55 protein-coding genes (1 of these 55 only partly in view) are annotated in these 55,581 nt (G+C 58.1%); 24 read left to right on the top strand and 31 right to left on the bottom strand.

Annotated features, from left to right (window positions below):
- A partial coding sequence (locus tag ACQ4N7_RS18990) for a hypothetical protein (RefSeq protein WP_430713059.1) occupies window positions 1-292 on the top strand: 292 nt, incomplete at its 5' end.
- A 14-nt stretch (window positions 293-306) separates the two neighbouring features.
- Here ACQ4N7_RS18990 and ACQ4N7_RS18995 read toward each other — a convergent pair.
- Window positions 307-1,020 (bottom strand): COP23 domain-containing protein, encoded by a 714-nt coding sequence (locus ACQ4N7_RS18995; protein ID WP_430713060.1) that lies wholly within the window; start codon window positions 1,018-1,020, stop codon window positions 307-309.
- A 498-nt stretch (window positions 1,021-1,518) separates the two neighbouring features.
- Here ACQ4N7_RS18995 and ACQ4N7_RS19000 point away from each other — a divergent pair, with 498 nt between their 5' ends.
- Window positions 1,519-3,603, top strand: a complete 2,085-nt coding sequence (locus tag ACQ4N7_RS19000) for an AMIN domain-containing protein (RefSeq protein WP_430713061.1) — start codon at window positions 1,519-1,521, stop codon at window positions 3,601-3,603.
- A 23-nt stretch (window positions 3,604-3,626) separates the two neighbouring features.
- On the opposite strand, the gene ACQ4N7_RS19005 is transcribed toward ACQ4N7_RS19000, so the two are convergent.
- The gene (locus ACQ4N7_RS19005; protein WP_430713062.1) at window positions 3,627-4,061 is read right to left on the bottom strand and encodes a DUF1824 family protein; all 435 of its coding nucleotides are present in this window, start codon (window positions 4,059-4,061) and stop codon (window positions 3,627-3,629) included.
- 97 nt (window positions 4,062-4,158) lie between these two features.
- Here ACQ4N7_RS19005 and radC point away from each other — a divergent pair, with 97 nt between their 5' ends.
- The 7 genes from radC to ACQ4N7_RS19040 all read left to right on the top strand — a co-directional run bounded on the left by radC (window position 4,159) and on the right by ACQ4N7_RS19040 (window position 11,181).
- A complete protein-coding gene (gene radC, locus ACQ4N7_RS19010; protein ID WP_430713063.1) occupies window positions 4,159-4,890 on the top strand; it encodes a RadC family protein in 732 nt (243 codons plus the stop codon).
- Between the two features lie 189 nt (window positions 4,891-5,079).
- Complete coding sequence (locus ACQ4N7_RS19015) at window positions 5,080-5,802, top strand: TIR domain-containing protein (protein ID WP_430713064.1); 723 nt, start codon at window positions 5,080-5,082, stop codon at window positions 5,800-5,802.
- 8 nt (window positions 5,803-5,810) lie between these two features.
- Complete coding sequence (locus ACQ4N7_RS19020) at window positions 5,811-6,836, top strand: hypothetical protein (protein ID WP_430713065.1); 1,026 nt, start codon at window positions 5,811-5,813, stop codon at window positions 6,834-6,836.
- Window positions 6,837-6,841: 5 nt separating this feature from the next.
- Window positions 6,842-7,768 (top strand): AAA family ATPase, encoded by a 927-nt coding sequence (locus ACQ4N7_RS19025; RefSeq protein ID WP_430713066.1) that lies wholly within the window; start codon window positions 6,842-6,844, stop codon window positions 7,766-7,768.
- Window positions 7,765-8,877, top strand: a complete 1,113-nt coding sequence (locus ACQ4N7_RS19030; protein WP_430713067.1) for a VWA containing CoxE family protein — start codon at window positions 7,765-7,767, stop codon at window positions 8,875-8,877. The genes ACQ4N7_RS19025 and ACQ4N7_RS19030 overlap by 4 nt, the downstream gene beginning before the upstream one ends.
- Window positions 8,874-10,265 (top strand): sigma-70 family RNA polymerase sigma factor, encoded by a 1,392-nt coding sequence (locus ACQ4N7_RS19035; RefSeq protein ID WP_430713068.1) that lies wholly within the window; start codon window positions 8,874-8,876, stop codon window positions 10,263-10,265. The genes ACQ4N7_RS19030 and ACQ4N7_RS19035 overlap by 4 nt, the downstream gene beginning before the upstream one ends.
- Before the next feature lie 175 nt (window positions 10,266-10,440).
- Complete coding sequence (locus ACQ4N7_RS19040) at window positions 10,441-11,181, top strand: formylglycine-generating enzyme family protein (RefSeq protein WP_430713069.1); 741 nt, start codon at window positions 10,441-10,443, stop codon at window positions 11,179-11,181.
- A 627-nt stretch (window positions 11,182-11,808) separates the two neighbouring features.
- Here the strand turns inward: ACQ4N7_RS19040 and ACQ4N7_RS19045 are convergent.
- The 6 genes from ACQ4N7_RS19045 to fabI form a co-directional block, all read right to left on the bottom strand.
- Complete coding sequence (locus ACQ4N7_RS19045) at window positions 11,809-12,936, bottom strand: hypothetical protein (RefSeq protein WP_430713070.1); 1,128 nt, start codon at window positions 12,934-12,936, stop codon at window positions 11,809-11,811.
- Between the two features lie 213 nt (window positions 12,937-13,149).
- The gene (locus ACQ4N7_RS19050) at window positions 13,150-13,737 is read right to left on the bottom strand and encodes a CPBP family glutamic-type intramembrane protease (protein ID WP_430713071.1); all 588 of its coding nucleotides are present in this window, start codon (window positions 13,735-13,737) and stop codon (window positions 13,150-13,152) included.
- A 7-nt stretch (window positions 13,738-13,744) separates the two neighbouring features.
- The gene (locus ACQ4N7_RS19055) at window positions 13,745-13,903 is read right to left on the bottom strand and encodes a hypothetical protein (RefSeq protein ID WP_430713072.1); all 159 of its coding nucleotides are present in this window, start codon (window positions 13,901-13,903) and stop codon (window positions 13,745-13,747) included.
- Between the two features lie 114 nt (window positions 13,904-14,017).
- The gene (locus ACQ4N7_RS19060; RefSeq protein ID WP_430713073.1) at window positions 14,018-15,190 is read right to left on the bottom strand and encodes a serine hydrolase domain-containing protein; all 1,173 of its coding nucleotides are present in this window, start codon (window positions 15,188-15,190) and stop codon (window positions 14,018-14,020) included.
- 17 nt (window positions 15,191-15,207) lie between these two features.
- Complete coding sequence (locus ACQ4N7_RS19065) at window positions 15,208-15,789, bottom strand: Uma2 family endonuclease (protein ID WP_430713074.1); 582 nt, start codon at window positions 15,787-15,789, stop codon at window positions 15,208-15,210.
- Window positions 15,790-15,929: 140 nt separating this feature from the next.
- On the bottom strand, window positions 15,930-16,706 hold the full coding sequence (gene fabI, locus ACQ4N7_RS19070) for an enoyl-ACP reductase FabI (RefSeq protein WP_430713075.1): 777 nt from the start codon (window positions 16,704-16,706) through the stop codon (window positions 15,930-15,932).
- A 125-nt stretch (window positions 16,707-16,831) separates the two neighbouring features.
- On the opposite strand from fabI, the gene hisA reads away from it, so the two are divergent.
- Window positions 16,832-17,605 carry a 1-(5-phosphoribosyl)-5-[(5-phosphoribosylamino)methylideneamino]imidazole-4-carboxamide isomerase gene (hisA, locus tag ACQ4N7_RS19075; RefSeq protein ID WP_430713076.1) on the top strand — a complete coding sequence of 258 codons (774 nt, stop codon included), beginning with the start codon at window positions 16,832-16,834 and terminating at the stop codon, window positions 17,603-17,605.
- Between the two features lie 76 nt (window positions 17,606-17,681).
- Entirely contained in the window at window positions 17,682-18,473 is a 792-nt protein-coding gene (locus tag ACQ4N7_RS19080) for a hypothetical protein (RefSeq protein ID WP_430713077.1), read from the top strand.
- A gap of 54 nt (window positions 18,474-18,527) precedes the next feature.
- Here ACQ4N7_RS19080 and ACQ4N7_RS19085 read toward each other — a convergent pair whose 3' ends face one another.
- The 3 genes from ACQ4N7_RS19085 to ACQ4N7_RS19095 form a co-directional block, all read right to left on the bottom strand.
- Complete coding sequence (locus ACQ4N7_RS19085) at window positions 18,528-19,514, bottom strand: LysR substrate-binding domain-containing protein (RefSeq protein ID WP_430713078.1); 987 nt, start codon at window positions 19,512-19,514, stop codon at window positions 18,528-18,530.
- Window positions 19,515-19,749: 235 nt separating this feature from the next.
- A complete protein-coding gene (locus tag ACQ4N7_RS19090) occupies window positions 19,750-21,273 on the bottom strand; it encodes an HlyD family efflux transporter periplasmic adaptor subunit (RefSeq protein ID WP_430713079.1) in 1,524 nt (507 codons plus the stop codon).
- A gap of 258 nt (window positions 21,274-21,531) precedes the next feature.
- On the bottom strand, window positions 21,532-24,525 hold the full coding sequence (locus ACQ4N7_RS19095; protein ID WP_430713080.1) for a type I secretion system permease/ATPase: 2,994 nt from the start codon (window positions 24,523-24,525) through the stop codon (window positions 21,532-21,534).
- Window positions 24,526-24,973: 448 nt separating this feature from the next.
- Here ACQ4N7_RS19095 and ACQ4N7_RS19100 point away from each other — a divergent pair, with 448 nt between their 5' ends.
- Entirely contained in the window at window positions 24,974-25,540 is a 567-nt protein-coding gene (locus ACQ4N7_RS19100) for a hypothetical protein (RefSeq protein ID WP_430713081.1), read from the top strand.
- Between the two features lies 1 nt (window position 25,541).
- Here ACQ4N7_RS19100 and ACQ4N7_RS19105 read toward each other — a convergent pair whose 3' ends face one another.
- Window positions 25,542-26,363 carry a carbonic anhydrase gene (locus ACQ4N7_RS19105; RefSeq protein WP_430713082.1) on the bottom strand — a complete coding sequence of 274 codons (822 nt, stop codon included), beginning with the start codon at window positions 26,361-26,363 and terminating at the stop codon, window positions 25,542-25,544.
- Between the two features lie 220 nt (window positions 26,364-26,583).
- Between ACQ4N7_RS19105 and ACQ4N7_RS19110 the strand changes: the two genes are divergently transcribed.
- On the top strand, window positions 26,584-27,006 hold the full coding sequence (locus ACQ4N7_RS19110) for a peptide chain release factor 1 (protein ID WP_430713083.1): 423 nt from the start codon (window positions 26,584-26,586) through the stop codon (window positions 27,004-27,006).
- 71 nt (window positions 27,007-27,077) lie between these two features.
- Complete coding sequence (locus ACQ4N7_RS19115) at window positions 27,078-28,001, top strand: hypothetical protein (RefSeq protein ID WP_430713084.1); 924 nt, start codon at window positions 27,078-27,080, stop codon at window positions 27,999-28,001.
- 71 nt (window positions 28,002-28,072) lie between these two features.
- Here the strand turns inward: ACQ4N7_RS19115 and ACQ4N7_RS19120 are convergent, their stop codons facing one another.
- The 9 genes from ACQ4N7_RS19120 to ACQ4N7_RS19160 all read right to left on the bottom strand — a co-directional run bounded on the left by ACQ4N7_RS19120 (window position 28,073) and on the right by ACQ4N7_RS19160 (window position 35,196).
- Entirely contained in the window at window positions 28,073-28,375 is a 303-nt protein-coding gene (locus ACQ4N7_RS19120) for an RNA recognition motif domain-containing protein (RefSeq protein WP_430713085.1), read from the bottom strand.
- Between the two features lie 250 nt (window positions 28,376-28,625).
- Entirely contained in the window at window positions 28,626-28,859 is a 234-nt protein-coding gene (locus ACQ4N7_RS19125; protein WP_194052984.1) for a Calvin cycle protein CP12, read from the bottom strand.
- A 144-nt stretch (window positions 28,860-29,003) separates the two neighbouring features.
- Window positions 29,004-29,630 (bottom strand): ribonuclease D, encoded by a 627-nt coding sequence (locus ACQ4N7_RS19130; protein ID WP_430713086.1) that lies wholly within the window; start codon window positions 29,628-29,630, stop codon window positions 29,004-29,006.
- Between the two features lie 8 nt (window positions 29,631-29,638).
- A complete protein-coding gene (locus ACQ4N7_RS19135) occupies window positions 29,639-30,130 on the bottom strand; it encodes a DUF29 domain-containing protein (protein ID WP_430713087.1) in 492 nt (163 codons plus the stop codon).
- Window positions 30,131-30,185: 55 nt separating this feature from the next.
- On the bottom strand, window positions 30,186-31,442 hold the full coding sequence (gene trpB / locus ACQ4N7_RS19140; protein WP_430713088.1) for a tryptophan synthase subunit beta: 1,257 nt from the start codon (window positions 31,440-31,442) through the stop codon (window positions 30,186-30,188).
- A 61-nt stretch (window positions 31,443-31,503) separates the two neighbouring features.
- On the bottom strand, window positions 31,504-32,028 hold the full coding sequence (locus tag ACQ4N7_RS19145; protein ID WP_430713089.1) for a gamma-glutamylcyclotransferase: 525 nt from the start codon (window positions 32,026-32,028) through the stop codon (window positions 31,504-31,506).
- Window positions 32,029-32,265: 237 nt separating this feature from the next.
- Window positions 32,266-32,742 carry an HNH endonuclease gene (locus tag ACQ4N7_RS19150; RefSeq protein WP_430713090.1) on the bottom strand — a complete coding sequence of 159 codons (477 nt, stop codon included), beginning with the start codon at window positions 32,740-32,742 and terminating at the stop codon, window positions 32,266-32,268.
- Window positions 32,729-32,977 (bottom strand): hypothetical protein, encoded by a 249-nt coding sequence (locus ACQ4N7_RS19155; protein WP_430713091.1) that lies wholly within the window; start codon window positions 32,975-32,977, stop codon window positions 32,729-32,731. The genes ACQ4N7_RS19150 and ACQ4N7_RS19155 overlap by 14 nt, the downstream gene beginning before the upstream one ends.
- 59 nt (window positions 32,978-33,036) lie before the next feature.
- Window positions 33,037-35,196 (bottom strand): pentapeptide repeat-containing protein, encoded by a 2,160-nt coding sequence (locus ACQ4N7_RS19160; RefSeq protein WP_430713092.1) that lies wholly within the window; start codon window positions 35,194-35,196, stop codon window positions 33,037-33,039.
- 279 nt (window positions 35,197-35,475) lie between these two features.
- Between ACQ4N7_RS19160 and ACQ4N7_RS19165 the strand changes: the two genes are divergently transcribed.
- Window positions 35,476-35,760, top strand: coding sequence for a hypothetical protein (locus tag ACQ4N7_RS19165; protein WP_430713093.1), 285 nt, complete (start codon window positions 35,476-35,478; stop codon window positions 35,758-35,760).
- On the opposite strand, the gene ACQ4N7_RS19170 is transcribed toward ACQ4N7_RS19165, so the two are convergent.
- From ACQ4N7_RS19170 to ACQ4N7_RS19190, 5 genes are all read right to left on the bottom strand, one after another.
- The gene (locus tag ACQ4N7_RS19170) at window positions 35,711-36,289 is read right to left on the bottom strand and encodes a Uma2 family endonuclease (protein ID WP_430713094.1); all 579 of its coding nucleotides are present in this window, start codon (window positions 36,287-36,289) and stop codon (window positions 35,711-35,713) included. The genes ACQ4N7_RS19165 and ACQ4N7_RS19170 overlap by 50 nt on opposite strands.
- 80 nt (window positions 36,290-36,369) lie before the next feature.
- On the bottom strand, window positions 36,370-36,894 hold the full coding sequence (locus ACQ4N7_RS19175; protein ID WP_430713095.1) for an EF-hand domain-containing protein: 525 nt from the start codon (window positions 36,892-36,894) through the stop codon (window positions 36,370-36,372).
- 95 nt (window positions 36,895-36,989) lie between these two features.
- Window positions 36,990-38,765, bottom strand: a complete 1,776-nt coding sequence (locus ACQ4N7_RS19180) for an ABC transporter ATP-binding protein (RefSeq protein ID WP_430713130.1) — start codon at window positions 38,763-38,765, stop codon at window positions 36,990-36,992.
- A 199-nt stretch (window positions 38,766-38,964) separates the two neighbouring features.
- Window positions 38,965-39,867, bottom strand: coding sequence for a glycosyltransferase family 2 protein (locus tag ACQ4N7_RS19185; RefSeq protein ID WP_430713096.1), 903 nt, complete (start codon window positions 39,865-39,867; stop codon window positions 38,965-38,967).
- Between the two features lie 244 nt (window positions 39,868-40,111).
- Window positions 40,112-40,294 carry a CsbD family protein gene (locus ACQ4N7_RS19190; RefSeq protein ID WP_430713097.1) on the bottom strand — a complete coding sequence of 61 codons (183 nt, stop codon included), beginning with the start codon at window positions 40,292-40,294 and terminating at the stop codon, window positions 40,112-40,114.
- 195 nt (window positions 40,295-40,489) lie between these two features.
- Here ACQ4N7_RS19190 and ACQ4N7_RS19195 point away from each other — a divergent pair, with 195 nt between their 5' ends.
- From ACQ4N7_RS19195 to ACQ4N7_RS19205, 3 genes are all read left to right on the top strand, one after another.
- The gene (locus tag ACQ4N7_RS19195; RefSeq protein ID WP_430713098.1) at window positions 40,490-41,173 is read left to right on the top strand and encodes an ATP-dependent Clp protease proteolytic subunit; all 684 of its coding nucleotides are present in this window, start codon (window positions 40,490-40,492) and stop codon (window positions 41,171-41,173) included.
- 56 nt (window positions 41,174-41,229) lie between these two features.
- The gene (locus ACQ4N7_RS19200; RefSeq protein WP_430713099.1) at window positions 41,230-41,865 is read left to right on the top strand and encodes an ATP-dependent Clp protease proteolytic subunit; all 636 of its coding nucleotides are present in this window, start codon (window positions 41,230-41,232) and stop codon (window positions 41,863-41,865) included.
- A 75-nt stretch (window positions 41,866-41,940) separates the two neighbouring features.
- A complete protein-coding gene (locus ACQ4N7_RS19205) occupies window positions 41,941-42,588 on the top strand; it encodes a DnaJ domain-containing protein (RefSeq protein ID WP_430713100.1) in 648 nt (215 codons plus the stop codon).
- A gap of 2 nt (window positions 42,589-42,590) precedes the next feature.
- Here the strand turns inward: ACQ4N7_RS19205 and ACQ4N7_RS19210 are convergent, their stop codons facing one another.
- The 3 genes from ACQ4N7_RS19210 to ACQ4N7_RS19220 form a co-directional block, all read right to left on the bottom strand.
- A complete protein-coding gene (locus tag ACQ4N7_RS19210; RefSeq protein WP_430713101.1) occupies window positions 42,591-43,664 on the bottom strand; it encodes a glycosyltransferase family 4 protein in 1,074 nt (357 codons plus the stop codon).
- Window positions 43,665-43,712: 48 nt separating this feature from the next.
- Complete coding sequence (locus ACQ4N7_RS19215; RefSeq protein ID WP_430713102.1) at window positions 43,713-45,023, bottom strand: HEAT repeat domain-containing protein; 1,311 nt, start codon at window positions 45,021-45,023, stop codon at window positions 43,713-43,715.
- A gap of 204 nt (window positions 45,024-45,227) precedes the next feature.
- Window positions 45,228-46,235 carry a DMT family transporter gene (locus ACQ4N7_RS19220; protein ID WP_430713103.1) on the bottom strand — a complete coding sequence of 336 codons (1,008 nt, stop codon included), beginning with the start codon at window positions 46,233-46,235 and terminating at the stop codon, window positions 45,228-45,230.
- 247 nt (window positions 46,236-46,482) lie between these two features.
- On the opposite strand from ACQ4N7_RS19220, the gene sppA reads away from it, so the two are divergent.
- Together sppA and aroH are read left to right on the top strand one after the other, a co-directional pair.
- Entirely contained in the window at window positions 46,483-47,346 is an 864-nt protein-coding gene (gene sppA / locus ACQ4N7_RS19225; protein WP_430713104.1) for a signal peptide peptidase SppA, read from the top strand.
- Window positions 47,347-47,533: 187 nt separating this feature from the next.
- Window positions 47,534-47,911: a chorismate mutase gene (aroH, locus tag ACQ4N7_RS19230; RefSeq protein ID WP_430713131.1), complete on the top strand. Its 378-nt coding sequence runs from the start codon at window positions 47,534-47,536 to the stop codon at window positions 47,909-47,911.
- 57 nt (window positions 47,912-47,968) lie between these two features.
- On the opposite strand, the gene crtR is transcribed toward aroH, so the two are convergent.
- Window positions 47,969-48,856: a beta-carotene hydroxylase gene (gene crtR / locus ACQ4N7_RS19235; RefSeq protein ID WP_430713105.1), complete on the bottom strand. Its 888-nt coding sequence runs from the start codon at window positions 48,854-48,856 to the stop codon at window positions 47,969-47,971.
- A 308-nt stretch (window positions 48,857-49,164) separates the two neighbouring features.
- Here crtR and pyk point away from each other — a divergent pair, with 308 nt between their 5' ends.
- Window positions 49,165-50,958, top strand: a complete 1,794-nt coding sequence (gene pyk, locus ACQ4N7_RS19240) for a pyruvate kinase (protein WP_430713106.1) — start codon at window positions 49,165-49,167, stop codon at window positions 50,956-50,958.
- Between the two features lie 121 nt (window positions 50,959-51,079).
- Here pyk and psaM read toward each other — a convergent pair whose 3' ends face one another.
- Window positions 51,080-51,175, bottom strand: coding sequence for a photosystem I reaction center subunit XII (psaM, locus tag ACQ4N7_RS19245; protein WP_430713107.1), 96 nt, complete (start codon window positions 51,173-51,175; stop codon window positions 51,080-51,082).
- 240 nt (window positions 51,176-51,415) lie between these two features.
- On the opposite strand from psaM, the gene phoU reads away from it, so the two are divergent.
- The 3 genes from phoU to ACQ4N7_RS19260 form a co-directional block, all read left to right on the top strand.
- Entirely contained in the window at window positions 51,416-52,075 is a 660-nt protein-coding gene (gene phoU, locus ACQ4N7_RS19250) for a phosphate signaling complex protein PhoU (RefSeq protein WP_194053024.1), read from the top strand.
- Window positions 52,076-52,594: 519 nt separating this feature from the next.
- Window positions 52,595-54,979: a ribonuclease R family protein gene (locus tag ACQ4N7_RS19255; RefSeq protein ID WP_430713108.1), complete on the top strand. Its 2,385-nt coding sequence runs from the start codon at window positions 52,595-52,597 to the stop codon at window positions 54,977-54,979.
- Between the two features lie 229 nt (window positions 54,980-55,208).
- Window positions 55,209-55,581: the 5' portion of a flavin prenyltransferase UbiX gene (locus ACQ4N7_RS19260; protein ID WP_430713109.1), read on the top strand. 278 nt of this gene lie beyond the right edge of the window; only the first 373 of its 651 coding nucleotides appear in the window; it begins with the start codon at window positions 55,209-55,211; the stop codon falls past the right edge of the window.

The following is a 55,581-nucleotide window of genomic DNA, read 5'->3' on the forward strand; positions in this document are numbered from 1 at the left end:
CAGCGGTTTTGTGGTGGCCTCTATGAGATCTGGCTACGGCACGATTAGCCCGGTCATAGTCGCCGTTTTAGCCGTGCTAGTGGGGCTGTTGACGGCTAATTTTGTTGGCATGATGAGGTTTTTGCAGGGAACAAAAACGGCGATCGCTCAGTTGCCTGAGCCAGCGCCGTTTTTGCAGTGGTGGGGCCGCATTTACACAGCCCTTTACTGGACCGGGTTTGCGGCCTGCCTGTTCACAGCCCTGCAAATTTTATTTTTGGGCTACCTGTTTAGCCAGCACATGGTGGACTAACTGGCCTAGCATCTTTAACGGAATGCGTCGGGATTGAGGGGCCGACCAGCAGGGCTGCCGCTGTTTAATCGAGCGCCAGTGCCGCCATCGGTCGGGTCAAGAAAGGGCTTGAGGTTAATGCCGCTGGTGCGACGGCCTGGGGAAGCCGCACCGGGCAGACCGAGAACATTGCCGATTTGGCCCAGCACGTCGCTGTTGCCCCCGGTAAAGGTGGTTACCCCCTGGGTTTGATCGCCTCGATCGGCAATGGTCAAGTTGTCAAACACGCGATCGCGGGTGACGGCCGCATCCTGCCCCGGCGGTACGGTGAAGACAATGCGACAGCCCGGCACGGTTTCGGTGGTGACACAAACGGTGTTATAGCCATTTTCAACGGCGGTCTCTAGGGCCAGCAGGCCGTCTGGGCGGTACTGCTCCAGGCGATCGCTGATGGTGGCACAGCGGCGCTCGGCAGGCCAGGCACTACCCATATCCTCAGGCACGGCCCAGGGGTAGGCTTGCCCCGGCTGACTGGTGGGAGAATACATGACGGTGTAGCGTCCATCCTGCATTTGGCAGGTGAAGCGAGGCGCAGTGTCGGCCTCGGCAGGTTCGGCTGGAGCGTTCTCAGGCGTTCCCTCGGGTTCTGTCTGAGCCTGGCTGTGCGCCGTCAATGGCCCCAGCAGTAGCGTGGTGGCTAACCCACCCATCAGTAATCTAGTCATTGTGCCGGTCGTAGAACGAACCATGGTGTGCTGCCTCCAGTCGATAGCGTGTGTGAGTAGGTTTTTGCCTAGGGTGCCCCGGCAGCTGGACGGTAGACCAGATAGCAACGTTGCTTAAACCCAGAACATGGCAACTCTCTAGTTCCTCGCGACGCGATCGCTGGCTCGCAAGTTCCCCAGCCCGTGTCTGAAATTGCGATCGCAATCTCAGGGCGCGTCATGGATTCCGGCCAAAACTTTGGTCCCATCAGCATTGCCACGCTCAGTCCCAAAAGACAGGCTAGGGACTGCAACCGTTGATTCTTGGCCATCAACCGTTAATTGATGGACGATCCCTAAGCCTCTTGCAATTTTTAAGATTGTGCGTATCCTTAGTTAGGCTTTGGGTTCACGCTGTATTTAGGCGGTTTAGGTCCGTCCCTTACGCTGCATCTAGCGTTGGCTGGCCGTAAGGTCGTCGTCAGGTTTGCTTCACGTTCGCACAACCCAACTCACACACTGCATCAGAGGGAGACACCACCCATGGAACACTCAACCCAACCATTTGCGTTATCGCGCCCACCGGCGATCGGCCATCGTCTGGGGGGCTGGGCCGGGAGCGGCCTGATTGTGTCTACCCTGCTGGTGATCAGCCCTGCTGCGCGAGCAGAAACCCTGGCGGCCTGGCAGTTTGACCCGGCTACCCAACAGCTGACCCTGACGCTGCCCAGCGGCATTACGCCTCAGTACCGGGTTGAACCCAACCCGGCCCGCATTGTGCTTACGCTGCCCCAAACCCAGCTGGGGGCAATAGCGACGCAGCAAACCTATAGCGGAGCCGTGAGCCAGGTGAGCCTCAGTCAGGTCAACGATGCCACGGTGGTGGTGCTCGATCTGGCCGCCGATGCGGTGCTGGCGGCAGACGGGGCCAGCCTGGTCTCGATCGCGGCTGGCGAGCAAACCCGCTGGGTGCTCACCGCCCTGGCCGCGCCGGGGGGTGCCTCTACGGCAGCGGTACCCGATGGCACCTCGATATCGGGTACCGCTGCCGTACCCGGCAATAGCCAAATGATCGTGGAGCTGCCGATGATTCCGGGAAACAACCCTCAGCTGGGCTTTCCAGCGGCTGGGACCGGGCGGCTCAGCACCTCAGCCGCCAACCTGATGCTGCCCAGCGATATCGACAGTTTGACGAACCTGCCCGAAACCTTGCCTGTCGATCCGTTTAATCTGGGGCAGCCGGGAGAGCAGGTCTCGGTGCCCAGCCTGGCCGAACTCGATGCCGTAATTGGCCCGGTGGCCGCTGCGCCCCAGGCGGCAGGCTCTACCTCGTTAGAACCCCCTACCGCTGGGGCTGCCCAACCGGGTGCGATCGCCACGGCACCCGCCATCCCCAGCAGTGCGGGAGCCAGCCCGGTACTGACTCAAGAGCCACCCGCTGCCCCTGGCACTGCGGCAATCCCTGCACCCGCCGCTGCACCGCCTCAACCTGAGGTAGCGGCCTTACCAGCCGAGCCATCAGCCCCAGAACCTGAAGCCTTACCACCGATTGATAGCGAAACCAGCGGCGTTCCTATAGCAGTTACGCCGCCGGAGCTACCGACCTCAGAACAGCCTATCGCTCAGCCGGAGGCGACTCCAGAACAACCTGTCGCCCAGCCGGAGGCGATCGCGGTTATTCCACCTGAGGCCCCACCGGCCACAGCTCCCGCAGTGACAAATCCCCCAGCTACAGAGCCGGTCATTGCTGAAACCAGCCGCCCGGCTGAGGCCATAGCGGCGGAACCCCCGGCGCTACCCAACCTGGCCGCTGAGGCTGCGATCGCGGCCCAGCCCGACGCCATCAGTCAGGAGCCGCCGCCCGTAGCTACGGTCCCCGTTGAGGTGGCTGGAACTGACCCCAACCTGCTGAGCGTGCCCACAGCCCCAACCACGACCAGCCAGGGCAGCGTTGTCCCCCCCGATAGCCCAATTATTCTAGCCGCCGCCGGAGAGCCAATCTTGTTTGGTAGCCCACTGCCCGGCAGCGGCGATCGGGCGGCATTGCCCGACGCGATTAACCCGCCCCCCGCCGAGCGCCCTCTCTCCCCCGATACCCTGGTGGCGGCGGGCACTATTTTAGAACTGCGCTACGTGGGCGACGAACCCCTCGACCTAAACACCGGCTCCAGCCAAAATCAGGTGCTGCTGCTGGCCCACGATATTCGCGACCCCATTACCAACGGCATTGTTGCCCCGGCTGGCAGCCAGCTCATTGGTCAGTTTGAACCCACCCCCCAGGGCCAGCGCTGGGTGAGCAAACGGCTGATTTCTCCTGCCGGACAGCAGGTGGATTTTGCTAGCACTACCGAGTACATGGTAGGCAGCCCCAATGTCAGCACTCCCCGATTGGCCGCTGGGGCCGGCCTGGGCGCTCTGGCCCTGATGCTGGTGACCAGCTTCAGCGGCATTGGCCTGATCGGCGGTGCCCTGGTTGGCGCAACCACGGTCGTGGGCACCTCGCCTCAGACCGTGGTCATTGAGCCTAACCAAATTATTCAGGTGCAGGTCATTCAAGATATACCGCGAGCCATTCCCATTGCGTCCGCCCCCGAGCAGAGCCGTGAGTGGGGCGCTGGCGGCTGGTAGGGACGTAGCATCATGCTACGCCCCTACCTGTGCTCGATGAACAGATCGAACGGGAAGGGGCCATAGGTACCCGCCACCTCGGCCACCTCAGGGTCTGAGGTGTGAAAGGTAATCAGCACACCCCGCGATAGGCCGCTGTAGTCGTCTAAATACCAGGCTCCCTTGAGAGTGTTGAACTTGAGATAAACCGCCCCGTCACGGGCGGGCAAGTCGAGGTTGACCGCCACCCCCAGGGCCAGCAAAAATGCCTCCAGCGCCCTCTGGCCCTCGGCCAGAGTATTCGCGCAAATGCCCAGGGTTTGATAGTCAGACCATTCGTTGAAGTGGCTCAGGTCAGCTCGCACCTGGGCCGCTTCGGCATCGCTGAGGGCAGGTGGGGTCGTGAGGCAGCTAAACCGGTTCAACCGCTGGCGAATGGCCATGATGGCGGCGGCGGCGGGGAAGGGTGAGGTCGTCATAGTTGGTTTTTGGTAGTCGGTTCCAGGGGTGAATCATCCCAAAGCCGTTTGGGCTTACTAGCAGAGGGCCTCTGGCCCAGCTATCAGAGGTGCCACCATGACCTACCATGTTCGCATGCTGGACATACCGTCTAGCGATCGCCCGCGCGAACGGTTGCTATCCTACGGGGCAAAAAGTCTTTCGGCCGCAGAGCTACTGGCCATTTTGCTGGGCACCGGCCAGGGACCCGGCAAGCTGTCAGCGGTAGGGCTGGGTCAGCTAATTTTGCAAGAGATGGGGCAAAACCAGCGCGACCCGCTGACCTCTCTGCGGGATGTCTCGGCCCACGATTTGACGGCCATTGACGGCGTCGGCCCGGCTAAAGCCACCACTATCCTAGCCGCCATTGAACTCGGTAAACGGGTGCTGCAGGCGATTCCGCCTGAGAAAACCGTGGTCGACGATCCGGCGATCGCCGCTGCCGCCCTTAGCCACGACCTCATGTGGCAGACCCAGGAGCGCTTTGCCGTGGTGCTGCTCGACGTGCGCCACCGCCTGATGGGCACCCAGGTAATCACCATCGGCACCGCCACCGAAACCCTGGCCCACCCCAGAGACATCTTCAAAACCGTGATTCGCCACGGCGCGGTGCGCTGCATCGTGGCGCACAATCACCCCAGCGGCAATCTCGACCCATCGCCTGATGATCTTGCCCTTACCCGACAGCTCTTGCAGGGGGCACAAATTCTGGCGGTGCCCGTGCTCGATCACCTGATCATCGGCAATGGCGACTACCGCAGCCTGCGTCAGACCACCCAGCTCTGGCAGGAAACACCCCAGGGAGCGTAGAGCTAAAAATTTTTCTGGATAAACCCACGGTCTTGATTTCAAAATTTAGATTTGCGATTTTGGCCGGGGCTTTTGCGTCGGCTAGCGCTCTCTATTGGCAAAGATAAGCTAAATTCAGTAGTGCAAGTCGCTTTCTAGAGCTTTAATGGCAGGTAGAGAAATTGATCTTACCCGTGTTGCTCGCTAAACATGCCGGACGCGAATGCCATCTTTATCTCCTATCGTAGAAGCGATAGCAGTGACGTGTCGGGCCGCATTTACGATCGCCTAGTCGCTCACTTTGGACTAGCCGCCGTGTTTAAGGATGTCCACTCCATTCCCTACGGTACCGATTTCCCTGACTACATTCAGCAAGAGTTGGTTAAATGCAGCGTACTCCTGGCCGTAATTGGCCCCACCTGGCTAACGGTAGAAAAGGATGGACAGCGTCGACTCGACAACGCCGATGACTGGGTGCGCATTGAAATTCAAACAGCTCTGGAAAATGATGCCATTACTGTGATTCCTTTACTAGTGGGCGAAATGGAGCGCCTCACGGAAGCACAGCTGCCTGAACCATTAAAACCGTTGGCCCGACTAAACAGCGCCTTAGCCAGGTCTGACCCCGACTTTCACCAGGATATGACTCGACTGACGCGGCGGCTAGAGAAAATTTTAGAGAGTAAATCGACCCCAGCATCCTCAAGAACTAGTGAAAAGTCATTCAGTCTGGCCCAAAAGCTAGAGCTAGACGATCTAAATCAGCAGCTCGCGTTACTCAGCCAGCAGCATCAGGCCTGCGCCGAAGAAGCGAGATTAACCAGTGATCCAGATCGCAAGGTTGTGTTGGCAGAAAAGGTAAAACGATTATTACAGCAAATTTCGGCCATTGATGGACGCATTAATGCCATCCAAAACTGTTCTAAAGGCTAACTTTGAGCATGCCCCCCACTCGCCAATCGACAGCAGACCCAGCCAGTCTGACACTGCAAAAAAATGATCTAGAGAAAGCGATCGCAGAGTTAGTCGTTGAGTATGAGGTTATTGCTGACCAATCTCGCACGACCTTAGATCCAGGTTCAAAGACCAGATTAGAAATTCGCAAAAAACAGCTTTTAGGCCAAATTCAGGAAAAAGAACAATTGTTGGGAGCACTGGAGCAGCAAAAGCAAGACATCAATCGCCACATCCTCAGCTTTGATGAAGCCCTGCCAAAAATCGACTTCCGGGAGGCGCGACGAATCATTCACCGAGTTGTTGACGATCTCCAGATTAACGAAGGGGGAGCGGCCCTGTTTTTGCTGCAACAAAGCCGACGCATGGCAGGAGATTTGCTACTGCTAGCGCTCAGTGATGTCTTAAGCAGCGGCAGGGCAACCCCGATCTACTATGAAGTAGCTTTTTCACCTGCCACTGGTGGAGCTGATCAAGCTACGTTTCTAAAATCTATGGGTCGCTACTTGGGGGTAGAACTAACGGATAACCCTAATGTTGACGTTAGCGTTATTCGAACAACTCTGTGCGATGCTCTGCGAGAACATTCTACGGTTGTGATTCAGCTAACCAATTGGGATGCCGTCGGTCGTCAAAATCAGCATGAATTGATGCAGTGGCTGCTCGAAACCTTTTGGCAACCCCTAGTTGATGAGTTGGAGTATGTGCTGGAAGAATGGAACGCCCGCGTGATTTTTGTAATCGTGGCCAATCGCCCTTTGACGGAAGACTGTCAAAAACTGCCCTGCTTTTGCACGGTTGATGCCTTCGACAGTCGCAGCATTCTAGAAATTCCATTGACTCACTGGACAGAGAAAGATATTCGCATTTGGTTAGCTAGTCATTTCAGACTATCAAAACCCCAAGCTAAGACCTGGGCCAAACAGATTTACGACGAAAGTGACGGAGATCCCAACCTCATTCGACAAGCCCTTCAAGATTATTTTGAGCAACTATTAGCCTCCCAAACCTAGCCCCTATGAAGCGCCCCACCTTTACCGGCAACCTCGCCCAGCGATCCGCAGCAGCCCATCCTGATTCGCCCCAGCAGCCCGAACCCTATCTGGCTTCAGAGGAACTAATTACGGCGGTGAATCTGGCCATTTTTCTCAAGCGTCCGCTGCTGCTAGAAGGCGAAGCCGGGTGTGGTAAGACCCGACTGGCGACGGCAGTGGCCTATGAACTGGGGCTGCCGCTGTATCGCTGGGATGTGCGATCGACGACCAAGTATCAGGAAGGGCTGTACGAATACGATGCAATTTTGCGGCTGCATGACGTCAACCTGGCGAAGCATTTGCCTGAGCAACCCGATGCCTCTCAGCGCCTCATCGACCCCAGCAACCCCAACAACTACTTAGAACTCAAAGCCCTGGGAAAAGCTTTTGACTGTCCCGATCGCCCGGCGGTCGTTCTAATCGACGAAATTGACAAAGCCGATTTAGATTTCCCCAACGATCTGCTGACTGTACTCGACGAGCCGTGGTCGTTTACCATTCGCGAGACTGGGGAGACGAAACAGGCCAAGTATCCGCCCATTGTGATTATTACCAGCAACAAAGAGAAGGGGAATTTGCCAGCCCCATTTTTGCGGCGATGTATCTACTACTTCATTGAATTTCCGAACCAGCCTGAACAGCTAAAGCAGATTGTAGCGGCCCATCGGCACATTCCTCAGGCTTTGATTGATGTCGCTACCGATCGCTTTTTGACCGTGCGTCAGCAAGAAGGATTGTTCAAAAAGCCGGGCACCAGTGAGTTTCTAGACTGGCTGCAAGCGTTAACACACTTTGGTAGCAAGCCCTACTCGGCTAAAAAACTCGCCCAAGATGAGCATCTACCCTATCGAGAGCTGCTCTTTAAGCTCAGAGCCGACTGGCGCAATGCCGCTCGCCCCGCCAGTCTATGACCGATTTAGACCTGGCTTCTCTGGTGACAAATGCCTTTTTCCGGCTGCGTCGGAGAGGGTTTAACCTGGGCATTAGTGAGCACCTGGCCGCACTAGCTGTGGTAGAAGAAGGGTTCGCTACCAGCGTTGATCAGGTCAAGACGTCTCTGAAATTGCTCTGGTGCGAGTCTCGATCAGAACGCAGCCAGTTTGAGCCCATTTGGGATGACGTGCTGAGCGAGGCGATCGCAGTCCAATCCACCCCAGTCGGTCTTGCCGACGCCCCAAACTCTCAGCCACCCCCTACTAGCCCTACCCCACCCCCAGCCCTACCGAACATACAGGAAGACTTGTCAGCGCCCCAGCTAGACGGTCTGGATAGTTTACAGGCTGTTCCCGATATGGCTGCCCAGCCCGTGCGAGCACCCTTTACCCCTGCTGAGGTAGAAAACCCAACGGATTTAAGCGCCTACTGGCCGGTCTCACGGCGATCGATGAGCTATGCCTGGCGGTACCTGCGCCGTCCTGTAGCCGCCGGATCGGCCACAATTTTAGACGTAGATGCTACGGTGTCGGCGGTGGCGCGGCAGGGTTTTTACCTGGCTCCGGTGCTGCAAAGGGGCGATCGCAACCAGGCTCGCCTGGTACTGCTGATCGACCAAAATGGCTCAATGATGCCCTTTCACCGCTTTACCCGCGACCTGGTTGAAACCGCCAGCGGCAGCGGATCCCTTCCCGCTGACCAGGTGTCAGTCTATTATTTTCACAACATCCCCACCAGTTTTCTCTACCGCGACGCGTTTCTCACTCAGCCGGTGGACTTTAACACTGTGCTTGCCAACCTTGACAGCGATACCAGCGTGCTGGTGGTCAGCGATGGCGGCGCGGCGCGGGGGCATCGACGGCTAGATCGCATTCGGGCTACTACTGGATTTTTGCTCAAACTGCGGCGGACGACAAACCTGATCGCCTGGCTAAACCCCATGCCGCGCGATCGCTGGAAGGGCAGCTCTGCGGATATTATGGCCAATATCGTGCCGATGTTTCAGATGGATGATGACGGTCTGAGCAATGCGATCGATATCGTGCGTGGGCAGCCGTTGCAGCCGCTACAGGCATTTAGGCTATGAGCGACACCTTCCCCCTAGAGCAGCGCCAGACCCAGGCCGAGCAAACCGTGCGAAGATTTGTGCGGCGGTTTGAGCCGTCATACCATGCGCTGGCCTGCCATGCGGCCCTGCCCCTGGTGCTTACGCCAGAGCTAGTCAACTACCTGCGCAACGAATTCTTACGCCATGAAGAGGTGCCCTGGATAGCAGAGGTCGATCTGCTGCTCTCGGACCTGTGCCAGCCCGTGGGCTATGAATTGTACGCTATGGAAACCGATGTGCGGGCGTATCTGCTGACAGAGCTAGAGCGCCAGTTTGGGCGATCGCGCATTCAGCAAGTGGCCAAGCTGCTAATTAGCTACGTGCGCTACCTGGCGGAAACTGGCGCAAGCGTAAATGAAAAAGAGCTAGAAGCCCAGCAGTGGGCCGCCATGGTTTATTTAGGTGGCAATCATCGCCAAACTGCCGTGCAACAGATTACAGAGAAGTTGAAAGCAAGCGGAGCTATGGCGAATCAGGTTGGGGAGGAATTGGTGAACCCAGCGGAATTAGCCCGGTTAGCCCAAATTACAACAGAGCTTGCGCCCAAATTGGCTGATTACCCTGATTTGTTAGGTTACGCAGCTTTGGTCAGTGAATGCGTTATTGGTGATGGTGTAGTAGAAGCAGAGCAAGCTGAGCGAAGTTATGAGGTTTTACCAGGAGTGGAGCTAAAACTGCCAGGGCAGTTGTCGGATCAGATTCGCAGGAAGTATCCAACAATTCAAGGGGACTCGGTTTTAGCTAGTTGGCCTCCTTTAGAAGATTTTGACTTTGCGATCGCGCAATTTATAGATGAAAGCTTAGTATATGAATTTTTGATGGCAGTAAGTCATCTCCTGATGCCTGATGAATCCAAGGGTACATCACTGTATAAGTTCTTAAATAGATTTGTTCGACAGTGGCAGATTACTCATGTCGATCCACACGAAGTCATTGTTGAGGGGGTTGAACGAGGTGTTGAGTATATTCATAGGAACAATCAACCAATCAGGAACCCTGAAGCTTGGCTTCGCCAAGTTTGCCTCAATATCCTCAGAAGTCAAGTCGACGCTACCATTAAAGATGAGCGTAAGGCGCAAAAACTGACGACGCTAGCGCAGCATCCCAACAATTCTCTAGCTGAACTAACATTTATTGAGGAGCTAGAACACTTGGAGGATGCTCTAAATAGCCTTTCAAGCGAAGATCAAGCACTCATCCGAATGAAGTTCTTTCAGCGTAAAACCTATGAACAAATCCGTGATAATTACAGGGCTGTCGTTAAGACAGGAGACGGGAGCGTTCCCACTGTTAGACAGCTAAGGAGGCTTGAGTCAAGAGCGCTTCAGAGACTGCGGGAAAATTTTTTGAAATTATTTAACACGTGATGCAAGGTTGATAATTCTGCTTGTAATCGAGAGTCCAATTATTTTGCTGATATCAGGAGAGGAGTTGGCGAAAATGTTCGTAAGGCATAAAGAAACGCCGCATCCGACACTTAAGCATAGTAAGTCTTCTGCAAAGCTTTTTAGAGAGCTTCTTCTCGATTGTTTTGGGATTCAAATGGTTCTGCTTCCTGCAGGCAGTTGTTTTGTGGGTTCTCCCCAAGAAGAACGAGAACGTCAAGAGCGAGAAGGTTTACGACATAAGGTCGATTTACCTCAATTCTTTATGGGACGTTATCCCATTACCCAGGCCCAGTGGGAGTTTGTAGCCCGGCTTCCTGCGGTAAATTTAGGGCTAAATCCTATTCCTTCTCAATTTCAGGGCAGTGATCGCCCTGTTGAGCAGGTCTCCTGGTTTGAGGCGGTAGAGTTTTGCGACAGGCTCTCGCTCCACACTGGTCGCCCCTATCGCCTGCCCACCGAGGCCGAGTGGGAATACGCCTGCCGGGCCAATACCACCACGCCCTTCCACTTTGGCGAGACCATCACCACTGATCTGGCCAACTACAACGGAGCTGATGAACAGCACGGGGCCTATGGCCGTGGCCCTCGGGGCGAAAATCGCCTAACCACTACCCCCGTAGACCACTTTGGCATTGCCAACGCTTTCGGCCTCTGCGACATGCACGGCAACGTGTGGGAGTGGTGCCAAGACTCGTGGCGGCCAACCTACGACGACGCTTCAAAAGGGGAGACTAAGACTGCTTCTCAACCCGATCAATCCACTCACCGTGTAGCACGGGGTGGATCCTGGTACACGACGCCTCAGCGCTGTCGCTCCGCCAGCCGCATTCATTTCGATCCAAAGAGTCGTCACTCCGATGTAGGCTTTCGGGTTGTTTGTGCTTTAGAAAAGTGATCAAATTTACCGTTTTAGAGATTATCCCAAGTCCAGCTTGGGAGCTGTAGCTTTTCTACAATAAAACTCCACTTCTGGACTTGGATCTGGTTTACCCCTAAGCGAGATCACAAGTCAAATTGATAACTGTCACAGGCCTCACGTGGAAATAGAAGCCATCATTTACATTAGGTACAGTCAGAGAGTCACGAAGGGCTTAGTTGCAAAAATGCTCCGGATTGCCATGACTTAGCTCGGTATATTGAATGAGCAATCAAGGACTATTCCTGCTGCTCATGTTTATTCTAGATCAGGAGATCAAGATGACCAAAAACGTCGATGAACAGCTTAAAATTATATTCGCATGGGGGCGATCGCATATGTCAAGAGGCTTTTTTGCAATCATACCTTTTCAAGATGGCCACGTATTATGCAATGACCGAACAGCGCCAATTCAAGTCTTGAAAGGGCTAACCAGGGGTTTTAGAAGAGGGCCTTCTAAAACCCCTTTTTTTAATCGCAGTTTAGAATCTCGATGGGTTGGTTCTTATGAAAGACAGGTTTAAACGAAGCTCACTAGAAATCACACAAAAAAGGGGGAGAGCAGTTGCTCTCCCCCTTTTTAATGCTTCAATAATAGAAATCCAGCTAAATCAACTCCGCGATCGGAGTTTCTAAGGCTGGGGCTAGGGTGGTCAGCTCAAAGCTGTCGTTGATGTCACCCAGGGGCGTGGTCAACGACGCGGTGGCAATGCCGTTGCCGATATCAACGGCACCATCGATGCCAGCGAAGAAGTTGGCTCCCTGACTGGTGAAGGCTACCACATCAAAGACCGTTTCAAACAGCCCGAGGGGGCTGGCGACAGTGGCGTCGAGAATGCCGTTGGTGAGGGTGCCTGTACCCTCAAGGTCTTGCACAAACTCGGCGACGTATTCGCTGGCCAAGGGACCAAGTTCAATGTCGGTGGCCACCGGCAGGTTGAGACCCGAGCCGATGGGCAATGTGGCCGCTAGGTCGGCGAACCCATTGGCCAACGTTAGCTCACCGCTCAGCGCGGAGAGGGGCACTGATAGATCGCCAAGCGGCCCCAGGGAAGCCACAATGTTGCCGCTGTTTAAATCGACCGCGCCAGTGATGTCGCCCAGTACAGGCACCGGGGCCGTAAAGGGAAAAACTGCATCGTCCTGGAAGTCAATGTCGGCTACGAGTTGACCAAAGGGAGTGGCCAGGTCGAGATTGAGGTCCCCCCCAGCAACATCAATGGTGCCGCTGATGGAGCCGAGGGCCGTAGCTAAATCTAGGGTAAAGGCTCCATTAGACAACGGCACCGTGGCATCGATCGCGTTGACGGCACCCAGCACCAGGGCGCTGGCAGCGGCAGCTAGGTCGAACTCTGACAGGGCTGCCGTTTCACCATCGGCGGCGATCGCGGCTTCTAAAATACCTCCCGACAGGGTGACGGTACCGTCAGATACCGCCGCCAGGTCAGCGTAGCTGCGCAGGGTGGCGGGGGCATCAAAGCTGCCGGTCAAGGCCGTGCCGTCGGCCAGCCGCAGGTTGACCTCAAACAGGCCGTCATCGACCAGCACCTGCCCGCTGGCATTGGGCAAATCGTCGGCAAAGTCAGCCACCAGGTCAGAAAAGCTGGGATCAAACGCCGCCAGCAGGCTCAGCACGCTGTTGCTGCCGAGAAAGGCGTCATTGGGAATCAGGTCAACGACGGCTTCCTCTTCGTTGAAGAAATCTTGGTTGGGCGACAAATCAATAGAAGACATAGGGAACACCCTTGCTTTCCTTTAGATAAACATCAGCGACAAAACATTCTTTCAAGAAAATCTGTCGCGGGCAGCGCTGGGGCCACCCATTGGTCTGCAATGCTCCGCTCGGTATTGTGCCACAGGAATTTAGCAGTGCCCAGGAAAGTTTTGCGCGATCGCAGCCTCAGCCATACCGGATCCTCACGCCCCAACTGTCGTCTCAAAAGCCGGTTACAGGCTGCTTACAGATGACTTTTGTCCTGGGCTGGGTCTGGATAGTCGCGCCCAGCCGCCCAGGCCATATACCCACACCAGCACGACTATCCAGTGCATGAGCACGACCAGCCAGAGCGACCCGGTGAGTCGGTAAGCGCCGGTTAGCACCAGCACCAGCCAGCCTGCCAGCAGCAAAAAGCGCGGGTCAGAAAGCCCTGCTCCAGCCTTCCTATACAAGGTTTTATCGAGCACTACGTGGTACAAAACAAACAATGCCAGGCTGACGATGCTCCACAGCAGCCAGCGCCCCGCAGCTACCCCTTCAGCCGGATGGGGCAGCAGCATGACCCGAAAGATTGTCTCTTCGACCAGGGCGGGCGCAATGAAGCGACGTAGCGCATCCCACCCCAGGCTCAATCGGCCAGAGACTACGCTTTGGCGCACCAGGAACTCCGTCCAAAGGCCAACCGGCAGTGCTATTAAACTGTAGAGCGCGATCGCAGCCAGCCCTAGCAGCCCCATCGGCCAGCTCAGCCCGGTAGCAAAGGCCTCAGTCAGACGCCGGGCGATCAGGTCTAGAACAGGACCGGGGGCAAGCAACATTGGAAGTCTAAAACGTCAAAAAGTCGGTCGGTGGCGGTGCTGCACCTCCTGCGGTCGTCGCCAATAACCCTAACAAACAGGCGATCGCTGCGATTAAAGCGATCTGCTGAAGCAGGCGACGGGTGCGGGGAGACAACGGTAAGTCTGACTCAGGAGACGGTAGCATCGGCAGCCAGCATCACAGTAATAGGAGACCGCCAGTAAACCACATTCGCCCCTACGGAGAGTAAGCCTTAAGGAAAACCAAAGCTTCCCAATACCTTGGGGAGAAGCCGCCCCTCTAGTTCTCCTGCCGATCGCGCAGCCCCTCCACGATCGCATTGACGATCACCGCATCGTTCCAGGCCGGGGGGTCTTCGCCAATGCGTACAATTACCAGTTCTTCAGAGGGAATAACGTAGACTCGCTGGTGGTGGCGGCCATCTAAATAAAACGTATCGGCGGCAAAGGGAGCCGATGAGGCCCGGTTGACCTGAGGATAGGCGCTGGTGCGCGCCTTCAGCCAGAGGTGCAGGCCAAAGGTGGCCTCCAGCGGCGACTCCTGCCGCATCTGCTCAATCCACTCGGAGGGAATCACCTGGGTGCCGTTGACCTGACCATCGTGCAGCAGCAGTTGCCCCAACCGTACCCAGTCAGAGGCGGTGGCAAAGAAGCAGCAGAAAGGTTTGGCGTGGCCGCCGGGGCGATCGAGCCAAAGGAAGCCGTCACCTGCCCCTAGGGGCTGCCACAGGCGGCGGCTCAGGTAGTCGCCAAACGATTCGCCTGTGGCCCGCTCTAGCACCAGGCTAAGCAATTGCGAGTTGACATTGTTGTAGTCAAACTGCTGGCCGGGTTGATCTTCTAGCGGAATGCTGAGGGCTAGCTTTTGGGCATCGGAGCCGCCGTAGAGCTGCACCAGGTCGGAGCGCAGGGTGTCGGTGCGATCGTCGTTGCGCAGGCCCGACTGCATGTAGAGCAGGTCGGCGATGGTGATGTCACCCCTGGGGTCGTTAGCCCATTCGGGCAGGTAAGTGCCGACAGGGTCCTGAACTGAGCCAATGTGCCCTTCGTCGATCGCAACGCCGATCAGTAGCGCCAGCAAGGTTTTCACCATCGACATGGAGTTGACCAGGTCGGTGGCCGTTTGGCCCTGCCAGTACTGCTCGACCACCAGGCGATCGCGGTGCATGACCAGCAGCGCCACGGAGTTCTGCGCCTCAGCAAACTCCAGCGCCGTCTGAAGCGCGTCCTGGGGAATCTCGGTGGTCTCCGCCTTCGCCAGCGGTGGAGCCTGGGGGCCAACGCCCGCAACCTTTTGCTGGGGCTGATACCAGTCGGCCGAGGTAATGGGGCGATCGGGGTAGGTGAGCGATCGCGCCAGCAGCCGCCAGTCAACTGCCACCCGCAGCAGCCCGCCCACGGCAACCAGCCCCACCACCGTCCACAGCCTGGGCTTGAGGAAAGATTTTGTCATGGTCGTTCGTGCGATCGCTATCCCTGCTGTTCCAGGATAAGCACCTGATTCGCGGTTAGGGTTAGGGCAGCGATAACCTCAGACCTTAAAACCTGTGTTCCCACAAATACCTGATTTTCGTAGCATCCCTCAACCCACTGGCAAACCGTCACCTGCCGCTGCCCAGGGTCAACGATCCAGTATTCGGGAATGCGTCGAGCAGCATACTCAGTGTGCTTGTAGCGGTAGTCACGGGCGCGATATTTCTCGCCTGGTGATACGACTTCAACAACCAGGGCGGGCGGCGGCATGTCACGGGGAATCGTGGCGCGAGTCGTGGCCTGAAGCGCAGCCTTAGAATCTTCGGTGTGAATAAGTAAATCAGGTAGACGACAGGTCGCCCGCCCCCCAGAAACCTCAATCTCAGTGTTGTAGGCAATCAGGGAAACAGGGACGTAGCGAGCCAGGGCAAACATCAGCCCTTTGGCAATATCAATACTCTCTGGCGATTCGGGCGGCATTTTCACCAGCGCTCCATTGACCAGCTCATAGCGCCCCTCTAACCCGTCAGTCTGGGCCAGATAATCCTCAAAGGTCAGCAAAATGGACGTTGTAGTCATGGAATCGCTACAGCACCAGGGCATCCCACAATTCTAGCGATGCCCAACCCCTCGTAGGGTGCATTCGCGGCTACTAAATCTCACGGAGCAGCAACCTCCATCCCTCAGCCGCAATGCACCGCTCAGAATGATCGGGATACCTACATGCCCATGATGCAGTAGCCGGAGTCAACGTAGAGGATCTGCCCGGTCATGCCAGTCGACAGGTCGCTGCACAGAAACGCCGCCGTGTTGCCCACTTCGGTTTGGGTGACGGTGCGGCGCAGCGGCGCAACTTCTTCTACATGGTGAATCATATCTAGAATGCCGCCCACTGCCGATGAGGCCAGCGTGCGAATGGGGCCAGCAGAAATGCCGTTGACGCGAATGTTGTGGGGGCCAAGTTCCGAGGCCAGGTAGCGCACGTTCATCTCCAGCGCCGATTTAGCGATGCCCATGACGTTGTAGTTGGGCACCACCCGCACGCCGCCCAGGTAGGTGAGGGTGACAATGCTGCCGCCCTCGGTCATCAGCGGCTTGGCCCCCCGCGCTAGGGTAATCAGCGAGTAGGCGCTGACGTCGAGCGCCAGCTGAAACCCGTCCTTAGAGGTGGCGCTAAAGTCACCCGTGAGGTCTTCTCGCTTGGCAAAAGCCAGGCAGTGAATCAAAATATCGAGCTTGCCCCACTTCTCGCCAATGGTGCTGAACACCTGCTCGACCTGGGCTTCGTTCTGCACGTTACAGGGCAAAAACAGACTGGGGTTGAGGGGGTCAACCAGGTCTTTGACCTTGCCTTCCATCTTGCCCCGTTCGTCGGGCAGATAGGTAATGCCCAGGTTGGCTCCGGCGGCGTGAAGCTGCTGGGCAATGCCCCAGGCAATCGATTTATTGTTGGCAATGCCTGTTACCAGGGCGTTTTTACCAGTCAGGTCTAGCATGATGTCGTTACGTTGGGCGGTGATGATCGCACTTTAGGAGTTTACGGGAATGTGGACCCGGTGAATAGGGTACAGACCGATAGAATGGATAGGCTCAGACTCATCTCATCTGGTCCGCGCTACCCATGGAAGTTATCCCCGCTATTGATTTGATCGACGGTCGCTGTGTGCGGCTGTACCAGGGCGACTACGCCCAAACCGAGGTATTTAACGACAACCCGGTAGAGGTGGCGCGGCAGTGGGTGGAGCAGGGGGCAACTCGGCTGCACCTGGTCGACCTCGATGGGGCCAAGTCGGGCAAGCCGGAGAACTGGCAGGCGATCGCGGCCATAGCCAAAGCCGTAGATGTGCCGATAGAGGTAGGGGGCGGCCTGCGCGATCGCGCCCGAGTCACCGATCTCTTCGCCATCGGCGTTCGCTACGCCATTTTGGGAACGGCTGCGATCGAGAACCCTGAGCTAGTCAGCGATCTGGCGGGCGAATTTCCTGGTCAGATCATCGTTGGCATTGACGCCCGCGACGGCAAGGTAGCGACGCGGGGCTGGCTCGAAACCTCTGAAGTCGAGGCGATCGCCCTGGCCCAGCAGATGGAGCAGCGGGGAGCCGCAGCCATCATCTACACCGATATTCAGCGCGACGGTACCCTGCAAGGGCCAAACATTCCCGCCATGCGATCGATGGCCGAGGCGGTGTCCATTCCTGTGATTGCCTCGGGCGGCGTCGGTGCCCTGCGCGACCTGCTCAGCCTGCTGGCGCTAGAAGCTCAGGGGGTCGAGGGCGTAATTGTGGGCCGCGCCCTCTACACGGGCGATGTCAGCCTCAAAGAAGCGGTGCGGGCGGTGGGCAACGGGCGCTGGCAGGATGTGCCACCGTCTATGGGTGGCTCGGCTTTTGCGTAAACCGGGATGGTCAGGCCCCGGTGCTTAGAGGCGATCGCTATCCCTAAAGCTCACGTGTTTATAGACCGAGTTGGATATGAACTCTGCTGTACTAGATGCCCCCTTTGAGCCCGCCGTCCTGGCTGAGGCGAGCACCGCCACGCTAAAAAACAGCCTGCTCAAGCACGTAGACGAGCGGGAGTCGGAGCCGATGGCTAAAAAAGTTCGGTTTGCTAACGAAACCCTACTGCCCCTCTTTAACGAGCTAGAACGCCGCAACCCAACTCCAGATCTGAATCAACAAATCCCGCTGCTAAAAGGAATTTGGCGTCCGGTCTGGTCGACTATTCCCTTTCAAGACATCATTCCGGGACGCGTGCATCACGAGTCTTACCAAATTTTTGATGCCAACGGCTTTTACGCCAATTTGGCCCGCTACAAACCTGGCCGTAAAACCCCTATTTTGAGCTGGCTCTCTCGCTGGCTACTCAGCTACGATTTCATGATTATGCAGAGCTACGGAGTTCAGACGCTGGCCCAAGACGACCATCCATCAGCACCAGGGCAAATTGGCCAAGACTATTGGGAGATTCAAAATGTCTGCATTCGGCAAGTACTGCGCCTGGGTTCGCCTTCCTTGAGGGCTGAAGCCGCGCAGGCGTGGTTTGACCGAACCGTAGCCCAGTATCAAAAAGACCCTGATTTTCAGCCGCAAAATGCTGTCCCCACTCAGGGCGAAAATCGGGTTCAGGCTAAGCAGTACCAAAAGATTGCTGAGGCTAGGCCACGACTCGATCACCTCTACATCGACCAAAATTTTCGCCTGGTCAAAACTCAGCGCGAAAAATCTCAGCGACCGTCCTATACAGTAGCTACCCGCCTGGCCTGACCGGAGACGGTGGTGATGCAGATCAAGGGAAGGGTTACAGGTGCCTGCCCTCGCCTAAACCTTGCTGAGTAGCTCATCGCCTTTAGCTTTGGCAGCACCGCTCACCGCCGCCGGAACGCGATTGATTCCGGGCAACAGGTTATCCACCATGGCGTGGCTTTCTTCGAGCAGGTAGTTCAAAAACGCCTGGGAGACCACCGAGAGCTGCTTGCCCGCCAGGTGGGCCACATACCACTGGCGATCGATGGGGAAGTGGTCAACATCGAGAATGGCAAACTCGCCCGTGGTGCCCTCGGAGATAATGGTGTGCAGCGACAGTACCGAAATGCCGAGGCCGCCTGCGATCGCCTGCTTGATGGCCTCGTTGCTGCCCAGCTCCAGCCGCACTCTGACGTCGATATCGTGCTCAGTAAACAGCTTTTGCACCGCCTGACGGGTGCCCGACCCCGGCTCGCGCATAATGAACTGTTCACCGTTGAGAACGCTGATGGGCGATCGCGGCTTGCCCACCAGCGGGTGATCCTGGGGGCCAAGCACCACCAGCGGGTTTTCCAGAAAAGGATAGATCTTCAGGTCGGGCTGCTCGGGCGGCGTACTGATGATGTAGAGGTCATCGTCGTTGTTGGCCATGCGCTCTTGAATTTGCTGGTGGTTGGTCACCTTCAGCGAAATGTCAATGCCAGGAAAGCGCTGGCAAAACGGCCCCAGCAGCCGGGGCACAAAATACTTGGCTGTCGTAATCACCGCCAGCCGCAGCTGCCCCTGCTTCAGCCCCTTCAGGTCAGACACCGCCATTTCAAACTGGTCAAGACCATCAAAAATTTCCTGGCAGGTTTCCAGCAGCTTTTGGCCGGCCTGGGTCAGGTAAAGGCGTTTGCCAATTTGCTCAAACAGCGGCAGACCGACGGCTTTGGTCAGTTGCTTCACTTGAATCGACACCGTGGGCTGGGTCAGGTAGAGTTCTTCGGCAGCGCGGGTAAAGCTGCCGTGGCGAGCAGTCGCTTCAAAAACCTTAAGCTGGTGCAGCGTAGCGTGAATCAACGATTGACCTCCCCGGTGGGCAACGGAGCATTTACATAGACGCTATTCTATCAAATTCGGATGACTTAGTCTGCTTTTTCTATGAATGAGTCTGTCGAGGGGAGAATTGACCTGGGGAAGATAGGCAGGAAAAGAGGCTGAGGGTGCAGGGTATGAGGTCGCTCCTTAGAGCTTATACCCTGCACCCTGCACCTTATACCCTGCATCTCTTAAGGCTTTGAGCGCTGTTTGATTGCTAACCGCCGGTTTTGATCGTGTCGATTTTGCGCACAAACAGGTCAGAGAAGATCGTGATCACGCGCCGGGGCCGGGTCTTGATATTGGCGCTCAGCGACATACCCGACTGTAGCTGCACCGGCTTGCCGTCGATAGCAATGCGCTGGTCGCCGAGGGTTACCTCTGCCGGAAAGCGGTAGTTGGGGTTGATCTGGTCGGGGGGCAGCGCGTCGGAGCCAATCTGGGTGAGGGTGCCCTTCACATCGCCAAACTCGCTGTAGGGGAACGAGTCAATCCGCACATCCACCTCCATGCCCTCGCGCACAAAGCCGATGTCGCGGTTGGTAATAAACACCCGCGCCACCAGGGCATCGCTGGGCACAATTTCGAGAATGGGTTCGGTGGAGTTAGCCACGTAGCCGGGCTGGTTGGCCTTGAGATTGAACACCGTGCCGCTGACCGGGGCGCGCAACTCCTGGTAGGTCAGGGTTTGCTGCAGCTGGGCCATTTGGCTATCAATTTCTTGCAGCTGCTTATCGTTCTCGAGAATGGTTTTGGTTAGCTGACTATCAATAGTGGCAATCTGGTTGTCGTTGTCGGCAATGCGCTGCTGCAGGTCGTCCTGGGAGGCGATCGCGGTGTTGCGAAACTGCTCCTGGGCCTGGGCAATCGCCAGCTCCAGCCGCTGTGCTTCTTCGACCAGGCGATTGACCTCGGTCTGGCGGTTGTTCACCTCCTGCTCCTGCTGCAGGTACTGAATCTCGCCAATGCCCCCCGCCTCGTACAGCGGTTTAATGCGATCGAGAATGTTTTGGTTCACCCGCAGGGCATCGCGGGCGTTGGCAAGCTGAGCCTGGGTCTGGGTCAGCTGACGGCGCAGCTGGTCTACTTCCAGATTGGCGATGCTGAGGCGCGAGTTGAGTTCGGCGGTGGCGGCCCGCAGGCGATCGCGCTGAGCCGGGGGCAGGCTTTCGCCGGTGGCGTCACCCGCCAGCTGGGCGCGATAGAGGGCGTTTTCGGCCACCAGGGCGGCGCGGTTGCTGGTCAGCTGCACCAGCCCCGGCGCAATATCTACCGGAGCGCTAGCGTCAATGTCATCGGCCAGCTGCGCTTTGTAGTAGGCGTTTTCTTCCTGCAGCTTAGTGCGAATGGTTTCTAGCGACGTGAGCTGAGCCTGGGTGGTTTCGGGGTCAAACCGCAGCAGCGGGTCGCCCACCTCTACCGCCTGCCCCTCGCTGACCAGCACCTCCTCGACTACGCCCCCCACCGGGGCCTGCACCGGCTGCACCATCCCCTTTGGCTCCAGCTTGCCCTGGGCCGGAATCGCCTCCTCAAACTTGGCTAAACAGGCCCAGCCCAGGGTAAACGTCGTGACGCCTACCAGCGTCCACACCACCGCCCGCGACCAGCGGGGCGACTGGCGCAGAATTACGGGCTTGTCGAACTGTACCTTTTGCCGCGAGGGCTGGTTGGCGAGCACGGCATCACCGTTCTGGTCGGCATTAGAGGTTTGGTTGGGGGGGAGGCTGTTGATGCGAACCATGGCTGTTGGGGGAGTGGGTGGGTAGGTGAGTGAGGGGTGGGTGAGTGGATGCGTTAGCGGGTAGGGTGGGTTAGGCCGGAGGGAAATTTGGGGGCAGACAAAGGTCTTTGTCAGGCCGTAACCCACCGTTCGAGCAGTCTTGCCAGAGAAGGCATTCCGTTATGGATCAAATTAATTTGCTTCAGGTGTCGAGGGGAGGGTGCATTGCTGGCGCTAATGCACCCTACAGAAGATCGGGTATTGTGCATTCGCTCCTCCCTAGACGCCGCTGAGCTGCTGTTGGTAGAGGGTAAAGTAGCGCCCCTGCAAGTCCATCAGTTCCTCGTGGGTGCCCAGCTCTACCGCCGAACCCTGATCCATGACCAGAATCTGGTCGGCCTGCTGAATGGTATTCAGCCGGTGGGTGATAAAAAATACCGTGCGGCCCTTGGCCCATTCCTTGAGGTTCATTGAGACCTGGTGCTCGGTGTCGTAGTCGAGGGCGCTGGTGGCTTCATCTAAAATCAGCAGGCGCGGGTTTTGCAGAATGGTGCGGGCGATCGCAATTCTCTGCCGCTGCCCCCCCGAAAGCGTTGATCCGCGCTCGCCGACACGGGTGTTGTAGCCCAGGGGCAAGTCCATAATAAAGTCGTGGCAGCAGGCCGTTTTGGCCGCCTCAATAATCACGCTCGGCTCCGCGTCCGGGTTGGTGAGCGAAATATTCTCCTGAATCGTGCCATCAAACAGCAGGCTATCCTGGGGCACAATGCCGATCTGCCGCCGCAGCGAGTGCAGCTCCACTTTGCTGATGTCGTAGTGATCGATCAAAATGCGGCCCGACTCCAGCTCGTAGAGGCGGGGCAGCATCTTCATCAGGGTGCTTTTACCCGAGCCGCTCTGACCCACCACGCCAATGAAAATGCCCGCCGGAAACTCCAGACTCACGTTAGCGAGCTGCAATGGCCCTGAGGGCGCAAAGCGAAAGGCCACATTCTCGAAGGTGACCTGCCCGGTGATCTCCGGCATGGGGATCTGGTTGGCCTCGTCGGCCTCGGTTTCCTGGGGGTGGTCAATGATATCCGACAGCCGCTCCAGCGACAGAGCCGTCTCCTGAAAGTTTTGCCACAGCTGGGCCAGGCGCAAAATTGGCGCAGTCACGTAGCCTGAGATGATCCGAAAGGCGATCAGCTGGCCCAGAGTGAGTTCGCCCTGCAGCACCAGGTAGGCCCCCACCCACAGCACCAGCAGGGCCGAAAGCTTGTTGAGAAAGTTGCTGGCCGAGTTAGCGGTGGTAGATGTCAGCACGGTGTTGAACCCGGCGCTGACGTACTCGGCGTAGCGCTCCTGCCACTTCCAGCGGGTGCGCAGCTCAATATTTTGCGCTTTCACGGTTTGAATACCCGACAGCGACTCAACCAAGAGCGACTGGGTCGAGGCGTTGCGCTCGGCTTTTACCCGCAGCTGCTTGCGCACCACCGGGGCCGCCAGCATAGTCACCAGCACAAACAGTGGAATGGTCGCCAGCGCCACCAGCGTCAGCAACCAGCTGTAGATGAACATGACTACGATGTACAGCACCGAGAACACGGCATCGAGCACCACCGTCAGGGCTGTGCCGGTGAGAAACTGGCGAATGTTCTCCAGCTCGTTGATGCGGCTGGAAAGTTCGCCCACCGGGCGCTTGTCGAAGTAGCGCAGGGGCAGGCGAAACAGGTGGTCGATAATTTCTGACCCCAGGGCCATGTCGATGCGGTTGGTGGTATCGACAAAGAGATAGGTGCGCAAGCTGGTCAGCACGGCCTCAAAAATCGCCACCACCACCAGGAAAACGCCCAGCACCTGCAGGGTATCGACGCTGTTTTGCACAATCACGCGATCGATGATCAGCTGCACCATCAGCGGGTTAGCCAGGCCAAACAGCTGCACAAAGAACGAGGCGATAAAGACCTCAATCAGCACCCAGCGGTACTGTTTGATCGAGGGCCAGAACCACTGCAGACCAAACTTTTGCTGGGGTGTTTCGCGGGTAGGCTCCAATAACAGGACTTCCCCCCCAGCGCCGTCACCAGCGCCCCACACCTCAGCAAAGCTCTCGGGGGTGCGACGAATGATGCCCACCTCCGGGTCACCCAGGATGTAGGCTTTCTCAGTGGTTTCGTAGACGACGGCAAAGCTCTCCTGCCAGCGAATCAGGCAGGGGGTGTGGAGCCGACCAAAAGCCCCAGCGGGCACGCGCACCAGCTGGGTTTTGAGGCCCATCATCTCGCTCACCGAGCCGCAAATCGGCAGCGATAGCTGACCCATGCGCTCGTGCTGATTGGCCAAAATGCGGCGAATCACATCTTTACGAAAGGGCATAGAAAAGTGCTGGCTGAGCATATCAAAGCAGGCCAGGGCACCGTCGACCTCGCCCCGCCCCCTGGCGAAGGGGTAGCTGCGGCTGGGCGCTTTTGCTGCCGCTGAGGCGTCTTGCGCACGAGGGGCTAAATCGGCCTCAGTAGCGTAGGGAATGTCGTTGACATCGAGCACCTCTACGGGCACCGCCACGGCCTCAGGGTCTGACGCAGGTTCAGGCAGCGTTTCGGCCAGCACCGCCGGGGTCATACCCAGCACCCGCGCCCCCTGAGGACTGAGCACTTCAACGGAGCGATCGCGCCCCAGGGTAGAGCCAACCGGGATATTCAGCACCGTACCGCCGCTGAGCACCCAGGTGAGGCTGGCATCGAGCTGGCTGAGGTCGTTGGGGCCGCTGGGCAGAGTGACAATCGCCGATTCGTCACAGACCGTTTGGGCCTTGGCCTTGAGATCGCCAAAGTCGAGGGCGTGGGCCTTGGCGTGCTCGGCCACCAGGTCAAAGGCTTCGATCGCATAGACGCGATCGCGCACAGCCCCCCCAAACGCTGGGCACTCATCCAGCAGCCCCAAAAATCGGTACGACGGCAGGGTGAGCGCTAGCACCTCGGTCGAGGCAATCACCGTTTCACACGGCACACCGCGAATCAGGCTGATTACCCCCAGCATTTCGCCCCGACCAAAGCGCTTCAGGGTGACGGGCTGCTGATTGCGCGGGTCGTAGCCTAGCAAGCGGGCCTGCCCTTCGAGTAGCACAATTACCTGCTGGGTTAGCATCTCGCGCCGCAGCAGGGGTTGCCCCACTCGGTACCGCAGGGGCTGAGCCGTTTGCAACAGCTGCTGTAGTGCCTCTGGGGGCAAGCGATCGAAGGGCTCTAGAGTCTCAAAGGTTTGCTGAATCGAAAACGACGTTTGGGTCATAGCTAAGGGGGGCACGCGGTAGGGGCAGCCGGGCATAGCTACATGCCGAAGCAGGAGCTAGTATTCACCAGGTTGAGTCAATACGCTCTGTGAGCGATAGGCAGATGCACTAAATCGATACACAACGTAATTTAAGCAAGTTCGGCCATTAGGATTAGCCAACTCCGATGGCAGTTTGAAGACCTTTCGCAGCCTGCCCTATAGTAGGCCCTTGGGTGTTCTCAACAAGATAACCTCAGGTTAATATGACCAACGTTTTACCATCTAGGCTCCGAACGTAAAGCCAACGGGTAAGAAACGGGCTGCCCGAACCAGAAACGGTTGAACCGGCTAGACCATTCACCATCCTGTGCCACTTTCATCCCCTGCCGCCTGCCTTAGCCGTTCTATATAAGACGCTGGTAGCGTCTATAGACAGGCTCACCTTTGAACGCAATCAGCTGTTGCCATGTCTACGTTAACCGCTCCGTTCTCGCTGCCCCGCTGGCTTCAGGCTGGCACCCTGGCCCTGGGGCTGGGTCTGGCCGGGTGCGACAACTACCCCGCTACAGGCGACACCGTTACCACCGGCACCTACGAAGCCACTGCCACCGTCACCCAGACCTGGCGGGCCGAATACGCCCGCAGCTTCGATCGCCGCCAGACCATTCACATGGAAACCTTCAACTCAAACTCTTTGGTCAACCGCAACGGCGTGCGGCCAGACGGGGCTGCCACCGGCCCCGACGACGAAGGCTTATACTGGCCACCGCTGCCCCCTCGCCCCACCGCCGACGAGCTAGAGGCCCGCAAGCGCGAACCGATTGAGCAGCGCACCGATCCTACGCTGCTCAGAGATGTTGAGTACGCCCTCACCTTTGACTACAACGGCCAGCGGCGCACTTTGCCCACCACCCGCACCGTCTACCGCGAAGCCTCTCAAGCCTTTGCTGACCAGCAGGCTCTGGAGATCACCTTTGGCCCTGGCGAGCAGAGTGTGGGCGCGGCGCGACGGATTGCCAACTTCGATCGCTAACTTAAACCCCGGTGCGCCCATAAATGCGGGCGGCCTGCTCGGGGCTCAAGCGATTAGCCCCTGGCCAGTGAGGTTGTGCTGGCTCAGAAAAAGTGGGAAGAGCCACCGATGGAGCACCCGCCCCCGGTCGCACCGTGTCATTAAAGGCTAGCGACAGGCCACCGGGTTTAAGCACCTTAGCCGCTTTTTGGTCGGTCTGAATTTTGCTGTGGGGTGGCACAAACGACTTAGACTCCTCATCGTAGGCCAGTATCTGCGCCGTTTCGAGTTGGTAAATCCAGCCGTGAATGTCGAGGGTGCCTGCGTGCAGCTTAGAGCGTACCGAGGGATAGGTCTGCAAGTTATCGATCTGGGTCAGCACGTTCTGGGCCACCAGCAGATCGAGCTTATCTTTCTTTTCAAGCTGGCTGTAGTGGTCTTCGACCAGCTTGCGGGTGGCCTCGGTGTGGTGCAGCCAGTGGTAGACCAGGGGCATCTTTTCTTCAAGATCACCAATCTGCAGCAGACCCTTCATGGCCCCGCACTGGGTATGGCCGCAGACAATCACCTGGCCAATATCCAGCGCCTCGACGGCGTACTCAATGGTGGCTCCTTCGCCGCCGTTAGTCGCCTCGTAGGGTGGAATAATATTGCCCGCGTTGCGAATCACAAACAGGTCGCCAATCTCGGCCTGGGTAATGATGGTCGGGTCTACCCGTGAGTCAGAGCAGCCGATAAACAGCACGCGCGGATTTTGCCCCTTAGCCAACTGCTGAATGAGTTCCTCGCGTCCGGGAACGTAGTTTTCCTGAAACTCACGCAGACCTTGCAGCAGCTTTTCCATGGGGCAACCAAACAATGGGATTGATCGGGAGCAGATCGCCGCCTGCACCCGCATCTATTGTTATCCCATATCCAAGGCTCTGGCACTGCAAAGATTTACTTATCACAGCAATCATTGCTACTTCTCAACCGCCACCGCACCTAGGACGCTCAAACACCCCCAGCGCCGTACCAAATCACAATTTCAGCGCAATAATAGGCGTAACGTTTCGGCTCAAACTATGCGCAACCCCTTTTGGCGGCTGAAATCTTTACCCTGGGTCATTTTGCTTCAGGTGGCGCTGGCAGCGGTGGCGATCGCCACCCTGGCCGACCTGCTGCTGGCCCAGGGACTGGCCCTGCTGCTGGCCAACGTTGGCAGCGGCCTGATGCCGCTGATGCCGCTGCTGTTTATGGTGCTACCCATTGTCGCTGGGTTTGCGATCGGGGCCTTAGCCCTGACGGTTTTAGAGCGCTGGTTTACCCGCCAGGTCTATATCGACACAGGGGTACTGTGGGCGCTGGTGCCCTGTATCGCTCTGGTGCTGTTTGTGAAAGATTTTTTACCGATTCCGGCGGCGCTGGTCAGCATGTCTTACCCGTTGGTGGTGGGGGTACTGCTGGGTGTTTTTGTGGTGGGCAAACGCCACTGGCGACGCTGGTAGCCGCAGAATTAACCGGGGAAAGCTGAGCCAACTGAGTAATAAGTACTGTTAGTAGCAACACCGAACCGTTGATGAAAGCCATCCTGAAAAGCCTGTTAATCGGCAGCCTGGTCACCCTGGGCCTGCCCGCCCTGGCCGAAAACCCCCGCATCGAGATTGACTACGAGACCGAAGCGCTCTCCAATCGCGCGATCGCCCAAGGCCCCATTCGCGTCGTCGCTAGCTACACGCCCATCGACTACGAGGCCGAGGAAATTGGCGACAACCTGACGCTTCAGCTGTTTTATAACGACGAACTCCAGCTGACGGCTACCGAAACCGCTGCCATGTTTGCGGGCATTGAACTCATGGATCTCGACAGCGACGGCACCTCAGAGGTAGTGGTACAAACCTTTACCGGCGGTGCTCACTGCTGCCTGGCCTACACGACCTACACCTGGCAAGACGACCAGTTTAACCCCACCTACTTTGGCTACCTCGACGGCGGCGGCGGCGAATTCATCGACCTCAATAGCGATGGGCTGATGGAGTTTGTCACCCTCGACAACGCCTTTTTCTATAGCTTTAGCTCCTATGCCGGGTCGTACCCGCCCAGCGTCATTCTTACCTACCAAAACGGCGCGTACCGCGACACCACCACTCAGTTCACCAACTACCTAGAGGACTTGGCGGCTGGCATGCGCTTCACCATTGAAGACCCAGAGTTTGCCGATCGCGGCAGCGACAAAAACGGGGTACTGGCGGGCTACGTAGCCCAAAGCATTCGCCTGGGGCAGTACCGAGACGCCTGGCAGTACATGCTGGCCCACTACGATCGCGCCGATGACTGGGGCCTCGAAACCTACGACGATAATGGCGATGTGGCGGAGCAGTACGCTGACTTCCCTACGGCGCTGTACGCTTTTCTGAAAGACCTGGGCTATCTAGACGTCAACGGCAGACCCCAACCCCAGGTCGATCGCTCTCCCGTCGTACCGGAGCGCAATACGTTCTAACTCAAAAAGAAAGGGTAGGCCATTGCGACCTACCCTTCAAGGTTTAAAGCGTGCTAAAACGCGTCAGACGTTTAGAAACCGGTGCGACGATAGTTACCGCCGTTGCCGCTGCCTGCACCACTGCGGGCATCATCGCGGGGGCGAGCCTTGTTGACCCGCATTTCGCGCCCCATCCACTCAGCGCCATCAAGCGATTCGATGATGGTGTCTTCTTGAGCTTCAGCGGCCATATCAACAAAGGCAAAGCCACGGGGGCGGCCGGTTTCGCGATCGGTGGGCAGGCTTACCCGCTTCACGTCGCCGTATTCTGCAAACACTCGCTCCAGATCTTCGCGAGTGACATCGTAGGACAGGTTACCAACATAGAGTGACATCAGATTGTCTCCTTACTGTACAAATGCAGCGAGTAAACGGAGACAAAGCTGTATCGGAAATCAGAAATGAAATGAAACAAGCGAAATCTACCGAAAACTAACCTTGCCTATCTTAACATCGCCCCTTGCCTGACGGTGGTGATTTGGGTCATGCTTCCCATTTTCGGGCTTGTCACGAGCACAGTAGCGCTCCCTGGACAACTTTGCAGAGAGCGCAGAGGAAGGTACGCAACTAGAGGTTGTACGTGACTTAGGTGTCGTACATGAGCCCCTCGGGGGCCTCGGGATTTTCTTCTAAATATTGATCAAAGCCGGTTTTCTTGGGCTTCTGGTGCTGGTGCGATACCTCAGCCCGCATTTCTTCAACTACATCCCAAGCAGCAGCGGCCTCAGAAGAGGTTTCGCCCTTCTCAGCGGTGATCTGGTGGGCGTAGTCGATCGCCTTTTGCAGCTCGTCTTGAAAGTCTTTGCTGTCAACGCTCATAATCGTTCTCCTCGCGGTTAAGCAGTTTTCGAGATAGCCAGAACAATTTTAACCGTCCCCTGCTCCAAACCACTCCCCTCCGCCCCCTTCGACTCCGCTCAGGGGGCGGCGGCAAAGGGAGCGGAGTCGAAGGCAATGGATTTACTAATGCTCAAATACCCCCTGGTACTGAAGCAAATCGAGGGCAACGAAGGTGGGCAAGCAGCGAAAGCAGTCCTGGGCTAGGTTCCAGCGGCCCTCGCGCTTGAGCATGGCGGTCAGGGTGTGGTGAATGCTGTGCAGGTAGCGCACATCGTTGGCGGCGTAGCGCAGCTGCTCCTCAGATAGTTGCATAGCGTTGCCCCAGTCGGAGCTTTGGGCGGTTTTGTCAAGCTCGATGCCCTCTAGCTCTTTGACCAGCTCTTTGAGCCCGTGGCGGGGGCTGTAGGTGCGGGCCAGTTTGCTAGCAATTTTGCTGCAAAACACGGGGGCAGTGGTAATGCCCAGGTTGTGCTTCAGCGTCGCCAGGTCAAACCGGGCAAAGTGAAAGAGCTTGAGAATCGCTGGGGCTTCGAGCAGTTCTTTGAGCAGGGGCGCTTCGGTTTGGCCCAGCTCAATGCGCACTACCGCCACGTAGCCCTCGGGGTCGGCCAGCTGCACCAGACAGAGGCGATCGCGCCAGGGTAAGAGGCCCATGGTCTCGGTATCGCAGGCGATCGCATCGGCCTGTTGATAGCGGGCTAGCAGCTCGGGGGTGAGGTCGCGATCGCAGATTTCAAAACCGTCGGTCATAGGGGTTCCTAATCGTCAAGGGGATCTGAGTCAGGCTGCCAAGGCAACCAGTCGGGGTCTAGCACCTGCTCCAGGGTGAACCAAGGCTGCTCAGGAATAGTTTCTTTCTTAAAATGACTGGCTTTAAGAAAAAGCCTCCGCGCACTGCTGTAATCTGCCAGAAAGTTTTCTTCCAGGTATCGTTTTAAGCTCGGGCTATTTCGAAGGATGAGGTGCATCCTGACGCGGAAATTAGAAATCTCCAAATCCCAGCCGCGAAAGCAGCGATCGCGGTCAGACTCCCAGTAGCACAGCTTAAAGAAGTGCTCACACAGCCGCATGAGGTAGCTGCTCAGCGATCGCTTATCACTTCCACCCAAGCTCTCAATTTCCTCAATCAGGTTCTCCAAATCGAGCGCATCGAAGTTGCGGGACTTCAGATGGGCAGCGGTAGCATCCACCCAGAGCTGATAGTCCTGGTCGTACAGATCCTTAGCCGTGACGTTGGTGTCTACGCTCATCTGCAATTCCCTCGCCAACTGACGCTGCGGTTTGAACCAATTGACCGAGATCAGCCTACTCCAGTCCGCCCAACGCCTTGGCCACGGTATTCACATCCTTGTCGCCCCGGCCCGAAGAATTGATCACAATGCGGGGGTTGCCTGAGAGTTGCGGACACAGCGTTTCGAGATAGGCAAAGGCGTGGGCTGTCTCTAGAGCGGGAATAATTCCCTCCAGGCGCGACACCCGCTGGAAGGCATCCAGCGCCTCCTGATCGGTAACGCTGTAGTACTCAGCCCGGCCCGCATCCTTTAAAAAGCTGTGCTCGGGGCCAACGCCGGGGTAGTCGAGGCCTGCGCTAATGGAATGTGCCTCGATCACCTGACCGTCGCCGTCTTGCAGCAGGTAGCTCATCGCGCCATGCAGCACGCCCACGCGCCCCGCCGTCAGCGTCGCCGCGTGCTTGCCCGTGTCTACGCCGCTGCCCGCTGCCTCGATGCCAATCATCCGCACCGACGGCTCGTTGACAAACTCATGGAACAGGCCCATGGCGTTGGAGCCGCCGCCCACGCAGGCCATCAGAATGTCGGGCAGTCCGCCAAACTTCTCCTGGCACTGGGCGCGGGTTTCTTCACCGATGATGGCGTGAAAATCGCGCACCAGCATCGGGTAGGGGTGTGGCCCTGCCACAGAACCAAGGATGTAGTGGGTGGTCTCCACATTCGTGACCCAGTCGCGAATTGCCTCAGAGGTGGCGTCTTTGAGGGTGCCGGTGCCCGCCGTCACGCCGCGCACCTCGGCCCCCATCAGCCGCATGCGAAACACGTTTAGCGACTGGCGCTCCATATCTTGCACGCCCATGTAAATGACGCACTGCAAGCCAAAGCGAGCGCACACCGTTGCAGTAGCCACCCCGTGCTGCCCCGCCCCAGTTTCGGCAATGATGCGCTGCTTGCCCATGCGCTTGGCCAAGAGCACCTGGCCCAGGGCGTTGTTGATTTTGTGCGCCCCAGTGTGGTTGAGGTCTTCGCGCTTGAGGTAAATCTCAGGGCCGCTGCCGTCGGGGCGGCGGTAGTGGGCGGTAAGCCGCTCGGCAAAATACAGGGGCGTGGCCCGACCGACGTAATCTTTCAGCAAGCCATTCAGCTCGGCCTTGAAGTCGGCCTCGTCGCGGTACTGGTAAAACGCCTGCTCCAGCTCAAACAGCGCAGGCATGAGCGTTTCGGGCACGTACTTGCCGCCAAACTGGCCAAAGCGGCCCAGGGCATCGGGACGAGCGGCGGCCAAGGAAAAATCAGCGTCTGGGCGAGGCGAAAGCGGCGTCTGGGTCACGGTGGTGCAGGGGTGAAGGGTTAGGAGTAGCCCTCATTATAGGGAATGCCTTGACCCACCGCTAGGCAATGCGGCGCAGGGGAGCGGGGGCCTGCCGCCGCTGTAGGGAATGAATGTGATGAAATAGCTCCCAGCAGTATTGCTCAGGGAGCCCACAGGTAGCCGCACCTCGCATGACCACGCTGGAGTACCACTCGTTGGGGGCAATTTCTGCGTGGGTTTTGCTGATTACAGAGTAGGTGCGCGTTTCGTCGTAGGCCCGACCGTTGCAGTTGACCGTTACCATTTCGTGGCAGTAGCCTTCTTCACGCAGATCGAGAGCGGGGCTGAGCCGCCAGGGCAGGCTGTAGAGTACGCCCTGCACCGTGGAGCCAGGATGAGGGACTACATCGAGCACGCCGCAGTCGCGCAGCCGCGATCGCCGAAAAAATCCCAGCCGATAGCCCTCTAGCGTGGCGGGGCCAACCACGTAATCGTGGGTGCTCTCGCCCAGTGAACGCTTAAGATCCACAGGGCACATGCAGGAGCCGTAGGCAAAGTAGTAGAAGCGATCGTCTGGATTGTGCAGGGGGGTGAGGCTGGTCATGGGCGATCGTTGAGAGCGAGGTATAGAGAGTAACGGTATTGCGCCTGGTCTCTTCCAAGAAGGGGAAGAGGTAGAGCTGACACCAGGTGCAAAGCTCTGCAATGAAAAAGAACTACAAACTCAATCTACGGTTTTCCGGTCGGAATGCCGAGGATTGCTGCTGTTACTTTCGTTTATATCACTCTATTTCCCAAGGGGAAAGGTTTCGTGATCAAGCCTTGACAAGTCTTTAAGGTGTCAAGGGTGAGCTTTCGGAAAAGCTGATGCCAGCTGTCGCGGATCATCGTCTGGGGGATGCAAGTCGCTCATGCTCCACTGCTGTCTACAGGTTTGAATGAATTTGTCAGAACGGCGATCGTCATTGAGATCAAGGCGATCGCAAGTGGCCCGACCTGTAGGTGTTACCCCAATCAAACGAATTCCATTGACCGACCAGATGAAGTGATCGGCCCAGCGTTGTTGCCGGGGATTAAACAAAGCAGTCTCTGCCCCGGTTTCAGGATCGATGCCTGTGGTGAAGTTGTAACGCCTTTCGTTGCAGCGGCGGCAGGCGAGAGCAAGATTGTCGAGGTCATCTGTCCCGCCCAACGATTGGGGCTGAAGATGGTCAATGGATAGCGGGGCGGAACTTAAAAGCTCTGGATAATGGCAGTACTCACACCGAAATTGAGCCCGTTGACGCACCTGATAATGCAGCGCCTTAGGAAGGCTCATGGGCCTGGGCAGCCATGACAGCATTGATATAGCTGAAGATGTTGTCTAGCTCACCGATTGTTTCTAGTTCGAGGCTTTCTTCGGCGGTGAGGGTGTCTGCCTTTTTTTTATCCAGCAGTTCTTGCAGGCGATCGCCCAACTTGTTGGTGAATTTGAACAGCGTGAGGTTGTTGACCTGTTGAATGCACAGGCCCTCGGGCAGAATGGCTGAAGGCTTGAGTAGGGTTGTAGTCATAGCAGCTACGCACCGTTGAGAGGTATCTCAAGTTTAGCTGGATTGCTGGATTGCTACCTTTAGAGCACTAGCCCCACTAATGGCAGCAGTTTGGTGCCGTGCTCGCCGAGCCAGCCAGCGGCGTTTTGCACGTGGGGGCGCAGCTGATCGATCGCCTCAGCGAACCCCTGCAAATTGCGGGCGTAGGTCAGCCCGGTTTCTAAGGTGGTGGCGACGACGCTTTTATCGGGCGCGGGTTTGGCGGCTTCGGCGTCGAGCTTGGCGGCAATGCCGGTGGTGACGGGGTCGTTGAGGCCCGCGAGAATGGCTTGCAGGGCGGCTAGCTCGGCCTGAATGTTGACGCGATCGGGCGGCGGCAGCGTGACTTGCCGAAGTTCGGCGGTGTTGCCATCCCCGGTTTGAAAGACGTTGCCGGTGGCGTTGCCGTCGATGCTGATGTTGCGGCTGTAGTCGTTTCCTTGCATGGCTTTGCTCTCTGCGGTGGCTTTGACATCTACGTTAATCGGTCGCTGGGCCAGCAGCTTGACCACTTCTTGCATGTTGGCGCTTTGCTGGCGATAGTCGGCAATTTGGTTATCTTTGGCATCGAGCTGAGCTTTGTAGCGGGCCTCGGCTTCTTGCAGTGCCAGTTGATAGATTTCGCTGAACGATTGGTGAATAGTGGGTTTGTCGGCATCGGGGGCAGCGTGGAGCTTGACAACAACGACGCCATCGCCTTTGTTTTCGATCGCCTGCACCCCTAGATCAGTGTCGCTATATTGTCCCTGCACGTCGTTGAAGGTGCGCACAAAGGCCTTCCAATCGACCCCGTTTTGAAAGATGAGGTCGATGGTGTCGAGCACTTCTTGAAAGAGTTTGGTGAAGTCACCGGGGGCAAAGGTGCCGCTGCTGGGGCGACGCTCTTGGTAGTTGCGGAGTAGATAAACGTAGTCACAAATGGCCTCATCGAGATTAGTAGTGCTGTCGATGTTCCACGCTTCGAGGGTAGCACCAGTAAGAATAGCTTGGTGAAAATTGGTGCCAAGCGCTTGAGTTTTGGTCAGGTTTGCACATTCAAGGGTTGCGCCTTCTAGCGTTGCGTTGCTGACGTCGGCCTCAGTCAAATCGGCATCGGCCAAGTCAGCCCCGGTGAGGTATGCGCCTTTAAGGTTGAGGCCAACATAAGATTTGCCGTTGCCGCGCAGAGTAGTAACTAAGTTTTGCACATCGAAATCAGCCAGAATGGTTTTGCCAAATCGCGACAAGTTAATATGCTTAGCCAAGTGAAAGTTTGTTCTAGTCAAATTTGTCTGGTAGAGATGAGCGCTTCTTACAATGGCTTTCTCAAACGAAGCATCAGTCAAATTTGCGGCAACAAATTTAGTGCTGCCCCATGAACCAAACCAAACGGCAATAGCGCGAGTTAAACTATCTCTAGAATCGCCTTTAAGCGCACGTCTTGAAATTAAAAAACTAACTACAATATTGGCAAGTACACCAATGACTGCAACAGCAATGACAGTGGGTTCATTGCCAGCGACAGCGACAGCGACAGCGACAGCGACAGCGACAGCGACAGCGCCAGCGCCAGCGCCAGCGCCAGCGCCAGCGCCAGCGCCAGCGAAAGCGACAGCGACAGCGACAGCGACAGCGCCAGCGACAGCGACAGCGCCAGCGACAGCGACAGCGACAGCGACAGCGACAGCGACAGCGACAGCGACAGCGACAGCGACAGCGACAGCGACAGCGAAAGCGAAAGCGAAAGCGACAGCGAAAGCGAAAGCGCCTAGAGCTGCGCCAAGGGCCGCTAAAAGTCCTCTAATGTAGATGAACCCTAGGAAACCAAGGGATATCACAATTCCCAAGATTCCAAAGACAATGTCTCCAGCGATGGCTCCAGTGGTTTCACCAGAAGGGTTAACAATAGACAATGCAAACGCTGCCCAAAGTGCTGCAATCAAAAAGCTGGTCAACGCCGACAGCGCAAAGGCGATCAGCAGTTGCGGGAGTAGCCAGCGGCGTTGAGTACCGGCTTTGGCTCCTACAAACTGAGTGCCCGTTAGATTTGCCTCGCTAAAGTTGGTGCCGCGAATGTCGGTGTGGCTAAGGTCGGCTCCGCTGAGGTCAATACCTTTCAGGTTCATGCCGCGCAGCGATTCACCGCTGAGGTCTACGTTGGCAAAGTGGCGCTCTCCGGCGCGATAGCGGCGCTGTAGTTCTTTGGAGGTGAGGCGTTGCATGAGGCGGGTTTGGGGGCGGCTTGCCCAAGACTACAAGCCTTTTGCCCACATTTCGGTAATCTTTCGGCAAAAATCCAGGTTTAGAAACCGGGTTTCTGCTGTCGTGGCGCGATTCTTCGCCTATTCGCAGAAGAAACCCGGTTTCTGCGGCAGGGAGAATGCGCGATCGCGGGGTTTTGGTGCAATGCGGCGCAGAGGGTAGGTTTTGGGTAGCTAGGATAAGGTGGGCCGCTATTGCACCCTACGGTCGTCTGCAATGGCGTTGCGGGGGGTGGTTACTTGAATGCGATCGCCCGCAACACCGTTGCAAGTGATGACAATGCCGTTGCGAGCGTCTGCAACACAATTGCGGGTTATGACAATGCGATCGCGATCGTCTGCAATCCAGTTGTGAGCGGTAACAATGCAATTGCGAGTCGTGATAATGCCAATGCGTTAGCGAAGCTATCCGAAGGAATCGCCTGCAACACGATCATGAGCTTTGACGATGCGATCGCCATACCTTCGCTTCCACTCAACCAAAAATCGCCGTCGCCGTCAGCCCAAACCCTGGCACCACTGTAGATCGCAACGGTTCAGCCCCGCTATAGACCTGGTCTTCGTACTGTCCATTTACCCACAGGCACAGCGTCACCTGCCGGGTTTCTGGATCAACAATCCAGTATTCCGCAATGCCGCGAGCCGCATATTCAGTGTGTTTGTAGCGGTAGTCGCGTTCTCGATTGGTCTGCCCAGGGCTAACCACTTCCACTACCAGAGCCGGAGGCGGCATATCGCGGGTAATGGTAGCGCGGGTCGCCCCAGCCACAGCGACCTTCGAGGCTTCGGTATGCACCAGCAAATCGGGGATGCGGCCCGTGGCGCGGCGTCCAGTGACTTCAATTTCTGTACCCCAGACCACCCAGTCTGGCGGCAGGTGCCGAATCAGCTCCAGCAGCAGCTTTCTAGCAATGCTGAGGTTTTCATCACTTTCTGGGAGCATTTCCACCAGCACTCCGTTCACCAGTTCGTAGCGGGTATCCGTACCATCGTCATGGCGCAGATAGTCCTCAAAGGTTAATAGCTGGGTTTCTGTCGAGAGGGCTTGGCTCATTAGTGTAATGCTCCGCTCAAGCAAGGCCGTAGCCCCTATTCTAGAGAATTAAGTTCGCCGGATTGAGGCACAGCCCATACTTAGTAAGGCCCAAACATGCCGTTGGCGGGGTTATCGGCCTCGTCGCTACAGCAAAAGGCACTGAAGTGTTGCAAAAACTCAGCCTTGGTCAGCCAGCCGTCCTGGTCGGCATCGAGCGACGGAAACACCAGCGGCGCATAGACCGGCGACTCGTTGAAGGCGGCCAGCAACTGCCCCCATTCTGCCTGATTGACTTTGCCATCTTCGTCCTGGTCAAAGACATCAAAAATTAGTTCCATCAGGCTGAGAATTTCCTCTAGACCGTCATCGTAGTAGGCCAGCCATTCGGTGCGGGAGACTTGCTTGTTGTGGGCGGTATCAGCTTTCTTTTCCAGCCCCTGCCACTTGCGCATCAGCTTGTCTTGCAGCACCAGGCAGCGGGGCGATCGCAGCGACCAGTTGCGCAGGGTAGACAGCTTTTTGAACATCAGCTCAAAGTCTTTTTTGACCAATACCCCGGTGTAGTCAGAGTCGTACATGCTAAATAGCTTGGTCAATTTGCGCTGTTGCAAGTCAGTTAGCATAGCCTGTACGTCCCTTTGCCCCGGCAGTTGTCATGACCGTCATTAGCCTATAGTACTTTCAGGCTGTCTGCTGAATCGGCTATTACCAGCTAAGCCTACAAATACCCTGCCGCCTGCATGGTAAACAGGCGAGCGTAGCGGCCATCCTGGCGCAGCAGATCCTCGTGGCTGCCCTGCTCGATCAACCTGCCGTTAGCCAGCACAATAATATTGTCGGCCCGCCGCACCGTCGAAAAGCGGTGAGAGATCAAAATCGCCATCTGGTTTTGGGTGGCTTCGCGAAACTGCTCAAACAGGCGGGTTTCGGCCTCGGCATCCATGGCCGATGTCGGCTCATCGAGCACCAGAATGTCGGCTTCGGTGCGCATAAAGGCACGCGAGAGGGCAATCTTTTGCCACTGGCCACCCGATAGCTCTTGACCACCAAAGAACCACTTGCCCAGCTGGGTGTCGTAGCCCTCGGGCAGCGACTCAATGAACTCGGTGGCGGTGCCCTTGGCGGCGGCGGTCTGCCAGCGGTGGGCATCGTCAAAGTCGGTGACATCGCCGACGCCGATGTTTTCGCCCACCTTAAACTGGTAGCGCACAAAGTCTTGAAAGATCACGCCGATGCGCCGCTGTAGAACGTCGCTGTCCCACTCTTGCAGATCGCGGCCATCGAGCAGAATGCGGCCACGGGACGGTGTGTAGAGCCGGGTGAGAAGTTTAATCAGCGTCGTTTTGCCGGAGCCGTTTTCGCCCACGATCGCCATCTTTTCGCCCGGCCTGAGGTGAAAGGAGACATTCTCTAGGGCCAATCGCTCGCTGCCTGGATAGGTAAACGACACCCCCTCAAACCGCAGCCCGTCGCTGGGGTCAATGCCGCGCACCGCCGTGCCCATTTCAGCAGGCACCGGCTGCTCTAGAAATTCATACAGGTTGGCCAGGTACAGCCCGTCTTCGTACATGCCGCCGATCGCGGTGAGGGAGTTGGCAAAGGTGGTTTGCCCCTGGCGAAACACCGTCAGGTACATGGTCAGCTCGCCCAGAGAAATGCGACCCGCGATCGCCTCCAGCACAATCCAGCAGTAGGCCAGGTAGAACGAGACCGTACTCAGCAGCCCCAGCCCGTAGCTCCAGCCGCTGCGGCGCACCGTCAAATTGCGGTCTTCGGCGTACAGCCGCTGAAAAATGTCTTTGTAGCGCTGCATCAGCAGCGGCCCCAGGCCGAACAGCTTCACTTCTTTGGCAAAGTCTTCGCGGGCCAGCAGTGCCTCCAGGTAGACCTGCTGCCGGGTTTCGGGCGATCGCCACTTAAACAGGCGAAAGGCCTCACCCGCAAACTGGGTTTCAGCGATGAAGGCAGGCAGGGTTGCGATCGCCAGCAGCGCCACCGCCCAGCCCGAAAATTGCAGCAGCAGCCCGCCAAAAGTCACCAGCGACAGCGCATCCTGCACCACCCCAAAGGTGCGGTTGACCATGCTCAGCGGTCGCTGGGAGGCCTCCCGCCGCGCCTGGGTCAGCTTGTCGTAAAATTCAGAATCTTCAAAGTAGGTCAGCGGTAGCGTCTGGGCCTTTTCGAGAATCATGACGTTGACCCGCTGCCCCAGCAGCACCCGCAGCAGCGACTGGCACAGCCCCTGCCCCTGCCGCGCCCCGGCCAGCACCGCCACCAGCACTGCCTCCAGGGCCAGGTACATCAGCGCCGCCTGCCGATCTGCCGCCTGCCCCGACTGGGCCGCCACCACCACCGCATCAACAATTAGCTTGCCAACGTAGGCGATCGCCGCGGGCAGTAGCCCCGCCACCAGCGTCAGCAGCGCCAGCAGCACCGTCAGCCGCCAGTCGGTCTGCCACACCAGCGCGATCGCCCGCTGCCCGTAGCGGTACATCCCCAGCGACTGGCCAAGATTGCGCCACGGCTGTTTCTGTTTTGCTCCCGCAGCCCGAACCCGTTTTACCCTGTATTCACTCATTTTTCTACGATAGCGCCGTAGGTGAGTGGATGGGCATGATGAGGGCTAGGGCAAACAACCGTTTGCCCCTACGGGTAAGCCCACTCTCCTATCTTGGCGGCGCACCAACACCCTCTCAAGCGGCACTCTTTTTCATAGCGGAAACGTCAGCAGGAAAATCCTTCGGTCCGGCAGTATCAGCACCAGGCTGCACCCCGGTCAGATATTCCGGATGCATCAATTCCCGCGCCTTGAGCACAATCAAATACTCGTAAAACGCCTGAAGCGTACACCAGGCCAGCCCTGCCCGTCCGTCCCGCCAGCCGCCAAGGATAACCATCATATAGAGCCACCGGGTCAGGGGGCGCAGGGGCAGCCGCAGGGAGAGATCTTTCAGGGCGCGGCGGCGCTCGACCTCAGATTTGCCCCACAGCAGGGCTTGCCAATCCACTTTGCCTCCTTGCAGCTGGCGCAGGGTTTCGGCGGCTTCGTCGGTGGAGTAGCGGTTGTGCTTATCGATCCAGCGGCTGAGGCCTTTGCTACAGGTGTAGTGGGGGTAGGTTTCCTTTAAGAATCCCGTTGGCCCATCGACGACTTCACGCTCGGTGTGGCCGTAGTCGTCGAACCACACCTTGCCCCGCCGCAGCAGCCTGAGCTGGTAGCGGGGAAACTGGGTGCTGCGCCGAATCCAGCGGCCCATGAACATGACCCGCTCGGCCACGTAGTAGCCCACCTTGTCGCCCCGTTGAATGACCTCCAAACACTCCGCAAACAACTCGGGCGTCATGCGCTCGTCGGCTTCGAGAATGTAGGCCCAGTCGTGGCGGTAGGGCACGTTTTGCAGCATCCAGGTGCGCTGCTGACCGTGGCTGGCGAAGGGGTGCTCGACAAAGCGCACGGGGTACTGGGTGGCGATGGTTTGGGTGCGATCGCGGCTGCACGAGTCCACCACAATCACGTCGTCTGAGAGCAGCGCCGACTCAATACAGGCGGCAATATCGCGCTCTTCGTTGTGGGTCAGAATAAAAATAGAGAACATAGACGCGGCACATTCCAGCGGTAGACAGGAACTCTCCCTGGTTTAGGGAACCCAGTTTGGCCCCCAAACTGAAATCTACTCACCAACTTCGCTGCCAGCTACCCTTTCAAAGCATCTTTACGCGGCCGTTATTGCCGCCTAAAAAATTATTACGGCCCAATAAAAAGGGGCAGCCGCTGGCCGCCCCGTTCTTTAGTGAGTAAGGTTCAAGCGTAAGCGCTAGCGAAGGCTAGTAGTGCATTGCCTAGTCGATCGCTCGCTTGAGAGAATCTTTCACATCTTCCTTGGCGTGGGTAGCCCGAGCCTCGGCTTGCTTGGCCTCACCCTCGGCTTTATCTTTCGGGTCGCCCGTGATTTCGCCAGCGGCGGCCTGCATTTTGCCCTCAATGTTTTTGGCTGTGGCCTTAGCGCGATCTTCGATAGACATAAGTAGAAGTTCCTTAACGTGAATCTATGACTACCGTAGAACTAAGCCCATCGATGCCTCATCTACATCAAGAGCGAAATCGGGTATGTACTTAGGTAGAACTTGAGGTGAGGATATCCGTCTTGGGGGCAGCCTCGAACCCGGCTCAATCCCGCGTTACACTGTTCAAATGCCGTATTTGGGCGTCTTCGGTCTATGAGTTTAGAGATTAAAGCCGTGCAGGCACCGTATGGCGATGCAACGTACCGCACGCCACCCCCAGATTTACCCTCGCTGCTGCTGAAAGAGCGCATTGTCTACCTGGGGTTGCCCCTCTTTTCTGGGGATGACATTAAGCAGCAGGTGGGCATTGATGTCACCGAGCTGATTATTGCCCAGCTGCTATTTTTGCAGTTTGACGACCCCGACAAACCCATCTTTTTCTATATCAACTCCACCGGCACCTCCTGGTACGACGGCAACATGATCGGCTACGACACCGAAGCCTTTGCCATCTGCGACACCATGAACTACATCAAGCCTCCGGTGCACACCATTTGCATTGGTCAGGCGATGGGGTCGGCGGCGGTGATTTTGGCGGCGGGCACCAAGGGCTACCGGGCCAGCTTGCCCCACGCCCGCATTGTGCTGAACCAGCCCCGCAGCGGTGCCCAGGGCCAGGCCACCGACATTGAAATTCGGGCCAAAGAGGTGCTCGACAACAAGCGATCGATGATGGACATCCTTGCCAAGAGCACCGGCAAGAGCCTGGATCAGGTCATGCGCGACTCTGACCGGATGTTCTACATGAACCCCGAAGAAGCCAAAGAATACGGCATTATCGACCGGGTGTTGGCCAGCCGTAAGGAACTGCCCGTGGCGGCTGGAGTAGGCGCTTAGGTCGCTCAGTGAATGTTGTCCGTTCTGTTGTTTTGTTTTTAGGTTGAAAGAGCACTATGCCCATCGGCACTCCCAAAGTTCCCTATCGCTTGCCCGGTAGCCAGTACTCCCAGTGGGTCGATATCTACACCCGCCTCAACCAGGAGCGGATTATCTTTCTGGGTCAAGAGGTGACCGACAGCCTGGCTAACTCCATTGTGGCGGCCATGCTGTACCTCGACTCCGACGACAACACCAAGCCCATCTACCTGTACATCAACTCCCCCGGTGGCTCGGTAACGGCGGGGATGGCCATCTACGACACCATGCAGTACATCAAGTCTGACGTGGTCACCATCTGTCTGGGTCTGGCCGCGTCTATGGGGGCATTTTTGCTGGCAGCGGGCAGCAAGGGCAAGCGCGTGGCTCTGCCCCACTCGCGGATTATGATTCACCAGCCCATGGGTGGCACCGGGCGGCAGCGGCTCCAGGCCAGCGACATTGCGATTGAGGCCAAAGAGATTCTGCGGGTGCGTCAAGAACTCAACGAGATGATGTCTCGCCACACCGGGCGTTCGATTGAGCAAATTCAAAAGGACACCGATCGCGACTACTTCATGTCGGCAGAAGAGGCCGTTGCCTACGGGCTGATCGACCGAGTGATTGAAGAGCGTACCCAGGAACTAGCCACTCCTGTACCGGCCACGGTCTAATTCGCTGCGCCATTTTCGCTGAGAGTTGGCAGAATAGGGGCAGCACACGTACCTCTGCTATAGAGTTAGCGAACCATGGCGCTGGCGCATCACTACCGCATACTAGGGCTTAGAACTGGGGCCAGCTTTGGCGATGTCAAGCTGGCCTATCGCAATTTGGCCCGGCTTTACCATCCCGACACCAACCCCGGCGACCAGCTGGCAAAGGAAAAATTTATTCAGGTCACCCAGGCGTACCAGGCGCTGGTGAATGCGCTTCCGCCTGAGGCTGTGATAGCTCAGCGAACATCTCCCCCCAAACCGGCCCCAGCGCCCGCCCCAGTCGTTCCCCAAGCGCCGACCGTACAGGCAAAGGAGCAGGAGATTGAGCTGACGGTCAGCCCAACGCCGGGAGGATCTGAGGCCGATCAACAGCTCAAGGTGACCAGCTTTAAACAGCTGCGAGAGTTCTTTCGGGGGCAGCGCTTTCCTCGGGCCGTTGCCCTGGTCGAAGGGCTGGTGCAGCGCTTTCCCGAAGATCCAGAAATTCGTCAGTGGCATGCGATTACCTACTACCGCTGGGGCCACGACCTGCTCAGTATCGGCAACCTGCAAAAGGCCGAAGCCTGCCTGAAAAAAGCTCGTCGGGTTGACCCCCAAAATCGATCGCTGCGCCAGGCCTTGCACCATGATTTTCAGCGGCTAGAGCAGCTGCGCCAGCGCCCTATGGCCCAGGCCCAGTAGGGTTATGAATGGCTGATGATGGCCTCAAACCACTGCTCAAAGCGAAGGGCCAGGGCTTCAAGGGAGTAGTCGGTTTCGGCCTGGCGGCGGCAGGCACGGCGATCGCACTTCCCAATCTTCCCAATCGCCTCCACCAGCCCCGATACCGAGTCAGGTTCTACCAGCCAGCCCGTCACCCCCGGCTGCACGATCTCCGCTGGGCCGCCGCGAGCGTAGGCGATGACCGGCACGCCGCAGGCCAGCGCCTCGATCGCCACGTTGCCAAAGGCTTCGACCCAGCGCGGCGTCATCACCAGGGCGCGGCACTGGCGCAGCACCTGCTGTAGCTCGTGGGTGGTCAAAAAGCCCAGGTAGTAGTCGGCGGCGTGGGGAAAGCGATCGCAGAGCCGTTGCCAGTAGCTAGCGTCCTCCAGCTTGCCCAAAATTTTGAGCGGCACCTGGGCTATTTCGGCGGCCTCCAGCGCATCCTCCAGCCCTTTTTCAGGCGAAATACGCCCCAGCCAGGCCAGGGCATCGCCGGGGGTAGCGCAAAAATCGTACTGCTCTAAGGCGATCGCACTACTGAGAACTTCAAAGGCATCGCCCACGCCAAACGTCTCAGCCTGGGTGCGGGTGTAGGCCCCCAGCCGCCCCGGAAACTGCTGCGCCACCTGCGCGATCGCCTCATCCATCGCCGCGCTGAGCGAACCCATGGTGACAAAATGAGCCACTGGCGTATCAAAAAACCCGGTCAGGTAAAACGGCAGCCAGTCGTAGGCCAGGTTCACTATCAGATCAAACTGCTGCTGCTGCTGCTGGGCGTAGCGCCACAGGTTGCCCAGCACGCTATCGGCAGGGAGAATTACCGGGGTATTACGCCCCTGGGTGTGAGCCGTAGGCTGCAGCTGGCCAGAGATCTCCACCACACGCACATTGGCCAGACTAGACCCCTCTGGAGCCGCCACTGTTACCTGGTGCCCCCGCGCCCTTAGCCCCTGGCACAGGTTAAACAGGGTCAACTCCACACCGCCCCCCAGCCCTGATCCCAGCGGCCCTACAGGCGTTGAAATAAAGAGCAGGCGACGGGGAGAGGGCATGGGTGAGTGAAGGGATAGAAGGTGAGGGGTGAGGGGGCGGAACTGCCCTCAGCTGGGCGGGATGCGACGGCTCTCGGGAGCAGGTCTTGGGCGATCGCCGTCATAGGTAGCTTCCAAAGCGGTGGATTCGCTGGGGTAGGAAGCAGCGGGAATGCGGTTGAGCTGGTTCAGCGCCCACTGGGCGGTTTCCTGCACCCCAGGGTCGGGGTCTTGGGCAGCATGGGCCAGCATGTGGCTGAGCTGCACTACCGTATCGTAAACCCGGCTGAGATCGCGAATGGCGTTTTTGCGCACCTCGGGGCTGGGGTCTTGCAGACCCAGGGCCAGGGCGCGGTGCATGGGCTTGAGGCTGCGGCTGCTAATTTCGGCCAGCGCCGCCAAAATCAAGCTTTTTTCCTGCGAGTCAGCCTCTAAAAGCCCATTGACCAAAGGCTGAATAACGTCGGAATGGCCCCGCTGCCCCAGTTCCCAAATGGCGTGGCGACGCACCGCGCTATCGGCACTGTCTAGCTCATGCACCAGAGAATCGACAATATCGACGCGGCTCAGGCGGGTAGTGGCCTCCAGGGGCAGATCAGTTGCGGCTGGCACCCCAAGCTGGGGTTGGGGAAGAGCAGATGGCGCTGTATATTCAACCGGGTCTGCGGCTGGAGGTTGATTGGTTTGAGGCGGTGACGGGGTCAAACCACCCGCACTGGAAAGCCGTTTGCCTTTGCCCAACCAGAGCCACCCACCCAGACAGGCCGCCAGCGCCAGGCCGCCTACCGCCAACCAGCCCAAACGACGGCTAAAACGGCTTGGAGAATTGTTAGCTGGTTCTAGAGGCCCCGTTGCCGGGGCCTCAGTCAGTTCCACGGCACCTTCTGCCATTGAAGCGGAAGGTGGTTCCGCAGCCGGTTCTGCGGCAGCCCCAGCATTGGGCAACGCCGGTCGGTCTACTGCCGCTGGGGCGTCATTAGCCAGCAGCTGGGGCGTGCTCAGGCGCTGCCAGGTGGCCTGGTCGAGGGTGCCCGTAGCGGGGAATCCAGCGCTGGTTTGAAAAGCCGCGATCGCCGCCTCAGTTGCCTCTCCATATTGTCCGTTTACCGGCCCCTGGTAAAGACCCTGAAGCCGCATTTGCCGCTGCAGCATCATCACCTCGTCGCCCTCTGCCCCAGGCTGCAGCAGCACCGAGTTAGAATCTGGGGCCTGAGCTATAACGTCAACGCTTTGTACGGCCACCAACTGAGCCGTCTGGGAACTCGACCAAGCCACCTCGCCATCAGCCCAGCCAAAGGCTGACAGACCAGCGCTCAAGGCCAGCGCCGCCGCACGACTGCCGCTGAGGCTGGGCCTACATCCTGGCAATAGTATTCTCATGTTCATGACGGCCCATAGCTGGCGGCGACGGTTACCCAGTGCAGATGCCCCTAAGGTAACTTAACCCGCTGAGGGCGGAGTAATCTGTGGGAGGAGGTAAGTGGATGGATGGGTAAGCGAGTAGGCGGGTAGGCGGGTGGATGGGTAAGGTTCACGGGCGGAGGTGATTAACCTCACCCACGCACCCACGCACTCACGCACCCGCTAATCCGGCTCTACCGAAGAAGCCGTCGCCCCATAAGCTAGCATCCACTGCCTCAGTTTTTGGGTCAAGGCATCCCGCTGGTTGATCAGGTAAATACTGACCAGGGTAAAGCTCACCCCCAACCACTGGAGCGAACTCAGGGTTTCGGCCAAAAATAGATTGCCAAACAGCAGCGCAAACACCGGGGTCAAGAAAGTGAGCGCGCTGAGGCTGGTGAGGTTGCCCTGGGCCGCCAGGAAGAAGAAAATACCGTAGGCCAGGGCGCTGCCAAAGAGAGTCGAGTAGGCGATCGCGCCCCAGTCAAACCCGGTCAACCCCTGCCAGGGCTGCACTTCCCCCAGGGCCGATAGGCCGAACAGCGGCAGCCCGCCCAGCACCATATGCCAGCCGGTCGCCACCACGGGGTCAGCGTGGCGGCACACGTAGCGGATCAATATGGTGCCCGTCGCCATTGACAGCGCCGCCAGCAGCATCAGCCATTCGCCGCCCTGCAGCAGGGTGTTGAGAGCCGTGCCCCCGGTTAGCCAGGCGGTGTCGCCATGAAAGAGAGAAAAAATCCACTCGTCGGGCAGGCCCAGCAGGCTAATGCCCGCAATGCCCCACAGCAAGCCAATCCAGCCCAGGGCACCAATATGTTCGCCAAACAGCCCTCGCGCCATAACCGCCACCGCTAACGGCTGCGAGTCGATCATCACCGAGCCCAGGCCTGCCCCCGTGCGCTGCAAGCCCGCCGCCAAAAAGCCTTGAAAAAGACTGCCATCGACCAGGGCAAAGAGCGCTATCCATAGCCAGCCCTGACGGCTGATGGTCTGAGGTCGGCGCAGGAGCAAACTGGCCAACAGCACCACAACCCCAGCGGGCACCAGCCGCACACCGGCCATAAAGAACGGCGTGGTATGGGGCATGGCCCCCTTCATCGCCACCATGGCGGTACCCCACAGGAAAAAAGGGGCAATTAGCACAATGGGGTTACGGGCGGCAGTTGAAGGGGGGGCGGCTGAATCCATAGGAAAAAGAAGAAGGTCGTCGAGAGCCAGCCCAGAGGCCATCACAGCGGCCATAGGCTTTCTTTAAGGAATGTTAACGCAGTTCGGGATCGGGTGCCGCCCACCGGGGCACAGCTCTGCTCCGACGCTACACCACGCCATCTCGGCCCAGTGTGGTTTTGGCTACAATTGAAAGCTAGCCTCAGTTTCCCCCAGAGCTGTTCGGCGACCGTCTACCCTTACATTCTTTAGGTTTGTTTTAACCCCTATGGTCTGGCCGTTTCCGCCCCGTTTTCGCAAGTCTATTGCCCGCATTGAGGTCACAGGTGTCATCGCCGCCGCCACCCGCAAGCGTGTGCTCGAAGCCCTCAAAGAAATTGAGGAAAAGCGCTTTCCAGCCCTGCTGCTGCGCATCGACAGCCCTGGCGGCACCGTGGGCGATTCTCAAGAAATCTACACTGCACTACAGCGGCTCAAAGACAAGCTCAAAATTGTGGCCAGCTTCGGCAATATCTCGGCCTCAGGCGGGGTCTACATCGGCATGGGGGCTGACCATATTATGGCCAACCCCGGCACCATCACCGGCAGCATTGGCGTCATTCTGCGGGGCAACAATCTAGAGCGTCTGCTCGATCGCGTTGGCGTGTCGTTTAAGGTGATCAAGTCTGGCCCCTACAAAGACATTTTGGCCTTCGATCGCGAGCTGACCGATCCCGAAAAGGGCATTCTGCAAGAGCTGATCGACGTCAGCTACGGCCAGTTTGTCAAAACCGTGGCCGAGGCCCGCCGCCTGAGCGAAGACACCGTGCGCAGCTTTGCCGACGGCCGCATTTTTACGGGCGAGCAGGCGCTTCAGCTGGGCGTGGTAGACCGTCTGGGCAGCGAAGACGAGGCCCGGCGCTGGGCCGCCGAACTGGTCGGCCTCGACCCTGAGAAAGCCGAGTGCATCACCTTCGACGAGAAAAAGCCGCTGCTAAAGCGGCTGGTGCCCGGCAACAGCCGCCTCATTCTGCCGGGAGCCTCTAGCCTGCCCTATCCCCAATTGGCTATGCCTGCTCTCGGGGCCACCCTCGAGTGGCTGGAGTTTGAGCGCTCCACCAGCGGCATCCCCCTGTGGCTGTATCGCCCCTAAGGGGCGTGGCGATGCCAATCTTTAGGGGGTGTGGCTGCATCAATCGGGGCATGGCGCTCTCTCCCAGGGACACTAGTCAGATCGCAGGCCTGGTAGGATTAAGCGGTAAAATGCAGTCAATTCTCTCCCCTAGTTGCCCACAACGGTGCCCCTGGGGCCTTGAAGAATGACCTTTGGAGGTTATAGCGTGGACTGGCGAGTGTGGGCAATTCGAGGAGCAGTGACGGTACCAGAAAATACCGAGGGGGCCATTCGAGAGGCGGTAACAGAGCTGGTAGACGCGCTGGAAGAGCGCAACCGGCTTGACCCCAGCTACATCATTAGCGCCACCTTTTCGGTTACCCGCGATCTGGATGCGGTGTTTCCAGCCGCGATCGCCCGTCAGCGCCCCCAGTGGGACAACGTCGCCCTGCTGGATGTGCAGCACATGCACGTCGAAGGCAGCCTGCCCTGCTGCATCCGCATCCTCATGCACGTGCAGCTGCCCGTGCTCCACGGCAAGGTGCAGCACGTCTACCTGCGCGGGGCCCGCGATTTGCGCCCCGACCTGGTGGTAACGGGCTAAAGAATTTGTGGGGCGGTAGGGGCATAGCATGTATGCCCCTACCGCCCCAACCAGGGGTCAATGCCGCTTCAGGCGAATGCCCAAGAACAGGTCGTAGAGAAAGCCAAAGAAATCTTTCATCTGCAGCAGCCCCAGAGACTGAGGCGACCCTTTCTCGTCGAGCAGGGGCCGCATTACCTCGTACGTGGGCTTGTACTTGTACCAGGGCACCGAGGGCCACAGGTGGTGAACCAGGTGATAGTTCTGACCCATGATCAGCAGATTGAGAATGGGGCTGGGGTAGACGCGGGCATTTTTCCAGCGATCGCGGTCTTCAAAGGGCCGGTGGGGCAGGTAGTCAAAAAATAGCCCCAGGGCAATGCCCACCACCAGGGCAGGCGAAAACCAGTAGTTGAACAGATAGCCCAAAAAGTCGAATCGACAGGCCATATACACCAGCAGACCCACCGCGAAACGGCCTAAGAACCACTCCAATAGCTCCCAGTTGCGCCACAGCCGACGCTTAAAAAAATAGATTTCGTGGTAGAAAAAGCGGGCCGCAATCAGCCATAGGGGGCCGCCGGTCGAGACAAAGTGGTCAGGGTCGTTTTCAGGGTCGTTGACGTGGGCGTGGTGCTGCAGGTGCACCCGCGTAAAGACCGGAAACGAAAACCCCAAAATCAGGGCGCTGCCGTGCCCCAGCAGGGCGTTGACCACCCGGTTGCGGTGGGCCGAATTGTGGCTGGCATCGTGAATGACTGTCCCTGCCAGGTGCAGAGATAGAACATTCATCAAAAAAACGCACCAGTTGATCCAGTGCCAGCAAAAATAGCCCACCGTAGACAGACTCATAAGCCCAACGGAGGCTATAAACATGAGGCTGTTAAGGCTCAGCCCACCCTCAGTTTTTAATAACTCAGGGGGTACTGTTTTTCGAATCGTCAGGGGCTCAGCTGCCGCCGACATGTTGCATCGCTCCTACACCAGTGTCTTCGGTAGTATACGTTACGACGCATAAACAATAAAGTTTTGTGACGTCGCTTAATGACTCAAGGTTCCACCACGCGTGCCGAGGGCGATGGAGGACGCTAGTAACCCTAGGCCGTGGCAGGTGGTTCATCTTCGGTGAAAACGCTGAAATTCTTGCTGGTTTTGGGGTTAGGCGTAAAGCCCCACGGCATTCGTGCTACTATCCCTGTGCTTTACAGCTACCAACCGACGGGCCTGAGTAAGTGTCCTGAGCGGTAGCATTTTATTCTCAGTAGAGGTCGTTTATGCCCCTGCGCAACGCTGTCCGCCGCACCAAAATTGTTGCCACCATCGGCCCCGCCACTCAAGATGCCGATGTCCTCCGGGCACTGATCGAAGCTGGGGCCACCACTCTGCGGCTCAACTTTTCCCACGGCAGCCACGACGACCACCAGCGCAGCATTCGCCTGATTCGCCAAATTTCCTTTGAACTCAACCAGCCCGTTGGCATCCTTCAAGACCTGCAGGGGCCCAAAATTCGGCTGGGTAAGTTTGAGCACGGCTCGATTGTGCTGGCCAAGGGCGACCCCTTCGTGCTGACCAGCGAGATCATTGTGGGCAACCAGGAGCGAGCCTGCGTTACCTACGACAAGCTGGCCCTGGAGGTGCCCGCTGGGGCCACCATTCTGCTGGATGACGGCAAGGTTGAGATGCAGGTGGAATCGGTCGATTTAGAGGCCCAGGAGCTGCACTGCCGCGTGGTCGTGGGCGGCGTTCTGTCCAACAACAAGGGGGTCAACTTTCCGGGGGTGTATCTCTCGGTGAAGGCGCTCACCGACAAGGACCGCGAAGACCTGCTGTTTGGCCTCAACCAGGGGGTTGACTGGGTGGCGCTGAGCTTTGTGCGCAACCCCCAGGATGTGCTGGAAATTAAAGAAATTATCAGCGCCGCCGGGAAGAACGTGCCGGTGATCGTCAAGATCGAAAAGCACGAGGCGATCGAGCAGATGGAGGCGATTTTGTCGCTCTCTGACGGGGTGATGGTGGCTCGGGGCGACCTGGGGGTAGAGCTGCCCGCCGAGGAGGTGCCGATTCTGCAAAAGCGACTGATTGCCATGTCTAACGCCCTGGGTATTCCGGTGATTACCGCCACCCAGATGCTCGACAGCATGGTGTCTAACCCCCGCCCCACCCGCGCCGAGGTCTCTGACATTGCCAATGCCATTCTCGACGGCACCGATGCGGTGATGCTCTCTAACGAGACTGCCGTGGGCAAGTTTCCGGTAGAGGCCGTGGCGACGATGGCAAAGGTGGCGGTATCTACTGAGCAGGAGGGGCTGACGCTGGGCGATCGCAAGGTTAGCGGCAGCGGTGCCCGCTCAATTCCCAACGCTATTAGCCAGGCGGTGGGCCGCATTGCCGCTCAGCTCAATGCGGCAGCCGTGATGACGCTGACTAAATCGGGGGCCACCGCTCGCAACGTATCGAAGTATCGCCCCGAGACGCCAATTCTAGCGGTAACACCCCACGTACACGTGGCCCGCCAGCTGCAGCTGGTGTGGGGGGTGCGGCCGCTGCTGGTGCTCGACCTACCCTCCAGCACGCAGACCTTTCAGGCGGCCATGGGGGTCGCCCAGGAAAAGCACCTGCTCAACGACGGCGACCTGGTGGTGCTGACCGCAGGCACCCTGCAGGGCGTATCAGGCTCCACCGACCTGATTAAGGTAGATGTCGTCACCGCCGTTGTGGGGCGCGGCGTTGGCATTGGCGAAGCTTCGGTGAGTGGGCGAGCGCGAGTGGCCCGCAACAGCCTGGAGGTCAACGACTTTAACGACGGTGAAATTTTGGTGGTGCCCCGCACCAGCGCCGACTTCGTTGAGGTGATTCGCCGGGCCGGGGGCATTGTCACCGAGGAGGAAAGCCCCACCAGCCACGCGGCGGTGATCGGCCTACGGCTGGGGGTGCCGGTGATTGTGGGAGTTAAAAACGCCACCGAAATTATCCGCGACGGCAGCATTCTCACCCTCGATACCCGGCGGGGCCTGATCTACTCGGGAGCACTGGGCCCGGTCAAAAACGAGCCGGCGATGAGTTTGTAGCTCGACAATGCTGACTGGCATTGTCAACCTTCCATAACAAAAGGCTCCGATGACATGACACCGGAGCCTTTTGTTATGGTGAGTTATGGCAACGGAGTACTAAAATGCACTCCAACTTAACCTACTTATAAAGCTCAGTAGACAGGCGGAGTGCCAGAATACCAGGCAATAGAGCTATGGCCAGGGCAATAAAAATCTGGGTGTCTGAAAGGGGCATAAAAAATACTCCTCAAAGCTGAGTGAATAACGCTTAGAAAGACGCTGGGTCTAGACCGATTGTTAACTAAGATGGGATCTTCCGCGAGGTGGGTGAGCCTAACTGTTACAGAGCTTAATGGGAACTTAGCCGGGCAGGGCTAGGGTTTCTGAATCTGGAGCTTAGCTCTAGTAGGCTGCTAGGCTGAGGGGTCACAGCCACTGCCATCTCCATCTTCTCGGTGTGCTAGCGATGCTTGATATGGATACAACTCAACCCGTGCGCGGTAACTTTGAGCGGCAGCTGCTGCGGGTGCAGCGCGACCTGCTGCGCATGGGAGCCCTGGTCGAGAACTCTTGCGTGCTGGCCCGGGAGGCCCTATGCGATCGCAACCTGGATGCCGCCCAGCGCCTGCACCGCCACGACAAGCAAATCGACCAGTTCTACCGCCAGATCGAGGTGGACTGCATGCATCTGTTCACGCTGCAGGCCCAGCCCGAGGCCGAAGACCTGCGGCGAATTGGGGCCTTTATGCAGCTGGTGCGCGACCTGGAGCGCATCGGCGACTACGCCGAAGACCTGGGCGAAGTCGCGATCAAACTTTTTCCCTACCCGGTACACCCGCTGATGGGGCGAGTGCAGACTATGCTCGATCGCTGTCGGTCAATGGTGGCCATGTGCCTGCTGGCCCTGTCTGACCTCGATGCCGAAAGCGGCCTGGAGATTAAGCAAAAAGACGACGCGATCGACACCGACTACGATGAACTCTACGCACTGCTGGCCCACCAGACCAACCTGATGGGGTCGGTCGAGCCCACGGTGCTGCTGGTGCTCGCCATTCGCTATATGGAGCGAATTGCCGACCACGCCACCAATATTGGCAAGCGGGTGGCCTACATTGTCACGGGCGAGCGAACGTAAGACGGGGTACGAAGTATACGGTTTAAGGTCTAGGGATGGCCTTGTGCCCTGTACCTTGCGCCCTCTTTACAAAACGTTGCCTACCATTGACAAAAAGATTTGACAGCGGTCCATTTCCTGAGAAACTGTAGGGGTAGCCTGTTCCCCGTCGCTCCTGTTGCCCTTTGCTAAAGGGGGCTAGCCCTCACTGCAGGCCTGGCCTGGGGTTGTGGTTGCCATCAGCCGGGTTCATCTGCGGCTGTAGCGGTTACACTTGGGCGTTGGCGGTTCCAGGCGGCTGTCTTCTCGGCCAGAGCTGGAGGCCAAAGCCAGGGCATTAGGATCTGAAACCTTGCTTTAAGCCAACGAATCGAGGTCGGTTTCAGCTACAACGTCACCCCCGGCTGCGGCGCTGCCTCGTTACCACAGGCAGTCTGCTAGGGCTTCCCTTTCGCTCTAAACCAGGAAGCTAAACCGGGTCGAGGCCCTGAGCCAGCCCAGGGCACCCAGTCATGAATAGTTTTAGGAATCAGTCGCTACATGGAACTCTCGATCGCGGCCCTACTGGCCAGCTTCGCCAAAGACAAGACCCATACCCTCAAAGGTTTGGAGAAAAAGCTGCACTGCAATGACGATGCCAGCCAGCGCGACCTGCAAATTGCCGTCGATGCCCTGGAGCGCTTGGGGGTGCTGGTCAAGGAGCGGGGCAAGTACCGCCGCAACCTGGCCGAAGACGTGATTGAGGGCAAGCTGCGCTGCTCCAGCAAGGGCTTTTGCTTTGCCATTCAAGACGAAGAGGGGGCCGACGATATCTACGTGCGCGAGAGCCAGCTGAATACGGCCTGGAACGGCGATCGCGTGCTGGTCAAGGTAACCAAAGAGGGCAGCCGCCGCCGCAGCCCCGAGGGCGAAGTGCAGCTCATTCTAGAGCGGGCCAACGCCTCGGTGCTGGCCCGAGTCAAGCAGGAGGACGACGAGTACCGGGCGGTGCCCCTCGACGATCGCCTGCTGTTTGAGCTGGCCCTAATCGAAAACGGTGGCAACCTGGCCGAGGCGGTCGATCAGCTGGCCCATGTCGAAATTGTGCGCTATCCCCTGGGGCAGCACCCGCCCCAGGGCCGAGTGGCCCAAATTTTGGGCAGCGATGCCGAAGCCGCCGCCGACATCGACATTGTCTACTGCAAGCACGACCTGCCCCGCGCCTTCTCCGACGCCGTGCTGAACGAGGCCCAGAATCTGCCCACCCGCGTGCTCAAGGCCGATACCAAAGATCGCGTTGATCTGCGTGAGGCGCTGACGGTGGCGATCGACGGCCCCAACGCTCAGGTGATCGACGATGCCCTCAGCCTGGAGCGCACCAAGTCTGGCCAGTGGCGGCTGGGCATTCACATTGCCGACATTTCGCACTACGTGCCCGCCCACTCGGCGATCGACCACGAGGCCTGCAAACGCGGCACCTCGGTCTACCTGGGCGACGAGGTGATCCCGATGCTGCCGCCGCCCCTGTCTGGCCCCCTGGGGTCGCTGCTGGCGGGCAAAGATCGCCTCGCCATTTCCGTGCTGGTCACCCTCGACGACACGGGCGCGGTGCTGGAATACGAGGTGCAGCCCACCGTGGTCGTCGTCGACCACCAAATCTCCTATCAAGAAGCTCAGGCGGTGCTGGAGCGCGACAACTCAGAGCTGATTCAGAGCCTCGGCATTAAGCCCAAGGCTCTCAAGGCTCTGGAGCCCGTCTACGACCTGATGGACAACCTGCTCTACCTGAGCCAGGCGATCAAGCGGCAGCGGCTGCACCGCGGTTCCTTTGAGCTCAATTTGCCCGAGTACGACTTCCCTGCCGACGCGGGCGAGCCCCTGGCCCACTACCGATCGCCCAAGTTCCAGTACGACGACGAGGGGCTGCTGGGGGTGATGGTGACCGCCATCAGCCTGCCCTCGCGGCAGATTGTCACCGAGTGCATGCTGCTGGCCAACCAGCTGATTGCGCAGCAGCTCAAGGCTCTGGGCGTGCCCGCCATCTACCGGCTGCACCGCGCCCCCGACGCCAGCGACGTACAGGAGCTGGTAAAGCTAGCTGAAAACATGGAGATTCAGCTCACCCTTGACGACGAGGCCGCACCCCAGCCTAAAGACTACCAGCGGTTTGTGGAGCAGTTTGCGGCATCTGAGGCCGAAAAAATTCTCACCTATCTGCTGCTTGAAACCATCCAGCCCGCCTTCTACAGCACCCACGCCGACCTGCACTTTGGGCTCGCCCTCACCGATGGCTACACCCACTTCACCTCGCCGTCGCGGCGTTACGCCGATTTATTGGTGCACCGCATTCTCCACGCGGTCTTTGAGTCGGGCCGCGATCGCCGCTCTACCCGCTCCAAAGACCCCGCCAACCTGCGCCACAGCTCCTGCCACGGCCAGGTCAACTGGAACGTGCTGCCTCCCGACATTCAGCACGAGCTAGAGGACGACCTGCCTCGCATCGCCATTCACCTGACCGAGCGCGAGCGCCTGGCCCAGGAGGCCGAGTCGGACCTGGAGGGGTTAAAGAAAGCCGAGTTTATGCGATCGCATACGGGCGAAGTCTTCCACGGCCTGATTACCGGCGTGCAGTCCTACGGCTTTTTTGTCGAAATCGAAGAGCTGCTGGTCGAAGGTCTGGTTCACGTCAGCTCGCTCAAAGACGACTGGTACGAGTACCGCGCCCGCCAGCAAAAGCTCGTGGGCCGCAAAAACCGCCAGCAGTACCGTCTGGGTGACAAAGTCGATGTGCAGGTCAAGAGCGTGGATTACTACCGCCAGCAAATCGACCTCGTCGCCGTTGGCGGCGGCAGCCAGGCTCCCGAAGACGAAGACAACAACTACAGCGAAGACGACAACGGCGAACCCATCAACCGCGATGACAGCGGGCGGGATGAGAGTGAGTAGAGGGTGGAGAGATGAGGAGATGAGGACGGAGGGGCGCACGGCGGTGCGCCCGTACGGGGAGCTAAGAAGTGAGGAAGTAAGGAAACAGGGCGAGATAGCCTTGGCATGAGAGGCTGGTTAGGATAGTAGAGGGCGATCGCACTGGAAGCGATCGAGGTTTTAATCCTCCTTATCGTCCTCATCTCCTCATCTCCTCACCGTCCTCATCCCCTCACCAGTCACCCCCACAATGCCCTCACCCGCAACCCTCGCCTCCGCCCGTCCCCTGATCGTGGGCGTTACCGGGGCATCGGGGCTGATCTACGCCGTCCACACTCTCAAACACGTACTGAACGCCGACGGGGTGGTGGATCTGGTGGCCTCTAAGGCGTCGCAGATGGTGTGGCAGGCCGAGTCGAGCATTCATATGCCCCTCGACCCCGACAAGCAAGAGCAATTTTGGCGCGACCAGGCGGGAGTACCGACGGCGGGCAAGCTGCGCTGCCACCCCTGGGGCGACGTGGGGGCGACCATTGCCAGCGGCTCGTACCGGGCGGCTGGCATGGTGGTGATACCGTGCAGCATGAGCACCGTGGGGCGGCTGGCGGCGGGGCTCAGTTCTG

This window comes from Nodosilinea sp. AN01ver1 (genome assembly GCF_050565655.1).
In the GTDB taxonomy this organism is placed as follows: domain Bacteria; phylum Cyanobacteriota; class Cyanobacteriia; order Phormidesmidales; family Phormidesmidaceae; genus Nodosilinea.

Bases quoted from the DNA above. Each gene is read 5' to 3' on its own strand.
- ACQ4N7_RS18995 (WP_430713060.1), bottom strand. From the start codon at position 1,020: ATGGTTCGTTCTACGACCGGCACAATGACTAGATTACTGATGGGTGGG.
- ACQ4N7_RS19000 (WP_430713061.1), top strand. From the start codon at position 1,519: ATGGAACACTCAACCCAACCATTTGCGTTATCGCGCCCACCGGCGATC.
- ACQ4N7_RS19005 (WP_430713062.1), bottom strand. From the start codon at position 4,061: ATGACGACCTCACCCTTCCCCGCCGCCGCCGCCATCATGGCCATTCGC.
- radC (WP_430713063.1), top strand. From the start codon at position 4,159: ATGACCTACCATGTTCGCATGCTGGACATACCGTCTAGCGATCGCCCG.
- ACQ4N7_RS19015 (WP_430713064.1), top strand. From the start codon at position 5,080: ATGCCGGACGCGAATGCCATCTTTATCTCCTATCGTAGAAGCGATAGC.
- ACQ4N7_RS19020 (WP_430713065.1), top strand. From the start codon at position 5,811: ATGCCCCCCACTCGCCAATCGACAGCAGACCCAGCCAGTCTGACACTG.
- ACQ4N7_RS19025 (WP_430713066.1), top strand. From the start codon at position 6,842: ATGAAGCGCCCCACCTTTACCGGCAACCTCGCCCAGCGATCCGCAGCA.
- ACQ4N7_RS19030 (WP_430713067.1), top strand. From the start codon at position 7,765: ATGACCGATTTAGACCTGGCTTCTCTGGTGACAAATGCCTTTTTCCGG.
- ACQ4N7_RS19035 (WP_430713068.1), top strand. From the start codon at position 8,874: ATGAGCGACACCTTCCCCCTAGAGCAGCGCCAGACCCAGGCCGAGCAA.
- ACQ4N7_RS19040 (WP_430713069.1), top strand. From the start codon at position 10,441: ATGGTTCTGCTTCCTGCAGGCAGTTGTTTTGTGGGTTCTCCCCAAGAA.
- ACQ4N7_RS19045 (WP_430713070.1), bottom strand. From the start codon at position 12,936: ATGTCTTCTATTGATTTGTCGCCCAACCAAGATTTCTTCAACGAAGAG.
- ACQ4N7_RS19050 (WP_430713071.1), bottom strand. From the start codon at position 13,737: ATGTTGCTTGCCCCCGGTCCTGTTCTAGACCTGATCGCCCGGCGTCTG.
- ACQ4N7_RS19055 (WP_430713072.1), bottom strand. From the start codon at position 13,903: ATGCTACCGTCTCCTGAGTCAGACTTACCGTTGTCTCCCCGCACCCGT.
- ACQ4N7_RS19060 (WP_430713073.1), bottom strand. From the start codon at position 15,190: ATGACAAAATCTTTCCTCAAGCCCAGGCTGTGGACGGTGGTGGGGCTG.
- ACQ4N7_RS19065 (WP_430713074.1), bottom strand. From the start codon at position 15,789: ATGACTACAACGTCCATTTTGCTGACCTTTGAGGATTATCTGGCCCAG.
- fabI (WP_430713075.1), bottom strand. From the start codon at position 16,706: ATGCTAGACCTGACTGGTAAAAACGCCCTGGTAACAGGCATTGCCAAC.
- hisA (WP_430713076.1), top strand. From the start codon at position 16,832: ATGGAAGTTATCCCCGCTATTGATTTGATCGACGGTCGCTGTGTGCGG.
- ACQ4N7_RS19080 (WP_430713077.1), top strand. From the start codon at position 17,682: ATGAACTCTGCTGTACTAGATGCCCCCTTTGAGCCCGCCGTCCTGGCT.
- ACQ4N7_RS19090 (WP_430713079.1), bottom strand. From the start codon at position 21,273: ATGGTTCGCATCAACAGCCTCCCCCCCAACCAAACCTCTAATGCCGAC.
- ACQ4N7_RS19095 (WP_430713080.1), bottom strand. From the start codon at position 24,525: ATGACCCAAACGTCGTTTTCGATTCAGCAAACCTTTGAGACTCTAGAG.
- ACQ4N7_RS19100 (WP_430713081.1), top strand. From the start codon at position 24,974: ATGTCTACGTTAACCGCTCCGTTCTCGCTGCCCCGCTGGCTTCAGGCT.
- ACQ4N7_RS19105 (WP_430713082.1), bottom strand. From the start codon at position 26,363: ATGGAAAAGCTGCTGCAAGGTCTGCGTGAGTTTCAGGAAAACTACGTT.
- ACQ4N7_RS19110 (WP_430713083.1), top strand. From the start codon at position 26,584: ATGCGCAACCCCTTTTGGCGGCTGAAATCTTTACCCTGGGTCATTTTG.
- ACQ4N7_RS19115 (WP_430713084.1), top strand. From the start codon at position 27,078: ATGAAAGCCATCCTGAAAAGCCTGTTAATCGGCAGCCTGGTCACCCTG.
- ACQ4N7_RS19120 (WP_430713085.1), bottom strand. From the start codon at position 28,375: ATGTCACTCTATGTTGGTAACCTGTCCTACGATGTCACTCGCGAAGAT.
- ACQ4N7_RS19125 (WP_194052984.1), bottom strand. From the start codon at position 28,859: ATGAGCGTTGACAGCAAAGACTTTCAAGACGAGCTGCAAAAGGCGATC.
- ACQ4N7_RS19130 (WP_430713086.1), bottom strand. From the start codon at position 29,630: ATGACCGACGGTTTTGAAATCTGCGATCGCGACCTCACCCCCGAGCTG.
- ACQ4N7_RS19135 (WP_430713087.1), bottom strand. From the start codon at position 30,130: ATGAGCGTAGACACCAACGTCACGGCTAAGGATCTGTACGACCAGGAC.
- ACQ4N7_RS19145 (WP_430713089.1), bottom strand. From the start codon at position 32,028: ATGACCAGCCTCACCCCCCTGCACAATCCAGACGATCGCTTCTACTAC.
- ACQ4N7_RS19150 (WP_430713090.1), bottom strand. From the start codon at position 32,742: ATGAGCCTTCCTAAGGCGCTGCATTATCAGGTGCGTCAACGGGCTCAA.
- ACQ4N7_RS19155 (WP_430713091.1), bottom strand. From the start codon at position 32,977: ATGACTACAACCCTACTCAAGCCTTCAGCCATTCTGCCCGAGGGCCTG.
- ACQ4N7_RS19160 (WP_430713092.1), bottom strand. From the start codon at position 35,196: ATGCAACGCCTCACCTCCAAAGAACTACAGCGCCGCTATCGCGCCGGA.
- ACQ4N7_RS19170 (WP_430713094.1), bottom strand. From the start codon at position 36,289: ATGAGCCAAGCCCTCTCGACAGAAACCCAGCTATTAACCTTTGAGGAC.
- ACQ4N7_RS19175 (WP_430713095.1), bottom strand. From the start codon at position 36,894: ATGCTAACTGACTTGCAACAGCGCAAATTGACCAAGCTATTTAGCATG.
- ACQ4N7_RS19180 (WP_430713130.1), bottom strand. From the start codon at position 38,765: ATGTACCGCTACGGGCAGCGGGCGATCGCGCTGGTGTGGCAGACCGAC.
- ACQ4N7_RS19185 (WP_430713096.1), bottom strand. From the start codon at position 39,867: ATGTTCTCTATTTTTATTCTGACCCACAACGAAGAGCGCGATATTGCC.
- ACQ4N7_RS19190 (WP_430713097.1), bottom strand. From the start codon at position 40,294: ATGTCTATCGAAGATCGCGCTAAGGCCACAGCCAAAAACATTGAGGGC.
- ACQ4N7_RS19195 (WP_430713098.1), top strand. From the start codon at position 40,490: ATGAGTTTAGAGATTAAAGCCGTGCAGGCACCGTATGGCGATGCAACG.
- ACQ4N7_RS19200 (WP_430713099.1), top strand. From the start codon at position 41,230: ATGCCCATCGGCACTCCCAAAGTTCCCTATCGCTTGCCCGGTAGCCAG.
- ACQ4N7_RS19205 (WP_430713100.1), top strand. From the start codon at position 41,941: ATGGCGCTGGCGCATCACTACCGCATACTAGGGCTTAGAACTGGGGCC.
- ACQ4N7_RS19210 (WP_430713101.1), bottom strand. From the start codon at position 43,664: ATGCCCTCTCCCCGTCGCCTGCTCTTTATTTCAACGCCTGTAGGGCCG.
- ACQ4N7_RS19215 (WP_430713102.1), bottom strand. From the start codon at position 45,023: ATGAGAATACTATTGCCAGGATGTAGGCCCAGCCTCAGCGGCAGTCGT.
- ACQ4N7_RS19220 (WP_430713103.1), bottom strand. From the start codon at position 46,235: ATGGATTCAGCCGCCCCCCCTTCAACTGCCGCCCGTAACCCCATTGTG.
- sppA (WP_430713104.1), top strand. From the start codon at position 46,483: ATGGTCTGGCCGTTTCCGCCCCGTTTTCGCAAGTCTATTGCCCGCATT.
- crtR (WP_430713105.1), bottom strand. From the start codon at position 48,856: ATGTCGGCGGCAGCTGAGCCCCTGACGATTCGAAAAACAGTACCCCCT.
- pyk (WP_430713106.1), top strand. From the start codon at position 49,165: ATGCCCCTGCGCAACGCTGTCCGCCGCACCAAAATTGTTGCCACCATC.
- psaM (WP_430713107.1), bottom strand. From the start codon at position 51,175: ATGCCCCTTTCAGACACCCAGATTTTTATTGCCCTGGCCATAGCTCTA.
- phoU (WP_194053024.1), top strand. From the start codon at position 51,416: ATGGATACAACTCAACCCGTGCGCGGTAACTTTGAGCGGCAGCTGCTG.
- ACQ4N7_RS19255 (WP_430713108.1), top strand. From the start codon at position 52,595: ATGGAACTCTCGATCGCGGCCCTACTGGCCAGCTTCGCCAAAGACAAG.